The sequence below is a fragment of the uncultured Negativibacillus sp. genome, from assembly GCF_944388365.1.
Taxonomy (GTDB): Bacteria; Bacillota; Clostridia; order Oscillospirales; family Ruminococcaceae; genus Negativibacillus.
In genome coordinates this window covers 1-54,517 of the sequence record NZ_CALXIN010000007.1, presented here as the reverse complement: position 1 = coordinate 54,517, position 54,517 = coordinate 1, and the positions used below count along the sequence as shown (strand labels likewise).

The window sequence follows — 54,517 nt, the reverse complement described above, 5'->3', positions numbered from 1 at the left end:
GGCCGGTTTCTGTGATAAACAGTTGGTAGCTTCGCTCGTCTTTTGTTTGTTTTTGTTTGCGGATGCAATTTTTTTCATACAGCGATTTCAGGCAGCGGCTGACCGCTTCTTTTTTCATGCCGCTGTTTTTTCCCAGTAAAACAGGTGTATTTTCTTCGGGCTGAAAATAGAGATGAGCCAAAAGTTCACATTCGCTGACAGTCAATACCGACTTACCCGTCGGCAGCAGGGAACGCATTACCTTTTGAATCTGTTGTTGATAGTACATCATATCTGTCCACTCCATCAATATCCCTCCCATATAGTTAACATTGTTAATTATATGCAAACTCATTTTGTTTGTCAATCTCCTCCGCAAATTCTGTGTACACCTGCCCATACTCTGTCTGATATTTGCCTTTTCCTGCAAAAAAACACAACCAACTCCACAGACAGTAACTCCTTTGCCCTTGCATCCTGTGCCGCCCTTATATCTTTACAACAACATAAGAGCCGCTGCAAATTGCAGCGGCTCTTATGTTGTTGGTTATGTAATTTGGGGTCAGCAATATCGACCCGCATCTCCGCGATATTTTTGCTGCATCCGATAACTGTCTGCATTATAATAGCTGGAATGAATCAGCTTGTACTCGATCGAAGCAACCAGTGCATCCAAACTTGCTTCGATGATGTCCACCGATACACCGACGGTGGTCCAGAACTCCTTGCCGTCGGTCGATTCAATCAATACGCGGACCTTCGATGCTGTACGGTCCCTGCTGTCAAGCACACGCACCTTGTAGTCGGTCAGGTGTACCGTCTGCAAAATAGGATAAAACCGCTCCAGCGCCTTTCTGAGCGCGCTGTCCAGTGCGTTGACCGGACCGTTTCCCTCCGCTGCGGTCATCTCGGACTGACCATTGACCACCACCTTGACCATGGCGGAAGCGGATGGATTTTCCTCGCCGTTCTGCTGTTCGCCCATCGTTTTGAATTTCTCCACCTTGAAGAAGGGATGATAGTTGCCCAGCTGTTTGCGGATGAGCATTTCCAGCGTTGCATCCGCTCCTTCAAACTGGTAGCCCTGATGCTCCATCTCCTTGATCTGACCGATAATCTGTGCGGTAACCGGATCTTCGCGACAGATCTTTGCATCTACCCGCTGAATCTTTTCGATCAGGGTGCTGCGTCCGGCCACTTCGGACATCAGGAAGCGGCGGGTATTTCCCACACTCTCAGGGTTAATATGTTCAAAAGAGGATGGTGCCTTATTGACTCCGTCGATGTGCATTCCGCCCTTGTGGGCAAAGGCGCTTTTTCCCACATAGGGCATGTTTTTATTCATCTGCACGTTGGATACCTCGGAGATCATGTGACAGGACTGCATCAGCTTGTGCAGATTTTCCGGCGGAATACACTCATAGTTTCGCTTGAGCTGTAAGTTGCTCAGCACGGTGGAGAGATTTGCATTGCCGCAGCGCTCTCCAAAGCCAATGAGTGTTCCTTGTACAAAGACTGCTCCTGCTTCTACCGCCATGACGCTGCTGGCAACTGCCATTCCTCCATCGTCATGGGTGTGGATACCTATCGGCACCGAAACCTGTTTGACTACCTCACTGACGATGCGATACACCTCATCAGGAAAGGCGCCGCCGTTTGTTTCGCACAGGCAGATGCTGTCCGCACCGCCGCGCTCTGCCGCAAACAAGGTCTGCATCGCATACTCCGGATGATGTTTGTATCCGTCGAAGAAATGCTCTGCATCAAAAATTACTTCCCTGCCGTTGCGCTTTAAAAAGGCGACCGTTTCCTCGATCATCCGCAGGTTTTCCTCCAAGGTGGTGTGGATGATTTCGGTGACGTGGAAATCCCAGCTCTTGCCAAAGATGCTGACTGCCGGCGTCTGCGCCTCCAACAGCGAACGCAGGTTGCGGTCATCCTCCACCGCTTCATTTTTCCGGCGGGTGCTTCCAAAGGCAACCAGCTTTGCGTGATTCAGGTGCAGCGCCTGCACCCGTTCAAAAAATTCCAGATCCTTTGGGTTGGAACCAGGGTTTCCCGCCTCAATATAGTCAATTCCCAGCCGATCCAAAATTTGTACGATGTTCAGCTTGTCCTGAACCGAAAAGGAGATGTCCTCCCCTTGTGCTCCATCCCGCAAGGTGGAGTCCAGCAACCAGATTTTTTTCCGCTTCTCCATCTCTGTACCGCCTCCTGCATCAACCCGTCAATTTTCCACATTCTGCCCTTGAAAAGGTGGAAAGTTGATTGCTACAAAATATAATTTCTATTTTTGTTGGTTATGATAGCAAAGCTCCTCTGGATTGTCAACCCAGCTGTCCTCTATTGCAAAAAAAGCAGCCTGACGGCTGCTTTTTATACAATCTAAGGTCCCGTTTATGCACCAAGATATGCTTTGCGGACGTTGTCATCCTGCAGCATATCCTCCGCTTTGCCCTTCATGACAATCTCTCCGGTCTCCAGAACATAAGCTCGATGTGCAATGGACAGCGCCATCTTTGCATTCTGTTCTACCAGCAGGATGGTCATTCCGCTGCGGTTGAGTTCCTGAATGATATTGAAAATTTCCCGAACCAGCAGCGGCGAAAGACCCATCGAAGGCTCATCCATCAGCATAATCTTCGGTTTGGACATGATCGCTCTGCCGATCGCCAGCATCTGCTGCTCGCCGCCGGACAGTGTTCCTGCCGGCTGTCGATAGCGCTCCTTGAGTCGTGGAAAGCGCTCATATACCTTTTCAATCTCCTGCGAGACATTGGTCTTTCCCTTGAGCCAGAAGGCGCCCATCTCCAGATTTTCTTCGACGGTCATCTCTGCAAAGATATGCCGTCCTTCTGGAACATGTGCCATTCCCAGTGTAATAATTTTGTGCGGCTCGATTGCCGTCAAATCCTGGTCGTACAGCTTGATCGAACCGGAGGTTGCCTTTTTGATTCCGGTGATGGTGTGCAGCGTGGTGGTTTTACCTGCACCGTTGGCGCCGATGAGCGACACGATCTCCCCTTCATTTACCTCCAGGCTGATGTCCTTGATCGCATGAATCGAACCGTAATGCACGTTCAGATTCTGGACCTCCAGCATTTTTCCCATGGTTACCCGTCCTTTCCTGCGCCGTTACTATGCACCCAGATATGCGCCGATGACCTTTTCGTTCTTTGCAATCTGCTGCGGTGTTCCCTTTGCGATGATCTGTCCGTAGTCGATTACAATGATGCGCTCACAGATGCTCATGACCAGGCTCATATCGTGTTCGATCAGCAAAATGGAGATGTTGAAGTTTTTGCGGATGGTCGAGATTGTCTCCATCAGCTCCGCTGTTTCGGTCGGATTCATACCGGCTGCCGGCTCGTCCAGCAGCAGAATCTTCGGATTGGTTGCCAGTGCACGGGCAATCTCCAGCTTTCTCTGCTGACCATAGGGCAGGTTTTCCGCCAGACTGTCCGCCATGTCCTCCATCTTAAAGACAGCCAGCAGTTCGCGGGCTTTGCGGTCGATCTCCGCTTCCTCCTTCCAGTAGGAAGGTGTACGGAATACCGCCTTGAGCAGCGAGTATTTCATGCCCTGATTAAAGGCAACCTTGACGTTGTCCAGAACGGTCAGCTCTTTAAACAGACGGATATTCTGGAAGGTTCTTGCGATTCCTTCCTTGACCATCTGATGCGGCTTTTTGTGCGCCATCGACTTTCCGTTGAGGTAGATGACTCCTTCGGTCGGCTGGTAAACACCAGTCAGGAGGTTAAAAATGGTGGTTTTGCCCGCGCCGTTTGGACCGATCAGTCCAACCAGCTCGTTTTCACCGATGGAAATATCAAAATCAGAAACCGCCTTCAGACCGCCAAAGACGATGCCCAGGTGTTCCGCTCTCAATACCGGATTGTTTTCCATCATTTCACTCCTCCTTCCACTGCTTCTTTCTTGCTGCCAGTTTTCTTTCCAAAGATTTTTGCAATGATGTTTGCAAGCGAGAATTCATATCGTCCGAACAGACCCGATGGTTTAAAGATCATGACAATAATCAGCGCAACCGAGTAAGCCAGCATGCGGTAATCGGAGAAGCTGCGAAGTGCCTCCGGCAGAACGGTCAGCACGATCGCTGCCACAATCGAACCGGTGATCGAACCCATGCCGCCCAAAACAACGATGACGATGATCTCAATCGAACGGGTAAAGTTAAAGGTTTTTGCGCCCAGAATGCGCAGATAATGCGCATAGATGCCGCCGGCAACGCCTGCAAAAAATGCTGCGATGCTGAAGGCTGCTACCTTGTAATAGGTGTTTGGAATGCCCACTGCTTCCGAGGCGATGTCGTCCTCACGGATGGCCATAATCGCCCTGCCATGACGGGAACGAACCAGCATATACATAAACACCACCGACAGAATGGTGATCCAATAGCACATTCCAAAATATTTGGTGGAATATCCTGGGATGGAGCGCAGGCCCTGTGCGCCGCCGGTGATTTCCAGGTTTTCCATCACAACGCGGATAATCTCGCCAAAGCCAAGGGTAATGATGGCAAGATAGTCACCCTTCAAGCGAAGAGCAGGGATACCGACCAGCAAACCAAAGACGGCTGCCAGCAGACCGCCGAACAGCAATGCTACGCCAAAGATCAGCTGCGGAGGCAGCGACTGAAGAAAGGAGCCTTCCGGCAAATCCTTGATAAATTTGGTGAGGATAGCGCTGGAATATGCACCGATCGACATAAAGCCCGCATGTCCCAGGGCAATCTGTCCCAGAAATCCGGTTGTCAGATTGAGCGATACCGCCAGGATGATGTTGATAAACACCAGCATGATGATACCCTGAATATATTTATCAATTACCTCCGCCGAGATCATTCCCGACAGAGCCACAAAAATCAAAACCGCGCACACCGCGTTGAGGATGTAGGCCTTCCACGGTACTTTCACTGTCTGTTTCATCTCGATGACCATGCCTTTCTATGAAAAAATTCCTGCCTACACCTTTTCGCCGACATTCTTGCCGAAGATACCTGCCGGTTTGACCAACAGCACAACGATCAGAATACCAAAGACCATTGCATCCGCCAGCTGCGAAGAAATATAAGCTTTTGTCAGACTTTCAATCAGACCAATGACAAAACCGCCCAGCATTGCGCCCGGGATAATACCAATGCCGCCAAGTACCGCTGCAATAAAGGCCTTTAAGCCCAGCATCGAGCCCATGTAAGGCTCTACCATCGGATAGGCCGAGCAGTACATAACCGCGGCGATTGCCGACAATCCGGAGCCAATGGCAAAGGTCAGCGAAATGGTTTTGTTGACGCTGACACCCATCAGCGTTGCCGCCTGTGCATCCTCGGAAACTGCGCGCATTGCACGTCCCATTCTGGTCTTCTTTACAAACAACTGCAGCGCAATCATCGAAACTGCGGACAGCAGAATAGTCATCAGGGTGACGCCGCTGACCTGGATTGGACCTACGTCAATCGACGGGAAGTTGATTGCATTCGGATAGGGCTTTGGAGAAGAGGAAAACAGCAGCAAAAACAGGTTTTCCAAAAGCAGGCTGACCGCAATCGCGGTAATCAGCACCGAAAGCTTTGGCGAATTTCTCAACGGTTTGTATGCAATTTTCTCGGTCAAAACGCCCAGCAGTGCACATCCTGCCACTGCAATAATCGCTGCTAGCCATATCGGCATGCCAGCTCCTGTCATGGCAAACAGGGAGATGTATGCTCCCACCATGATAAAATCACCATGTGCAAAGTTCAGCAGCTTGACGATACCATATACCATGGTATATCCCAAAGCCACCAGTGCATAGATGCTTCCTACCTGGACACCATTGATGACCTGTTTAAGAAACATGATAACCTGATCCATTTTTCCTCCTGCCTTCCTGTTGTTGTGGCATCCACCCATAATGAACAAATAGGGCAGAACCTCGACGCTCTGCCCTGTTTGAACCGATGTAAAAATTTTCTGATCTGCCAGATTTTTTCACCGAAGGGCTGAAACCTTCAAAAAAGTTTATTCTGCAGCCAGTTTGGTTTCCAGCGATACCTCTCCGCCTTCCAGCTTGAGGATTGCAACGTCTTTGATTGGGTCGCCGTTTTCATCAAAGGTGATGTGACCGGTAACACCGTCATACTCGATTTCCTGCATTGCAGCTACAACAGCTTCTGCGTCGGTGGTTCCGGCAGCTTCGATTGCCTGATCCATAATCTGTACCGAGTCGTAACCCAGTGCGGAGAATGCAGTTGGATCTTCGCCGTAGGTTTCTCTGTACTCATTTACAAAGTTTGCAACCTTCTCATCGGTATCGTTGATAAAGAAGTGGTTGCAGAAGTAGCAGTTGTCCAAAACGCTCTTGTTTGCGTCGTCCAGTACGTTGAGCACGCCGTCCCAACCGTCAGCACCGAGCATTACGCCGTCATAGCCGATCTCTCTTGCCTGGGTAACGATCAGAGCTACTGTGCTGTAATAATCAGGAACCATGATTGCATCCGGTTCCAGTGCCTGAATCTTGGTCAGCTGGGTCTTGAAATCGTTGTCGTCTGCGCCATAGCCTTCATTTGCTACGATTTCAACGCCTTTTTCTTCAGCAGTCTCTACAAATGCATTTGCAATACCGGTGGAATAGTCATCCGAGGTGTTGTACATCACAGCAATCTTGGTTGCACCCAGATTTTCTGCTGCAAAGGTAGCCATTGCACGACCCTGGAATGGGTCGGTGTAGCAGGCACGGAAAATATTTTCGCCACATGGAGTGATGTCCAGCGAAGTGCCGGTAGGAGTGATGACCGGTACACCGTCGCCGTCGGCATATTCTTCTGCTGCGATCTCTGCAACTGCAAATGCCGGTTTGGAGGTAACGTCACCGATGACAGCTGCAACATCTTTGCTTCTCAGCGCATTGTAAGCGTTGGTTGCTTCTGCGATGTCGCCCTTTTCATCCATAACTTCCAGATTCAGGGTCTTTTCCATTGTGCCGCCGTTCTCGTTGACATCCTTGGCGCCCATCTCGATACCGTTAGCGGTGGAAATACCATAAACAGAAACATCGCCGGTCAAAGGAGCCAGTACGCCAAAGGTGACGCTGTCACCGCTGGAAGTTTCCTCGTCGGAAGCCTCTGCAGAAGTTTCTTCGGTTGTTTCATTAGAAGCGTTTGTGCTATCGCTTGTTTCATTTCCCGAACAGCCGCTGAACGAAGATACGATCATTGCAGCCATCAAGAAAACTGCTAACATCTTTTTCATAAGTTTGTCCTCCAATAAATTTATAACTTACCCAAAACGAATCTACATAATAATTTCACAATGCATTGCTTGATAACTGTAATGTGCTAAAGCGTTTGGTATGGGCTTTATTATAATTCTTCGACCATGAAAAAGCAATAGTATGTTTGCACTAAGATTTTAACTTGTGAAAGTGAAATTTTAAACAACATTCATAATTTGTTCTTTTTTTGCTATACATTTGCTTTTACTTTTCTTTATTTGCCAAGTGTCTCCTCGCCTTTTCTCACAAATCAGTTTGCAAAAGGCAACCAGAATCCTATTTTCAATTAGAATCCATTCGGAAAAGATTTTTTACTTCAACTCTTGAAAATCGCACAGAAATTTGTTATACTATAAAGGCTTCATTGAAAGCGGCGGCTGCATTGTCCGCTTCTGCCCCATATTTTCGGGCTACAATTTGATATGGAGATGTATCGAAGTGGTCGTAACGAGAACGACTCGAAATCGTTTTGTCTGGAGACAGGCACGTGGGTTCGAATCCCACCATCTCCGCCAGTCTGCGTCAGGGGCAAAATTTTGTCCCTGACCTTTTTCTTTTTTGCCCTGTTGTGCCCTCGGCTGCGCACAGGGCTTTTTCTCTATACTCCATTTGAGATAAGAAAGGAGGAACCCTCCATGAAATTTGTCCATCTTTCCGATCTGCATCTCGGCAAACGCCTCAACGGCTTTTCCATGCTGGAGGATCAGGAATACATCCTCGATCAGATTCTGCAGATTATCGACTCGGAACATCCCGACGCGGTGCTGATTGCCGGCGACATCTATGACAAGCCCATTCCCCCTGCGCCTGCCGTCCAGCTGTTTGACCGCTTTTTGTGCCAGCTTGCCGACCGTCAGCTTTTGGTATTTGCCATCAGCGGCAACCACGATTCCCCTGAGCGCATCGCCTTTGGTGCGCACCTGATGGACCGCAGCGGCATCCATCTTTCCCCTGTCTATGACGGCAGCATTTCTCCCATCACTCTGACCGACGAAAACGGTCCGGTCAATATCTACCTTCTTCCCTTTGTCAAACCGGCACACCTGCGCCGCTTCTTCCCTGAAAAGGAGATTGCTTCCTATACCGATGCACTGCGCGTCGCTGTGGAACAAATGTCCATCGACACCACCCAGCGCAATCTGTTGGTGACCCATCAGTTTGTCACCGGCGCTCTGCGCTGCGATTCGGAGGAGATTTCGGTCGGCGGAAGCGACAACGTCGATGCAACCGTCTTTGCCGACTTTGACTATGTCGCCCTCGGGCACATTCATAACCCGCAGAACATCGGCTCTCCTGCCATCCGCTACTGCGGAACACCTCTGAAATATTCCTTCTCCGAGGCTTCCCACACCAAATCGGTGAGTGTGGTTTCTCTGCCTTCCAAGGGAGAACTGGAGGTTCGGACCGTCCCGCTCATTCCGCTGCATGATCTGCGTGAATTGCGCGGGAGCTATCAGTATCTCACTGCCCGCGAAACCTATCTGGGTACAGCAACCGACGACTATCTGCATATCACCCTCACCGATGAGGAGGATATCCACGACGCCATTGCCAAGCTGCGGGTCATCTATCCCAATCTGATGAAGCTCGACTATGACAACCGCCGCACCCGCGCCGGTATCCCACTGGAAGCAGACCACCAGATTGAAACCAAAACGCCGCTCCAGCTCTTCTGTGAGTTTTACGAAAAGCAGAACAATCAGCCGCTCAGCGACGAGCAGCTTGCCTTCACACAGAAACTGATGGAAACGATATGGGAGGAGAAGCAATGAGACCCATCAAACTGATTATCTCCGCCTTCGGTCCGTATGCCCAGCGGGTCGAACTGGACCTGGAACGTCTGGGAAAAAGCGGGCTTTACCTGATTACCGGCGACACCGGCGCAGGCAAGACCACCATCTTTGACGCCATCACCTTTGCGCTGTACGGAGAAGCAAGTGGTCACAACCGTGAGCCTTCGATGCTGCGCTCGAAATATGCAGATCCGCAGACTCCCACCGAGGTGGAACTGACCTTTTGCTACGGGCAAAAGCGCTATACCGTCAAACGAAACCCCGAATACCTGAGGCCCTCTCTGCGCGACAGCAGCAAAACCACTCTGCAAAAAGCGGACGCGCTTTTGACGCTGCCCGATGGCACGCTCGTCACCAAGGTCAAGGAGGTCAATGCCGCCATCCAAAACATTCTGGGCATCGACCGCGAGCAGTTTTCCCAGATTGCCATGATCTCACAGGGCGACTTTTTAAAGCTGCTGCTCGCCGACACCAAGGACCGTCAGAACATCTTCCGCGAAATCTTTCAGACCGGATACTATCGCACTCTGCAGGACCGGTTAAAGAGCGAATCGGGCAAGCTCGAGCAGCAGTGTCAGGCACAGCAAAACAGCATCCGCCAATACCTCAGCGGGATTTTGTGCGCGCCGGAGTCCCCGCTGTATTGCTCGTTGGAAGCGGTACGGAACAATTCTCTCCCGCTTTCAGAAAGTCTTTCGTGGCTAAAACAGCTTTTGTCCGAGGATGAGCAGAAACAGCAAGTGCAGGAGCAGCAGCTGCAGACGTTGGAACAACAGCTGGCAGCGGTCAACGCCGACCTTGGCAGAGCACAGGAATTTGCAAAGGTTTCCCACGCTCTCCAGCTTGCCTTGCAGCAGCAACAGACACAGCAGGAACTATTGCAGCGGTATCAGCAGCAGCTTTCCCAGCAGCAGGAACAGCAGGCGCAGATCGACCAGCTGGACCGCCAGCTCACCCTGCTTGAACAGGAACTTCCCTCCTATGAACAGGCTGACCAGCTGCAAGCAAAGCTTTTGCAGCTGCAATCCGAGTTGAAGCTCCATACCGCACAGCTTACCCAAAACGACCAGCAGCTGCAAAAGCTGGAAAGCTCAATCTCTTCGATGCGCGCCGAGCAGCAGACACTGGGCGATGCCGGCGAAACCTATCAGCGCCTGACACGGGAAAAAGAACAGCTCGAAAACCAGCGCGCCTCCCTGCTTTCCCTTCAGGAAGCGATCAAACGGCGCGATGCACTGCACCAGCAGCTCTCGCAGGCACAGGCGCGCTATCTGCACGCTTCCAAACGCAGCGCTGACCTCAACCAACGCTATCAGGCGGGTTACCAGGCGTTTCTGGATGCACAGGCCGGCATCCTTGCCTCCTCTCTGTACGATGGTCAGCCTTGTCCGGTCTGTGGCTCGCTGCATCACCCGCATCCGGCACAGATGCCTCCCAAGGCTCCCACACAGGAGCAGCTCGAACAGGGCAAACAGGTCTGTGAACGGGCACAGCAAGAAGCAAATCAGGCAAGCCTCCGCGCCGGCGAACTAAACGGTGCTTTTTCATCCCAGCGGGAAACGGTCGCACAGCTGGCTGCACAGCTGTTTGAACACTCGCTGCCCGATCTGTCCGTACAAGCCTCCTCTGCTCTTGACAGCCTGCATCAGCAGATGACACAGCTCGACACACAGCTGCACAGACAGGCACAGCTGCGCCAGCGCAAAGCAGCACTGGAACAGCAGCTTCCAGCCGCTGAACAAGCGCTGGCAAAATCCCAGAGACTGTCTTCCTCCTTAAAGGAACAGATTGCGGCAGTGCAGGCAACCCTTTCCGAAACCGGAAAACAGCTGTCCCAACTGTCCGAGCAGCTGCATTATCCTAGCAAAGCCGCTGCAAAACAAAAACAGACCCAGTTTACCCTCCAGAAGCAGAAACTGCAAACCGCTTTGGAAACAGCTCAGCAGCAATACACACAGGCACAGCAGCAATACAATACCCTGCTTGGAAAGATCGACCAGCTCCAATCGCAGCTTGCCGACGCTCCCGACATCGACGCCGATAAACAGCAGGAGAAAAAACAACTTCTCACGGCACAGCTTGACCAGCTGCACCAGCAGCAGAAGGCAGTCCACAGCCGCCTTGTCACCAACCGTTCGGCATTGCAGCACCTGAATGACGGCAGTCAGAATCTGCAGGCACTGGAAAGCCGCTGGCAGTGGGTCAAGGCTTTGTCCAACACCGCCAACGGCAACATTGCAGGCAAGGAAAAAATCATGCTGGAAACCTATGTGCAGATGACCTTTTTTGACCGCATCATCGCCCGCGCCAATACCCGTTTTATGGTGATGTCCGATGGACAGTACGAGCTCAAGCGCCGCCGCGAAGCGGACAACAACCGCAGCCAGACCGGATTGGAGCTGGATGTCGTTGACCACTACAACGGCACCGAACGAAGCGTCAAAACGCTGTCCGGTGGCGAATCCTTCCTGGCATCGCTGTCGCTTGCGCTGGGACTGTCCGACGAGATTCAATCCTCCGCAGGAGGCATCCAGCTGGATACCATGTTTGTGGATGAAGGCTTTGGCTCGCTGGACGAAGAATCCCTGCGCCAGGCCATTCAGGCGCTGTCGAGTTTGACACAGGGCACCCGTCTGGTCGGCATCATCTCCCACGTTTCCGAGCTCAAGGAGCGCATCGGACGCCAGATTCAGGTCACTAAGCAGAAAAACGGTTCCAGCAGCGTCGAAATCGTTCTGGACTGTTAAGCCTTTGCAAAACGGAGTGTCCGGTTGCGCGGACACTCTGCTTTTGATAACGCCTTCATCAAAGTGTCGTCCCAAGCTATTTTCTGCCTGCTGTCCCCACCGATGATAATGGTAAAATCATGGTTATCAAATCATCCTTGACATTGACGCTGCGTCATGGTCTATTCTGTTCTCGGGAGGTGAAATCGTGCCGTATAAAATCCATGAACTTGCTGCACTTTCCGGCGTCACCGTCCGTACCCTGCGATATTACGATCAAATCGGACTGCTGTGTCCAGCGCGATCGGCTGACAATGGTTACCGTCTGTATGAAGCACCACAGGTGGACCGTCTGCAGCAGATATTATTCTATCGGGCACTCGGAGTTTCTCTGGAGCAGATTGCTGTTTTGCTCGACGCTCCCGACTACGATCGCACCCGCACACTCGAGCAGCATTTGACCGTTTTGCAGAAGCAGCGTGACCAGTTGAATCTACTGATTCAAAATGTAACACAAACCATTCGAGCGATTCAGGAGGAAATACCCATGAGCGACAATCAAAAATTTGAGGGCTTAAAGCAGCTCATCGAAGAAAACAACCAAACCTACGGACAGGAAGTCATCGAAAAATACGGAGCCAAAGCGCTGGAAGACACCAACCGTCGCCTTGCCTCAATGAGCAAATCCCAATGGGAAGAACAGCAGGCACTGGAACAAAAGATGTTTTCCCTGTTAAGACAGGCCATGCAGATCGGTGATCCCTGTTGCGAACAGGCGATTCAAGCCGCTGATCTGCACCGACAGTGGCTGCTGTATTTCTGGCCGGCTGAAAATTACTCTGCACAGGCACATCGGGCACTTGCCGAAGGATACATCGCAGACCCGCGCTTTACTGCCTACTATGATAAACGGCTCGGCGCAGGAGCTACCCTGTTTTTAAAGCAGGCCATCGACGCCTATACCCTCTAGGATAACAAGAAAAGGACTGCATAATGCAGTCCTTTTCTTGTTATCTTTTGCTATTCCAAAGGCAAAACCTTTTCAAACATTGCATAATAGCGCGGCGGAATCACCTTGTCGGTGTGATAGCAGCCAAAATACCAGCGTTTAAACTCCTCCTTTTCGCAGAGCTGATCGAAGAAATGGATCATCAGGTTGGTGTGGTCGGAATCCATGTCGATAAACCGACGCACTGTCGAGCTGCATTCATGGGTGATGATGACATCCACCTGATTGTCGTGGCGCGCAAGTTCTGCCCACGCTGCATCAATCTCGCTCATCTCTGGCAGCTCCTGCGGCCACCAGGTTCCATCGCTGACACGGATGTCCATATCGGTGCTCTCTCCGCCGCCAAAGGCAAACAGTTTTTTCCCTTCTATGGTAAACACACTGCCTCTTTCCAGCTTGAGCACATTCTCTGCGATGCGGCGCACCTTGCCGCCGTTCCATTCCTCCACCGGATATTGTCCGATCAGATCCAGGTTATCGTGCGTTCCCTCTACAAATAAAATCTGATATTTCAGCCTGCTCAGCTTTTTCAGAACGGAAGTTTCCTTTTTGGAACCATCCCATAAAAATCCAAAATCTCCGCATACGATCAGGGTGTCTCCCTTTTTGAGCTTCTTCATTTCTTTCGACTTGAAGCGCTCCAGGTCCCCGTGCAGATCGCCTGTCAGATAGATCATACTGTTCCCTCCTATTCATCCTGTCTTATCTTACCGCAGATTCCCCCTTCTTTTCAAGCATGAATATGAACTCACGGTAAAAGTTGCTTTGAAAAAATGCTTTTTCCTCCAAATGATTTTACAAATCTTTTTTGGTATATTATAATAATAAGGTATCGTAGATTTTAATATTACAGTTATAGAATCATTACTGAAAGGAAGGTCCTGCATGAAACGATTCCTCTCCCTATTGCTTTGCGGCCTGATGCTCGGCTCGTTTTTAGGGCAGAATGCCTACGCACTGACTCCCGACCTGCTCTCAGCCGAAACCACCGTCCAACAGACGACAGAGGAAGAAAGCTCCGAAGCTCAAACAATTCTACCGGAAAACACCGAACAGACCCAGGATTCAACCACACAGCACCTGGATATCTCTCAGGGCAGTGTTCCGTTTATCGACGAAAATGACCCGCTGATGGATAATCTGGCGGTTTACATGGTGGAACTGACTACCAATACACTGATTCATTCCTGCAATGCGGACGTTAAAAAATATCCTGCGTCGCTGACCAAGATCATGACCGCCATCCTGACACTGGAAAATATCCCTGATCTGGACCGAGAGATCACCTTTACCGCAGAACTGCAGGACTATGTCTACCAGATCAATGTTTCCTACGGCGGCGGCATTTCGACCGGCGGCATCACCCTCAACGAGACATTGACCGTCGAACAGCTGCTGTATGCCATCATGCTGCCATCGGCAAATGAAGCCGCCGTCATGCTGGCCTATGAGATCGGCGGCGGTTCCCTGGAAAAATTTGCCGACATGATGAACCAGAAGGCTGCTGAGATTGGCTGCACCAACACCCATTTTGTCAACTCCAATGGTTTGTTTGATGAGAACCATTACTCAACGGCATACGATATGTATTTAATTACAAAGTATGCGCTGCAATACGAAAAATTCCGCGAGATTGTTGCTACTCCCAGCTACGACACCGGCCCGACCAACAAACAGGACAATCTTCACTGGGACAGCACCAACAAGATGATCGTCGAAGGTTCCGGCTTCTACTACCCTGAAATTACCGGCGTCAAAACCGGTACACTGGAGGAGGCAGGACGCTGTCTGATTACCACCGCTGAAAAGGACGGCTATGAATATCTGCTGGTCATGATGGGTGCGCCGTATATCGACGAAAATGGAGATTATATTTCCCCAAACCAGGCGTTTACCCTGACTGCTCAGTTTTATGACTGGGTATTTGATACTTACAAAGCCAAAACCATCGTTGAAAAAGGGGACAAGGTCAGCAGCATCAACAATGTGCGGCTTGCCAAAGATGGAAAGGACCATCTGCAGCTGGTCAGCGGACAGACCTTTTCTGCACTGCTGCCCGATAACATTGACGTTTCCAACGTCCGCCGCATCGCCTACAATCTGGACGGCGAGCGCATCGGTGAGAACGATTATATCACCGCACCGGTGGAAAAGGGCACCAAGCTAGGAACCCTCAAGCTGATGCTATACGGCAGTGAGCTAGGAGAGGTGGACCTCATCGCCGGCGAGGATATCGAAGAAAGTCCGCTGCTGGTGATGATGGACAACATCTCCAACATGTTCCACAGCTTCTGGTTTAAATTCTTGTTTTTGTTTGTGTTGCTGTTCGTGCTGATGTATATTTTCCTGACCATCTCCCGTGCAAAACGGCGCAAAAAATACCGCAAAATCAATCGAAGACGCTATCTGTAAATTCATAACAGTATATCTCAACATCAAAGGAGTGCGAGGACCCATGGTAGAAATCACCTGTCCTGTCTGCAAAAACCACTGTCTGCTCACCGTCGAACAGGACGGAGAGCAAATCACCGTCTCGGGCAACAAATGTGCCCGCGGCGAACTGCACGCCAAAGAGGAGCTGCGCGGTGAACGCAAGGTTGTCACCTACCACGCTGCCACCACCTTTGCCTCGATGCCGTCGGTGCCGGTCAAAACCACCGGAACCGTCCCGAAGGAGCTGGTGTTCCGGCTGATCCGGCTGATTAAAAAACAGACCATCGACCATCCGATGCAGCGCGGAGAGGTGCTGCTGCACCATCCGCTCGACCTGCCGGTCGACGTCGTTCTGGATGCGGATGTTGTGCAGGAATAACCGTACACATACAAAAACCCCGACTTGAACAAGTCGGGGTTTTTCTTATGCCTTTATTCGTGGTGGCAGCCGCAGTTATGGTCATGGTGACAGCCGCAGTCCTCGTGGTCGTGGTGACAGCCGCAATCCTCATCCTCACAGTCACACTCGTCCTCTTCTTCTCCTGGACGGTAGAAGATGCGGTGCTCGCTGTCTGGAATGTTCATTTCCTCGCGCAGACGCTCGATCATCTCTTCGGTCATAAAGACGCCATCCTGCGCCATCATCTGCATCAGCTGTTCATCGCTGTATGGATCATCGGGATGCTCCTCTTTGATCAGCTGCTGAAGCTGTTCGCGGATCGCCTCCATGCCCGCCTGCTGTGGATTGTGTTCTCTTGCCAGGAAGAACTTCATCGGGTAGACGCCGAACGGAGACTGCAGGTATTTATTTTTCATCGTTGCCGAAACGATCTCCTGCTCCATTCCCAGCGCATCTGCCAGCTCCTGAATCGGCAGCAGCTTCATATAGCGAGGGCCATAGCGGAAGAATGGCTCCTGCATCTTAATCAGCGCCTTGGTAACCTCCACCAGTGTGTGTCCACGGAAATCTATTTCTTGCTGCAATGCTCTTGCATCGGCCATCTTTGCCTCCAGATACTCCCGTTCCTCACGGTGATCCGGTCCCTGGGCACGACGAAGCATGTTCTGGTATTCCTCGTTAATTTTAATCTCAGGGAAAGAAAAATCGTTGAGTGCAACGTAATATTCGTTGACAAATTTAATCATCACCACATCGGGCAGGATGTAAGGCGAACGGCTGTGGCTGCTGTACTGGGAACCTGGCTTTGGATTGAGCTGACGGATGCGCAGCATCGCCTGTTCAATCTCCTGCTGTGTTTTGCCCGATTTCTGCACCATCTGCAAAACGTCCACACTTCCGGTCAGGTCCATTTCCTCCAGCAGTGTCTTTGCCAGCTCGTCCTCTTCATCCAGCTGCATACACAGACATTCCTTCAGGCTGGATGCACCAACACCCAGCGGTTCCAGCGAATGGATGACTGCCAGCGCTTCTTCAAATTCGGATTCACCGTATCCCTGTTCGATCAGATCCTGTTCCTGTGCCAGCAGGTAGCCGTTTTCATCCAGACATCCGATCAGATACTCCGCCGCACTGCGAACCCGCGGGTCCATCTTCTGTTCTGCCAGCTGAGCGCGCAGATGATCCCCCAGTGTCTTGCTCTCTCCGGTGTTGAGCAGCGCATAGTCCGGCTCGTCCACCTCCGGCAGCTCGGTCTCCTTGTCAAAGTAGCCCAGACCTTCCTCAAAGTCGTTGGACTCCAGCCAGGCTGCCTTGCGGGCGCGCAGGTCCTCATCGGTATAGCCGGTCAGGTTTTCTTCGATTTCGATGACCGGATTTTCCAGCATCACCTCATTGAGGTACTCATTGAGCCGCTGTGTATCCATCTTCAATATTTTCAGCTGTCTTGCACTGACAGTTTCTTTGTGAGCATCCATCTTTTGTTCACCTCTGATTGTTGTTTGACAACGCCCCATCTCATTATAAAAGGCGCAAATTCTTCGATTTATTTACATTTATTATAACATACCTTTTTCTTAAGGTGAATGAGCTTGTCTTTCTTTCATGATTATTCACAAAAATAAAAGCTGATTCTTGTTTGTTTACGTGTGGAAACTTTGCTTTCTTTTTACAAAACATTTTAGTTATTCTGAAAGAAAATTCATAGATCGTGTCTAGCCTTTTCCACAAATATCCGCTATAATAGCTTGGTATGCAGATTTCCTGCAAAAAGGATTATAAAGAAAGGTGTGTCCTGTACCAATGAAATGTAGCTTATGCGGCAAAGAGATTTCCGCCGCTGAATTAGAAGAAAGCAAAGGCGTCTGCCCTTCCTGCGGACAGCCGGTGCAGCCGTCGGAGGCTGATGCACAAACATCGGTGGAGCCATCCTCCGAAGCATCCGAGCCGACCGATAAAACCGTTTCCTCTCCTGAAAAGCCAAAAGCTCCAAAGAGCAGCGCTGCAGCTGATAAGTCTAAAAAGTCCCGCAAGTGGCTGCCATGGACCATCGCAGCGGTTGTCGTTGTCATTGCTGCTGCAGCCTATGCAATGACCCAGTTTGGTCAAACTCAAACAGTCAGCGCCGAGGATCACTTCAATCCAACCTCCATCTCCTATGCCAGCGACGACAGCGTCGGCATCGTCCGCAACGGAGAAGCGCTCGATCTGTACATCAATGCTGCACAGGGTGAAGAAAATCGCGCCACTGTTTCCCAGATGATTTCCGCCTCCGCTTCCTACTTCGGCTACCAGAACTACTGTGAGCTGGAAAACGGAGATCTCGTCTATGTTCCGCTGGACGTCACCTCCGTTCAGGATACCGAAGGCAAGCTCTGCTTAAAGACTGCTTCCGGCGAAGAAAAGGTACTGGACGAAAACGCCAGCCTGATCTACTGCCATGGTGATAACTCGGTCTACTACAACAAAATGGTGGACGACAAACTGGTACAGACCCGCTACAAAGACGGCGAACTGACACCGGTATCCGAGATTGTAGGTGAAGAAAACATCGTCGTAGTCAAAGCTTCTTCGGATGACAGCCTGCTTCAGGTGCTTCAGCTTGACGATGATATGAATACTGTCGCAGGTGGCTACTTCTATAATGGAACCCTCCATCTGTTGGACAGCAGCTACAGCATCTTTAACATCTCCGATCAGGATGTTTTTGTCATGGATGCAGATGCTGACACTCACCTTGTCAACTTCTACCGTGTTTCCGACCTGGATACCGCAGAGCTGACACCTCTGGCGTCGAAGATCACCGAAGCTGTTCTGTATGACGACGGCACAATGGCAATCCTCGCCGACTGTGACCTGGAAGCAAACGCAACCAATCCAATCGGCAGCGCTTACCTGTATGGTCCTCAGACTAATCCTGTCGAAAAGGTAGCAGATAATGTCGTTTCGCTCATCGACTCCTCGCTGCGTTCCTCCGGCTGGATGAACGAAAATGGCCGTGACATGACTTCCAGCGAGATGTCCTCCAATTTTGAACACGATCAGCCGCTGTATGCCGGACAGGTTCACTACATCGACGGTCAGGGCAATCTCTGTGTTTCCTCTGCCGAGGCTGCTACCATCGGTGACAGCGGCATGCAGGGCGCTGTTATCTGCGAGAACTTCTATGATGTCAGCAACTACTCCTTCAACAGCGACATCACCTTTGCCACCGCTACCAACAATTATCTGTACTGGAGCCGTGGAACCGAGCTGTACCGCTACACCCTGGGCAGCATGGAAGAGCCAGAAACCATCTCTCTGAATGAATCGGTAGAGGATAAGGCTTCTGATGAAAGCTCTCAGGTCGGATATATCACTGCCGGCAGCGGAGACATCGTCGAGGAAACCCAGCAGACACTGGTCCTCAAACAGTTCGAAAATGAAGACAACATCACTGTACTGGAAAATGTCGGCGACCTGACTCTGGCCGGCATCAACAACGACGGTAATCTGATCTACTTCATTTCGGAGGATGGAAGCCTCTACTCCAAATCGCTGGAAAACAGAAGCAATCCAAAACGCATTTCCTCCGATGTTGTGGATGCACAGGCAACCAGCGATGGCCTGTACTATCTGGTCAAGGTGGAGGTAACTCCAGAGCCAACCATCGGCGAATCCGGTGAGGAGCAGAGCAGCGAGCCACAGACCCAGTACAACCTGATGCTGCTGGAATACGGAAAGAACGACAGCACCCTCATCAAAGAGGATGTCAACAGCATTTCCACCGTCCACATCAACGACTAATCATCCAAATCACCTCCCTGGATAGGGAGGTGATTTTTTCACACAGCACTGCAAGGAGGAGCTTTTTCACATGTATCCGCTCGGCATCTATCTTCACATTCCCTTCTGCCTTTCCAAATGTCCCTACTGTGATTTTTATTCCCTTCCCTACGATGAGGAGCTTGTCAATCAATATGTTTCCCAGCTGATCCGTGCGATCGCTGATGCTCCCGCCGGCGGACAACCGGTGGACAGCATCTACTTTGGCGGCGGCACTCCTGTGCTGCTGGGAGAACGCCTGCTTTCTGTTTTGCAGGCAGTCTACCAGCATTTCGATGTCTCCTCCGACTGTGAAATCACGCTGGAAGCAAATCCCGCTGCCATGACCTTTGAAACGCTGCGAAAACTCCATCAAGGCGGATTTAACCGCATTTCGATGGGCGTACAGTCTGCCTCGGACAGCGAACTGCAGCGTCTTGGGCGCCGCCACAACTTCGCACAGGCAGTCGAGAGCGTCCAGCTTGCACAGAGCGCCGGCTTTGAGAATATTTCGGTCGATCTGATGCTCGGTACTCCACAGCAAACAAGCGCATCGGTTGACCATTTTATCCAAACCTTTGCCTCCTTGGGAGTACAGCATATCTCCGGCTATCTGCTCAAAATCGAACCTGGCACTCCCTTTGCCCGCCAGCAGATTCAAAACATCTGTCCGGATGAGGACCAGAGTGCCGACCTCTACCTCCATACCGTCGATCAGATGCTCCAGCATGGATACGCACAGTATGAAATCTCCAACTTTGCAAAGCCAGGCTTTGAAAGCCGCCACAATCTGAAATACTGGCGCTGCCAGCAATACCTCGGCATCGGTCCGGCGGCACATTCTTTCCTGGACGGAAAGCGCTTTTTCTTTCCGCGGGACCTGTCCGGCTTTCTTTCGGCGCCAAACGTCTGGTCGCTGTGTGTTCCAGACGGCAGCGGCGGCGATCTGGAGGAAGTCTTGATGCTGCGCTTGCGTCTGTGCGAGGGTGTCCGACTTTCCATGCTCCGCCAGCAGTTTGAGCTCGATACCTCCGCTCTGGAAAAGCGCGCCGCCTTCCTGCAAAAGCAAGGCTTGGTATACTTTGACGGGGATTTGCTCTGCCTGACAGCACAGGGCTTTTTAATCTCCAACAGCCTGATCGTCGATCTGCTGGAATGTTGTTGATTGAAGCCAAAATTTCGCTCTCCTGCACTTGTCTGTCTTATTGAATTGTGTTACAATACATCTGTGAAGCTTTGTAATATTTGTAAATAATGTTGATATTTCCGCCCACCCTTCAACCATCTGCGGCAATCGAATCCGCATTGTCTGTTTCATACGGCAGCATCAGTTGTGCCTGATCTTCCCTCCATGAAAGACAATGCCGCAAAAAGCGGAAATACAATCTCAGGAGGAGGAGAAACTATGAAGATTCTGGTTTTGGACGGATTTGCCCTCAACCCAGGCGACCTGAGTTGGAAAGGAATCAAAGAGCTTGGAACACTGGTTGTTTATGACCGCACCGAACAGGCGCGGATTGTCAACCGTATCGGTGATGCAGAGATCGTTCTGGTCAACAAATGCCCGATTTCCCGTGAAACGATGGACGCCTGTCCTAATTTGAAACTGATCTGCGTCACCGCTACCGGCTATAATACGATTGATATTGAGGCTGCCCGCGAAAAAGGCATCACTGTCTGCAATGTACCATCCTATGCGACCGAATCGGTCACACAGCATGTATTTGCAATGCTGCTCGCCATCGCCAACCACATTTCGGAGCATGCGCAGTCGGTCAAAGCCGGAGAATGGCAGCGGACCGCAGACTTTACCTACCGCAAATATCCTATCTTTGAGCTGTCCGGCCTGACCATGGGCATCATCGGCATGGGACGCATCGGTCAGAGCGTAGCACGTGTTGCCAATGCCTTTGGCATGAATGTGCTGTACTGGAGCAAACATCCGCATCCGGAACTGGAAAGCGAACACCTCCACGGGGTTTCCCTCGAACAGCTGCTGGCTGAGTCGGATGTCATCAGTCTGCATTGTCCGCTCAACGAGGAAACCGAAAATCTGATCTGCAAAAAGACGATTGCGAAGATGAAGCAAAATGTCATCATCATCAATACCTCCCGCGGCAAGATCATCAACGATATGGATCTCGCCAATGCGCTTGCAAGCGGCAAGGTTGCTTACGCTGCCATCGATGTCCTCTCGGAGGAACCACCGGTACATGGTTCTCCGTTGATCGAGCAATCACATTGTCTGGTTACTCCGCATATTGCCTGGGCTCCTCTGCAGGCCAGAAGACGCTGCATGGAGATCGTTGAACAAAACATCCGTGCTTTCCAGGAAGGTCATCCGCAAAATGTTGTCTGCTGATTATTTACAGCATAAAAAAATCCCATCCGCAAAGCGGATGGGATTTTTTTATAATCAGTGTTATAAAGCTTAGTGAGTTGTGCCTGCGCCAGCGCCTGCAACGTCCTCTTTGTTGTTGACAACTGCTTCGATCGCATACTCCAGGCTCTTTGCGATGTTTTCCAGAGACATGGATGGTGTGCCGTTTGGTTTACCAACAACCTGCTCGCAAGCATATGGTACATGGATAAAACCAGCGCGGATGTTTGGATATCTCTTTGCTGCCATGTACAGAACATTGTACATAACGCAGTTGCATACATAGGTGCCTGCGGTGTAGGACATAAAGCATGGCAGACCATGGCTGCGTACATTTTCTACGATGGCATTGACCGGAATGGTAGCAAAGTATGCCGGCTCACCGTCAGCCTGCAGAGGCTGGTTCATTGGAGACTCGCCGTCGTTATCAGGAATTCTTGCTTCTGCCAGATTGATAGCAACGCGCTCGATGGTAACGCAGGAGCGACCGCCAGCCTGTCCAACGTTGATAACAACGTCAGGATTGTGCTCTTTGATTGCTGCTTCTACAGTTGGGCCACTTCTTGCAAAAACGGTTGGAATTTCAATTTTGATAATCTGCGCACCAGCAATGGTATCCGGCAGCAGTTTGACTGCCTCATAAGCAGGATTTACTTTTTCTCCGCCAAATGGGTCAAAACCTGTAACCAAGATTTTCATAAGAAAAACCCCCCTTGAAAATTTATACTACCCTGGTTTTATCACATCAGTTATATATATCATTTTTGAGGTAAAAAATCCCTCAGCTTTATCTTAACAAAACATTTGGTAGCCGTCAATGTTTTTTATGTCAATTTTCCGATTGTTGAGTTTTATTAATTCAATATTCATTATTATGCATCGATTTTTTTAGACAATCTGCTGCCATCTACTTTAGTATGCCTGTTTTTCAGAATATTGAAACAGCCCCTTAACAATAAACACCCAGTAATTTTGCAATTTTGGTTGTATTATTTCTCCACTTATGCTGTGCATGCGGAGGAATATGCACACAGTCTCCTGGGTTGAGAAAATATTCCTGTCCCGATACCCAGATGATGCAGCTTCCTTCCACCATATACAGCACCTCTTCCTCCTCGTGGCAGAAAATCTGTTCTTCCTGATGCTCCTGCTCAGGATACAGCTCATACATCATCGGTCTCATCGAAAGAGAACCTATCTGGTTGCTCATCGAATAATGTACCGTCTGGTGAGAAATTTGCATCTTTTCTCTCTGATATCCATAGACAACATAGCCGCTGTTCTCTTTGCTGGCATCCTCAAAAAAGTCGGTCATCTCTACTTCCAGCACTTTGGACAGTTTTTCCAGCGCATTCAGACTCAGTGTGCCGTAGCCGCGCTCCACCTGTGACAGGTAGCCAATCGATAATCCTACTTCTTCGCTGAGCTGTTTCAGGGTCATTTTTCTTCTCAGTCGTTCTTCTTTGATCTTGGTCCCAATGGCCTTGGCCTGATTCATCCAGCGTCCTCCTCATTGTTTTGAAAGTTTTTTCAATTTGATTGTAACATCAAAATCCTGTCTTGTAAATATTTCATCTTGCTAAAATATAATCTCATTTTTAATCGAACTAAAATTGTTCCTTCCATCCTTTTTATCAGAAATAAATTTTTGACATTCTTATCCTGATGTGCTATACTTCCCTCAATTTATCCGGAAAGGAAGTATAACAGATGCCACAATATACCCTTCAAACGCCACGGCTGCTTTTGCGGCCATTTTCATCAGCGGACAGTACCGATTTGTTTGAATTTCTTTCTGACCGAGACACCTGCTATGATGATGGCGGCTATGAACCATTCGCAGCTATGGACGAAAAATATCAAAAGCTGATGGATAAATTTGCAGAGGATGAGGGTCGCTGGATGATTGTCTTGCGCGACAGAGGTAAGGTCATCGGCACTATTCACCTGATGGAAGCTGAACGCGCCGTTCCTGCCGTAGAATTGGGATACGTCATCAATCCGCATTTTCGTTGTCAGGGCTACGCCACCGAAGCTCTGCATTGTGTGATAGAGGACTGCTTTGCAAATGGCACACAGATGCTTGTTGCCAGCGCTTATCCTTATAATCAGCCATCGATTCACCTTCTTGAAAAATTAGGATTTGTACAGGAAGGTATCACACATAAAGCGATGAAACACCCGATCTATGGGGTGATCGACAGCTTCAATTTTTATCTGGAATCAAAATAAAGCCCTATCAAAACAGCCTGCAATATGCAGGCTGTTTTGATAGAGCTTTTTGCTGTCTGTTTATCCTTCGCGGGTCGCCGAATGGCGAATATACCACAGACTCTCGCACACCTCTTTACCATGGTTGCGCATGGTATGGAAGTTATGCGGCTTGATACGGATGGAGTCACCTTCGTGCAGAACATATTCTGTACCATCAATGATAACTGTCAGTTCACCTTTCAAAACCATTCCCATCTCTGGATAGGGATGCACTCCCTCGGATACCTTCTGTGTTTTTCCAGGCTGCATCAGTACCAGCTGAAACTCTCCATTGGCATTTCCAAAATCTATAAAGTTGATCGTCTGCTGATACTCCGGATACTCTCGAACTACCCAGTCCTCTTTTCTCACAACGATCCGCTCATCCGCACTTTCGGTGATAATATCGGACATCGAAATATCCAGCGCATTACAGATGGTCGCAAGGTTGCGCAGCGTCGGACTTGTCTGATTCCTTTCAATATTGCTCAGATAGCCGACAGATAAACCTGTATATTTGGAAAGTTCGGTAATCGTCAGCGATTTTTTCTTTCGAATATCCTTGATGCGATTTCCTACTCGATCAATATCATCAATCTTCATACCCAAAACATCCTTCCTCATCTTTGCTCACATACTTTATTGCTTTATTATAGAAGAAAAACTTGTCTTTGACAAGTATGGAAAATGGAAGTCTTTTGCTTTTCCATCCAAAAAAGAAATTGGACATTCTGTCTGGAAAGTATTAAAATAAGGTCGGAAAGATTTTTTTCTTATCAGAAAGGAGTTTTCGATTATGTCTGACTTTTTTGATCTTGTAAAACAGCGTGAAAGCTGCCGCAACTATAATCCTGACAAGCGTCCTACCAAAGAACAGCTGGTCAACTGCATTGAGGCTGCCGGACTAGCTCCGTCTGCCTGCAATTCCCAGCCATGGAGCTTTATTGTCGTCAACGACCCACAGAAATCTCCTGAGGTTGCCCACAGCATTCAGGCTTCCGGTATCAACCAGTTTACCGAAAAATGCCCTGCCTTTATCGTAATCTGCGAGGAACCCGCTTATCTGATCGGCCGTCCAGAGCCAAATCAGAAATATGCACAGATGGATATCGGCATTGCTACCGCTCACCTGTGCTTTGCCGCTACCCAGCAGGGACTGTCCACCTGCATCATGGGCGCCTTCGACTCGGAAAAGCTGCATGAAACCCTCGGCCTGCCGGCAGACAAAAACATCCGTCTGGTGCTGGCAGTGGGCTATGCTGCCAACGACCAGCTCCGTCCGAAACGCCGCAAAGCTGTTGACGAAATCATGACCTACATCGGCTAATTTTTCTTCACAGGAGGTGTTCTGTGATGACTGCTCAGGTCGTCGCTGCCCTGATCTGGCAGGGCGAACGCTTTTTAATCTGTCAGCGTCCGGCACATAAGGCGCGCGGACTTCTGTGGGAGTTTGTCGGCGGCAAGGTGGAAGCAGGAGAAACACCCCAGCAGGCACTCGTCCGCGAATGTCAGGAGGAACTTGGCATCACCATCGAGGTCGGTGAACTGTTCACCGAATTGACCCACGTCTACCCTGACCTGACGGTCCATCTGATGCTGTTTCATGCCCGCATCATCGAAGGAACGGTGCAGAAACTGGAACACAACAACCTGCGGTGGATCACCACCGAGGAAATTGACCAGTACCCATTCTGCCCTGCCGATGTGGAAATTTTGCAGAAGCTAAAACAATTTGCTCATTAAATAATACGGTCACAGAGAAAGATTTCTCTGTGACCGTATTATTTTTTGTTTCTTTTTAAAACATTTGCCTTTCTTCATGGTATCCCCTTCCCAGATATGTTAAAATGTTTACAGAAACTTGTTTGTATATCGCAGGAGGTATGTTATGGCTGAGAAAAAAAACAAAATCTTGGTGGTAGACGATGAAAAGGAAATTCGTGATATTCTGACATTGCTGCTCGGCGGCGAAGGATACCAGGTCGTTACCGCTTCGGACGGACATCAGGCACTGGAATGTGCAGACAACAGCTTTGATCTGTTCATCCTCGATGTCAATATGCCTGGAATGTCCGGTTTTTCGCTGGGCGCAAAGCTGCGGGAATTTTCTTTTGCTCCAATGATCTTTCTGACCGCCTATGCCGGCGAGTCGGACAAGGCGATGGGCTTTGCTGCCGGCGCTGACGACTATATCACCAAACCGTTCTCCAATGCAGAGCTGTTGATGCGGGTCAAAGCATTGCTTCGACGCAGCCAGCAGTACCATCCGCAGACGGTAGAGCCTTCCTCCTCGGTGATGACGCTGGGCGATCTGACCCTCGATCCAGACAGTCAGACCGTCTCCCGCAACGGAGAGGTCATTGTCTTGACGCACACCGAGTATTGTATTCTGGAGCTGTTCTTGTCCCACCGCAAGAAAATTTTCTCGATTGAAAACATCTATCACAGCATCTGGAACGACAATGTCGTCGGCGATTCCACCGTGATGGTTCATATCAAAAACCTGCGCAAAAAGCTGGGGGACTCCACCAAAAACCCTAAATATATCAAAACCGCATGGGGAAAGGGGTATTATGTTGACTAATTCCTCCCATCGAAAGCTCTCGCTGGAAATCCTGGGACTGTTTTTTCTCTCCTTTCTCATCGCTGTATTCAGCTATGGATTCCTCTATTATACCTCCTGCGCGATCTTAAATTCCCGTCTGATTGCCCGTGGTGTTTCGCTGAATGATCTGCACATCACCATTTTCTACACCTGGCTGCGCAATCTGTGTCTGATTGCTTCAATGGTCATTTTTTCGGCGCTGTTCTTTTTCTTTGTGGGACAAAAGCTGATTTATATTATCACCATCATCCGCGGTGTTCAGCAGCTTCGCGAGGATGGATTGGAAGTACAGATTCCTGTCGAGGGAAATGATGAGCTGACCGAGCTTGCCGAAAGTATCAACAAGCTTTCCGCCTCCATCCTCTACCTCCGGCAGGTGGAAGAGCAGATGCAGCAGGAAAAGGATGAGCTGATCCGCGGACTGTCCCATGACATCAAAAATCCGCTGACTTCGGTCATCTCCTATACCCAGTTTTTGCTGGAACACCCTGCGCTGGATCGGACACAGACCGACGATTATCTGCACATCATCCGCGACAAATCAGAACAGATTCGTGTGCTGATCGGTCTGTTGCTCTCTCCTGCACAGCAGGACACCCAGTTTTTACCCGATGGCCGCCTGTTTCTGCAGCAGCTGCTGGAGGAGATGGAAGCCGATTTGGAGGACCATTTTCAGTTGCAGATCGACACCCAGCAGCTCCCTGAATTTTCCGCTCAGATGAACGTACAGGATGTACAGCGCATCTTTGAAAATCTCTCCTCCAACATTCTCAAATATGCAGACCCTGCCTTTCCTGTGCAAATCCAGGCTCAGTTTGATGACCAGGTATTGATGATCCGTCAGCAAAATCATATCCTGCCTCCCGATCCTTCCCGTCAGGTCGACAGCACTCGGATTGGACTGCGCAGCATCGCTTTGCTGGCACACCGCTATCATGGAGGTATTCACACCGAAGAAGCAGACGGAATCTTCTGCATCACCGTCCGTCTGACGCCAAATCCTCCTGTTGCTTTGGAATCTTCCACCGATCTTCAGAATTCTTCAGAATCTTCTGCAGAAAATATTTAGATTCCTGCGATAAGATAAAGACAACAAAGCAAACACCCCATCAAAAAAGTGTGAATTGAAAGTATATCGAAAGAGAGGAATTTTTTATGGCATTAGGCATTTTAATGATCACCTTTATCACCATCACTGTTATCAGCGGTCTCTCGATCGCCTTCCTGTTCCTGGCAAAAGGTCCCAAGGTCAAGGAAGTTCTGTTCTATGTTGTTTCCCTGTTGGGCATGCTGATTGCCTTTCTGAATGCATCCAGCCTCCCAATGAATCAGGTTGCCGGTCAGATCATCTCCTGGGGCATCGGATTCTTGAGCATCATCGCTATCTGTGTCCACGTTGTTGGAAAATCGGTCAACGCAAAGTTTAACTCCCAGGTTCTGGCCTCGGTCGGTGTTGCTTTGGGCATCGTAAAACTGTTCTTGTTTTAATGTATTCTCCTTCATTTTGAAACCAAACATATTCACCCAAGACTTCCAAAAGCAAAGAGGCGGCAAGTGCCGCCTCTTTGCTTTTGGTGTATGTCATTTTTATGTACAGCTTAAATCCTGTGCGGTACAAAAGGAGAGGATGCGCGGCACTGGCGCGCAATCGTTCCACATAATTCGCTGTAATAAGCAAGATACGCTTTTTTCTCCCGTCGCTCAATGCTGCTCTTTTCCAAAAATGCTTTCCATCTCGGACAGGTTTTGTGGCAGCCTTCGCAATAATCGGCACAGGTTTTTCTGCATGGGATCATGATCAAAACGCTCCTTTCGATATTACAGAGCGCCCTTCTCCGTTTGCTTCCAAAAACGGGACGAACGCTTTTATGTCACTGGATTGTACCTACGGTATCGGCTGAGAAATACATCACAGACATCGCGCACAGCAAACCGAAAAAGCTGCACCTGAGCAAGGCAATGTCGATGCTCTCTGTTTTCTCTGCTTCCACCTTTATTTTATCACACACGCTGTCATCTGTCTGCTCTTTTTAAGTAAAATCTGTGCAAAAAATTACCCCTGGTTATGACAATTTCTTCGTATCCTTTGCAAAGTTCCTTGTCACTCAGTGGGTAATTTTGTCTATTTGTAATTTATATTGTAAAAATTACTTTTCGTATGTTCCTTTCTTTAAAATCTGATGGTTTTCCATCATCAGATTTCCGTTGGCGATGACGCTGTGCAGCGACAGGTCGTTCTCCATCAAAAGCAGGTCTGCGTCGGAACCTACACGGACGCAGCCTTTTTTCGGATACAGTTCCAGCGAATGAGCTGTGTTGATGGTTGCAAAGCGCAGCGCTTCTTCCATCGGCATCTGATAGGTTTTTACCAGCACCTTAAATTCGCGGTAGACGGTATCAACGGAGGAATAGCCTATCTCCACCAAATTGCCCTCCTGGTCATAATTGGACCAGCTGCCCATTCCATCCGAGCTGAAGGTGATGCGATCCATCGCCACACCGCGCTGTTTTGCCTCCATGACACAGATTGCCGGAGAACCAGCTCCTCTGGTGCCGCAGGTCATGTCGATATAACCACCCTGATTTGCAAAGGCAAACGCTTCCTCCAACAGCTTGTGGCAGCGTGTCACATGTGTTGGGTGGAATGTTTTAATCGGAATAGCCGTGCGATCCAGTGCCTCACGAACCAGACGCAGCGCCTGTGGTGCGCCTCCCATGTGCAGCACCACCATGCCGCACTTGCCGGAAATCATACCTGCAACACGCGCATCACTTCCCAGTCGAATCAGCTCATCGACGGTGACATTTGGTGCGCGATGGTCAGACATCGCCAGCTTGACGCCGATAATCTCGTCAACAAAGATGATATCTTTTTTGACATCGCCTGTCAGTGTCACACTTGGATAACCATAAGAACCTGTACAGGCGTATACACTGATTCCTTCCTCCTTCAGTGCCTTGGTCCTTGCAATCAGATTCTCGACACTGCGGGTAATTCCATCGGTTCCCAGCAGACCAACAACGGTGGTGACACCGCCGCCGATCAGCTCGGACAGCGCTACCGGAGGCACCTGGGTGTGGAAGCTGCCTTCGCCGCCGCCTCCCGTGATGTGTACATGAGGATCAATAATTCCTGGTGTCAGTTTTTTACCATTGGCATCAATCACCTTACAGGATGGCAGATTCAGGTCAATATGATCTTCAATCGCCTCAATTTTACTGCCGCACACCAATACGTCCTTCACGCCCAGATATTCCGGTGCATATACCTCCGTCTGCTTGATTAAAAGCACAAGACAACACTCCTTCACTCTTATGATACTGTTTTTGCTCGACCGCCGGAAAATAGAAACAGAATCCTTTACGCAGTCATTCTTTGTTAAGTATTTTTATTCTATCACAAAAATCAAAGTATCCGCTATATTTTTTTATATCTTTTCCGTTTTTACACTGTTTTTTGTAATATATTTTAAATATCTGTATATTTTTTCGTGCAAAACCTATATAAATTTCCTTAAAGTATATCTTTTTTACTGTAAAACCGCTCCGTTTATCTGCTGTACTCATCGTTTTTGACCTTTTCACCACCGGATTACTTTCAAAAATCGGTCTTTTATTTGAAATATAAAAGTGTATACTTTATATTTGGGGTCGTGATTGCTCTTGCAAAATACTAAAAGCTGTGGTATGATAGCATCCGTGAAGGTGGTTTTTCCACTTTCAAACCGCCAAATGTTGAAACATTATCGACAGGCTGATGACTTCTGTGATGACACATCGCAGAAGGGTCAGCCTTTTTTATTTGCCCTCCTCTGCGAAAATCAAAAACAAAGGAGATATGTTTATGTTGTTCAGTCTTGCCCTTATCTTTCTGTGTGCCATGCTGCTGGGATCTATCTTCCAGCGGCTGCATCTGCCGCCGCTATTGGGAATGCTCATTACCGGTATTCTGCTGGGTCCTTCGGTGCTCAATCTGCTGGACCCTTCCATCCTGTCCATCTCTGCGGATCTGCGCAAAATCGCACTCATCATTATCTTGACCCGCGCCGGCCTCAACCTCAATCTGGAGGACCTGAAAAAGGTAGGACGTCCTGCCTTTTTGATGTGCTTTCTTCCTGCGTCAATGGAAATTATCGGAATGTTGCTGCTGGCGCCTCCGCTGTTAGGACTGAGTTTACTGGAAGCCGGCATCCTTGGAACCGTAGTTGCTGCGGTATCGCCGGCGGTCGTTGTTCCTAAAATGCTGCAAATGATGGAAAACGGCCGCGGTACTGCACAGGGCATCCCACAACTCATCATGGCAGGAGCATCGGCGGATGATGTCTATGTCATCATCCTGTTTACCTCACTGCTGGGACTGGTTCAGAGCGGCAGCTTTGCCGCCGTCGACCTGCTGCGCATTCCTACCTCTATGGTGCTGGGACTGGCAGGCGGTATTCTGTGCGGCGTTGCATTGGCAAACTTCTTCAAGCGCTTCCATATCCGCGACAGCGCCAAGGTGGTCATCATCCTGAGCATCTCCTTCCTGCTGGTCACTTTGGAGGATCAAATGACCGGCATCATCGGTTTTTCCGGCCTGCTGGCAGTAATGAGTATGGGAATCAGCCTGCAGCGCTGCCGCAGAGAAGTCGCTGTGCGACTGTCCTCCAAGTATTCAAAGCTGTGGGTCGCTGCAGAGCTGCTCCTCTTTGTTTTGGTGGGTGCAGCGGTAGACATTCAGTATGCTGCACAGGTGGGTGTCAAAGCTATTGTCCTGCTGTTGGGCGTGCTGGTATTCCGCATGTTCGGCGTCTTTCTGTCCCTGCTGGGCACCCATTTTACCGGACGGGAACGTTTGTTCTGTATGCTTGCCTATACTCCCAAAGCCACCGTACAGGCCGCGATCGGCTCTCTGCCGTTGAGTGCAGGTCTTGCCTGCGGCAACATCGTTCTCAGCGTGGCGGTCGTAGCAATCCTGCTGACAGCACCGTTGGGCGCATTGATGATCGACCTTGCACAACCGTTGGTAATGAGCAAAAAATAACCGAAGGAAGGCGTCCGGTAAATACCGGACGCCTTCCTTTTTGATTGCTGCAAAAAGTCAACCTTTCCTTGTGGAGAATGTCACTTTACAACGCTGATATAAAACAGCTATACTGAAAGTATTCCATTACGAAAGTGAGGCTTTTGCCATGACCAATCCTACTTTGGAACTGATGAACAACCGCGTATCGCTGCGCGTTTATGATGATCGGCCTATCCCGCAGGAGGTGCTGGACACCATCCTCCATGCGATGATGCGCGCTCCTACCGCCGGCAACCAGATGCTTTATTCGGTTATTGTTGTACGCGATGAGAACACCAAGAAGATTCTCTCCCAGACCTGTGATCATCAGGCTTTTATCGCCACTGCTCCTGTCATCCTTGTTTTTCTTGCAGACCACCAGCGTTGGTTTGACTATTATCGTCTGGAGGGCGTCGGAGAATACTGCGACCGCAAAGGACTTTCGTTTGAAGCTCCACAGGAGTCCGATCTGCTGCTGGCCATTGAGGACACAATGATTGCTGCGCAAAATGCTGTCATCGCTGCCGAGTCGCTGGGCATAGGCTCCTGTTATATTGGGGATATCATCGAAAATTACGAGGTTCACCGCGAACTGTTCGACCTGCCGGATTGGGCTTTCCCAATCGGCATGCTCTGTCTGGGATACTACCGTGAAAACCACCTGCGCAAGCCCAGAAAACGTTTTGACCGGCAGTACATCGTCTTCGACGAGAAATACAAACACCTCACCGACGAGGAATACCGCGCCATGTACGCCGAACAAGCAGCCACCTTCCAGCCGGACAATCCCTACGGTGCCGACAATTTTGCTCAGGCATTTTATGCGCGCAAAACCGGCGCTGTGTTCAGCAAGGAGATGGCCCGCTCCACCCGTGTCGCTATGAAGCAGTGGGATGGACGTCTGCTCAATCCAAAGATACCTCAAAAATAAAACATCCTAAACTAAGTAAAAAATCCCAGCACAGTTTTGTGCTGGGATTTTTGTGATACAAAAAGAAAAGACCTTCGGCGTCCCGAAGGTCTTTTCCCCACCACCCTTTACCAGGTGAGTGCGTCCACTCGCGAATCGGTCTGATCACAACTGATTCTTCCCGAAAAGAGCGGTGTATTGTTACCTGTACATGATAGCACAGATGAATGACTGTTGTCAAGGGGTTCAATTCAGGCGTCCAATGCAGACAGCCGTCAGGCAAGACCCCTTTATCCAGGAAAGAATTGCCCTTCTTTCCTGGACCGGTTATATCGATATATCCGGTGATAACCTTTTTAATAAGGTTAAAAGGAACTTAGATCAGTTCGATGATTGCCATCTCAGCTGCGTCACCGCGGCGAGGACCGATCTTGATGATACGGCAGTAACCGCCGTTTCTCTCTGCATATTTTGGAGCAATATCATCAAAGACTTTCTTTGCGACGGTTTCCTTTGTAACGTAAGAATAAACCTGACGCTTGGAATGCAGATCGTTCTGTTTTGCCTTAGTGATGATCTTTTCAGTCATTGCCTTGACTTCTTTTGCTCTTGTAACTGTGGTCTCAATCTTGCCGTTTTCCAGCAGGAAAGTTACCATCGCTCTGAGCATAGCCGTTCTGCTAGCAGTGGCTCTGCCGAGTTTTCTGGTGCCTGGCATCCAAATTCACTCCTTTTTAATGGATTATGGAATGTATCTCAACTATTCGTCGTTTTTGGTAAGGCTGAATCCAAGGGAATCGAGTTTCGCAAGAACTTCTTCCAGAGACTTTTTACCCAGGTTTCTGACCTTCATCATTTCATCCTGTGATTTGTTGATCAAATCGCTTACAGTGTTTACGCCTGCACGTTTGAGGCAGTTAAACGCACGCACGGAGAGGTCGAGTTCCTCGATGGTCATTTCCAGGACTTTTTCCTTGCCGGTATCTTCCTGGGTGTCCATGATTTCCGTGTTGCTCACTTCTTCGGAAAGATCGACGAAGTGATTGAGTTGTCTATTGAGGATCTTAGCCGAAAGGCTGACAGCTTCTTTTGCAGAGATAGTGCCGTCTGTCCAAACTTCCAGCGTCAGTTTATCATAGTCGGTAATCTGCTCAACACGTGTGTTCTCGACAGTGTAGTTTACCTTCAAAACTGGAGTGTAAATGCTGTCGATGTAGATCTTGTTCAGGGACATTTTGTCGAGCTGGGTTTTGTCCTGCATCGACTTGTCACTGTTCTTGTCCTTTGCAATCTGTTTGTTCTTTTCGGCAGAGACATAACCCTGACCCTTGTCCAGAACAATTTCCATGCGAAGAACTGCGTTTGGTCCCAGTGTTGCAATGTGCATGCTTGGGTCCAGGATCTCGACATCAGAGTCGCACTGAATCGATCCTGCAGTGACTTCTCCTTCGCCCTCTGCATTGATGTAGACGAGCTTCGGTCCCTCACAGTAAAGTTTTGCAGTTAAACCTTTGATGTTGAGGACAATCTCGGTGACGTCCTCTTTTACGCCCTCAATAGTTGAGAATTCGTGTTGCACACCATCAATTTTAATTGATGTTACTGCAACACCAGGAAGCGAGGAGAGCAACACACGTCTCAGGCTGTTGCCTAAAGTTGTACCAAAACCTCTGTCAAGCGGTTCTACCACAAATCTGCCGTATGTTCCATCAGATTTAAGTTCTGCGGTCTCAATCTTTGGTTCAATTATCTTTACCATTATAACCCTCCTTCAATGGCAAGCATTAAGCTGCCGTTCTTTTCGCGTTCCCATGCTGATATAAAATCGTTCTCCCTGTCTGCCGGCAGTTTGTAAACACACCGCCAGAATAGGACACACTGTTTGAAAAACAGAGGATGCACCTATTATTTGGAGTACAACTCAACGATGAGATGTTCTTCAACATCGAGATCGATATCTTCGCGATTTGGAAGGTTAACAATTTTAACCACGCTGTTGTCTTTATCCATATCCAGCCACTGTGGAACCGGACGGGAACCATTGACTTCCATGATGGCTTTGAATTTGTCAGAAGCTTTGCTGCCTTCGGTCAGAGCAACAACGTCGCCAGCTTTCAGCAGGATGGAAGGAATGTTTGCTTTGTGGCCGTTAACGGTGAAGTGACCGTGACGAACCAGCTGTCTTGCTTCAGCTCTGGAAGATGCAAGGCCTGCTCTGTATACAACGTTGTCCAGACGGCTTTCCAGGATTCTGAGCAGGTTTTCACCAGCTACGCCCTGCTGTTTTTCAGCCATCTCGAAGTATTTAGCAAACTGACCTTCAAGAACACCGTAGAAACGTCTTGTTTTCTGTTTTGCGCGGAGCTGAACTCCGTACTCGGAAACTTTCTTGCGGTTCTGACCGTGCTGGCCCGGAGCATAGCTTCTGCGGGACAGAGCGCATTTGTCAGAATAGCATCTCTCACCTTTCAGGAACAGTTTCTGTCCTTCACGACGGCAGAGTTTGCAGACCGCACCTGTATATCTTGCCATATTCTTGTACCTCCCTAATCAGATTACACGCGTCTTCTCTTAGGTGGACGGCAACCGTTGTGCGGAATTGGAGTAACATCTTTGATCATGTTAACTTCAAGACCTGCTGCCTGCAGTGCACGGATCGCAGCCTCACGTCCGGAACCTGGTCCTTTAACGAATACTTCAACAGATTTGAGTCCGTGAATCATAGCAGCTTTTGCAGCTGTTTCAGCGGCTGTCTGTGCAGCAAACGGGGTGGATTTTCTGGAACCTCTGAAGCCCAGACCGCCTGCGCTTGCCCAGGAGATTGCGTTGCCCTGTGTGTCTGTGATAGTAACAATGGTATTGTTAAAAGTAGACTGGATATGAGCAGCACCGCGTTCAATATTCTTACGCTCACGACGTCTTGGTGTGGCAGCTTTTTTTGCATTGTTAGCTTTAGCCATTTCTCAATATCCCTCCCCTTATTTCTTCTTGTTAGCGATTGTCTTCTTTGGACCTTTTCTTGTACGAGCGTTGGTCTTGGTTCTCTGTCCTCTTACAGGCAGACCTTTTCTATGACGAACGCCTCTGTAGCATCCAATTTCGATCAATCTCTTGATGTCGAGTGCAACGTCACGACGAAGGTCACCCTCAACAACAAAATGTTTATCAATGTAATCTCTCAGCTTTGTAACGTCATCCTCGTCCATGTCCTTAACTCTGATATCAGGGTTAACGCCTGTTGCTGCCAGGATGTCGTTTGCGGACTTTCTGCCGATACCATAGATATAGGTAAGTCCAATTTCGATCCGCTTCTCGCGAGGCAGGTCTACACCAGCTATACGAGCCATACTTTTGTTGCACCTCCATTATATAGGTCTTGCATATCCCAAAGAGCTAAAATTCTTTTTGATTAGCCCTGACGCTGTTTATGCTTCGGGTTGCTGCAAATTACCATAATGCGTCCTTTGCGTTTGATGATTTTGCATTTTTCGCACATGGGTTTAACGGAAGGTCTTACTTTCATTTGAAACTACCTCCTTGTCATGAAGCTCTTTTGTTCTTCAAAAGTGCTTCTACCCTTACTTTTACTTGGATTTATTTGGAACGCCAGGTGATACGGCCTTTCTGCAGGTCGTATGGAGACATCTCCACGGTAACCTTGTCTCCTGGCAGAATTCTGATGAAGTTCATTCTCAGTTTGCCGGAAATGTGTGCCAGAATCACGTGGCCATTTGGCAACTCAACTTTAAATTGAGCGTTTGGCAAAGCTTCCAATACTTTGCCTTCAATTTCGATTACGTCTTCCTTGGACAAGTAAAAAACCTCCTTCTGAATATTTTACCGGACGATCCGGCAAAATCCTAAACTGGTCAAAGCTTTTCTGAGTTGTTTGTTTGTAGTGACCGCAGACAGATCCAATTCCTGGCCGGTCACCTCCAGGTGCCGGTGCTTTTTCTTCTTCAGGTGGGAAAGCGTTCGCTTTCTGCCGTCGGAAAGATAAGCCCATTCCCCTTCGGTTTGGATGACCACAAAAAATCGGTCCTGGTCTTTTCCGGCAATCGGCCGGACAATGGAACCCTTTTGTATCATCGTTCCTCCTATTCGGTCATGATGACCGGTCCGGAAGCGGTGATTGCAATGGTGTGTTCAAAGTGCGCCGAAAGGCTGCCGCTTCGTGTCAACACTGTTCCATCTTTTTTAACCACAACCGCGCTGCCCTTTGCATTGATCATCGGCTCAATAGCCAACGTCATGCCTGGCAGAAGTTTCAGTCCACGTCCTGGTGTGCCATAGTTTGGTATCGACGGCGATTCATGCAGCTTTCTGCCGACGCCGTGTCCCACATAATCCCGAACCACTGCAAAGCCGAAGCTCTTGGCATAGGATTCTACCGCGAATCCAATGTCGCCCAGCCGGTTTCCTGGTTGTGCGGCTTCGATGGCGCGGTACAGGCACTCCTTTGTCACATCCATAATTTTCTGTGCTTCTTCGGAAACTGTACCTGCGGCAAAGGTTGCCGCATTGTCTCCGGTATAGCCATTGATTGCAGCACCGACATCGACGCTGACAATATCGCCTTCCTGGATGATCCTGCCCGAAGGAATCCCGTGGATTACCTCGTCGTTTATCGAGATGCAGGATGACGCCGGAAAACCGCCGTATCCCAGAAAGGTTGGCTTCGCTCCCTGAGAAACAATAAACTCATGAAGCATCTGATCCACATAAGCTGTGGACACTCCCGGTTTAATCAACTCGCCCGCAAGCCTCAGAGCCTGAGCACTGATCTTGCAGGAAAGTTTCATATCGGATAATTCTTTGCTTGTTTTGAGTACAACCATTGGGTTTAACCCTCCAAAGCAGACTTGACTCCTAATGCATTGAGGGTATCTTTGGTTACCTGCTCAACTGGCTTGGTGCCCTCGATCATATACAAAAGACCAAGTTTTTCATAGAAGCCTTTGAGTGGTTCGGTCTGTTCGTGGTAAACCTGCAGTCTGTCTTTGACGGTGTCCGGATGGTCATCCTTGCGGATGATCAGCTCGTGGCCGCATTTATCACAGACACCTTCCACCTTTGGTGGATTGTAAACCATGTGATAGGTTGCGCCGCACTCGCTGCACACACGTCTGCCGGTCAGTCTCTGCATGATCGTCTCATCAGGAACTTCGATGTCAATTACATGATCAATCTCGACTCCCATTTCCTTGAGCGCCTGTGCCTGCGGCACGGTTCTTGGAAAACCGTCGAGAATAAAACCGTTTTTGCAATCATCCTGTTTCAGACGTTCGTTCACCATTTCGATCACTACTGCGTCTGGCACCAGCTGTCCTGCGTGAACAAACTCCTGTGCCTTTTTGCCGGCCTCTGTTCCGTTTTTCATCGCTGCACGGATGATGTTACCGGTGCTGATCTGAGGAATATGACAATACTCACAGATTTTTTCTGCCTGTGTGCCTTTACCGGCACCTGGCGCTCCGAGAAGTATAATGTTCATAAAAACAGATCTCCTTTCTGGAAACAATTATTCCAGGAAACCTTTATAGTGACGCATCATCATTTCGGATTCCAGCTGTTTTACTGTATCCAGTGCAACACCAACGATAATGATGATGGTGGTACCTCCGAGCGATACGCCCTGAATGTTGGTCAGAGCTGCAAGACCGATCGGAAGGATTGCAACTACCGCACAGAACAGAGCACCCATCAGGGTAACTTTGGAAATGATTCGTGCGATAAAGTCTGAAGTCGATTTACCAGGACGAATACCTGGGATTGCGCCGTTGTTCTTTCTGAGGTTGTTCGCCATTTCAACTGGGTTGTACTGGATCGCAACATAGAAATATGCAAAAGCAATGATCAGGATGAAATACAAAAATGCGTAAAAACCACTGTTGTAGTTAAAGATCTTCAAGAAGCTCTCCCAGAAAGAACCTTCCTCTGGCTGAATGAACGCTGCAATCGTACCAGGGATTGCCATCAGGGAGCTTGCAAAGATGATTGGCATAACGCCGGACATGTTTACGTTTACCGGAATGTAGCTGGACTGGCCACCGTACATTTTACGGCCAACAACACGTTTTGCATACTGAATCGGAATTCTGCGCTCTGCTTTGGTCATCAGAACGATGAATGCAACCAGAACTACAAAAATGACAACCAGAAGTGGAATACCAATCAAGTAACGCAGACCGTCAAAGGTGCTTCCAGCTTTGATGGATTCATAGCCGAGAAGCAGATACTGCCACATTACTGCGACGACCGAACCGCCGCGGGAAACGATACCTGCAAACAGGATCATCGAAATACCGTTGCCGATTCCTTTATCATCAATCTGCTCACCCAGCCATACGCAGATCATCGAACCTGCTGTAAACATGGAGATGATGGTCAAAAAGATGATGGCATTGCCAAAGGCGTTGCCGCCGTCCATGATCGCACCGTTGCTGCCCAGGATGTTGTAGTATCCAAAGGACTGGAGCAAAGCCAGCGCAATCGTTACATATCTTGTGATCTTATTCAGTCTCTTTCGGCCCTCTGCGCCCTCTTTGGAGAGCTGCTCAAGTGCCGGAATCGCAACAGCCAGCAGCTGAATTACGATGCTGGAGGTGATGTATGGGGAGATGGACAGTGCAAACAGAGTTGCGTTCTGGAACGCACCACCGGTCAGCAGGTTGACAAATCCCAACAGGTTTCCATCACCAAAGCCCTGCATAACAGATGCATCCAGGAATGGTACCGGCAGAGCCGCACCAAACCGGAAGATCAGAAGAATCAACAGTGTAAAGGAGATTCTTTTTCTTAAGTCAGGCAGTTTCCAGGCATTTTTGAGGGTTTCAAGCATCCTAGATCACCTCGGCCTTTCCGCCTGCCTTTTCAATCTTTTCTTTGGCAGAAGCGGAGAATGCTGTTACATTCACTGTGAGCTTCTTGCTCAGCTCGCCGTTGCCCAATACCTTGACACCGTCAAGTGCTTTTTTAACCAGGCCGGTCTCAACGAGGAGTTCTTCGGTAACGACAGTATCGTTTTCGAAGTTTTCCAGATCGCCTACGTTTACGATAGCAAACTGTTTTGCGAAGATGTTGTTGAAGCCTCTCTTAGGAATACGTCTCTGGAGTGGCATCTGACCGCCTTCAAAGCCTGGTCTTACGCCGCCGCCGGAACGAGCCTTCTGGCCCTTGTGTCCTTTACCTGCTGTTTTACCATTACCGGAACCCGCACCTCTGCCTACACGGTAAGCTTTTTTGGTAGAGCCGGGAGCCGGAGAAAGTTCGTGCAATTTCATTGTTCGCTGCACCTCCTCTTTGTTAAGCTTCGGTTACCTCTACCAGGTGGGAAATCTTGTTGATTTTGCCTTTGGTAGCTGCATTATCTGGCTGGATAACCTCGTTACCGATCTTTCTCAGTCCAAGGGAACGAGCGGTAGCAATCTGGTCATCCTTGCGGCCCTGGAAGCCACGAACCAGTTTGATTTTCAGGTTTGCCATGGTTGCTTCCTCCCCTATCCAAGAATTTCTTTTACTGTTTTACCGCGGATAGCAGCAACCTCTTCTGCGTTTCTCAGAGAAGCAAGTCCCTGAACGGTTGCGTTTACTACGTTGGTTGGGTTGTTGGAACGCAGACATTTTGTACGGATGTCTTTGATACCAACAGTCTCAAGTACAGCACGAACAGGACCGCCAGCGATAACGCCGGTACCTTCTGGTGCTGGTTTCATCAGAACGCGGCCTGCGCCGAACTCTCCGATAACCTCATGCGGAATGGTTGTGCCTTTGAGCGCAACCTTGATCAGGTTTTTCTTTGCGTCTTCGATACCTTTTCTGATAGCGTCCGGTACCTCTGCAGACTTGCCTGTGCCAAAGCCAACGATGCCGTTGCCGTCGCCGACAACTACCAGCGCTGCGAACTTCATGACACGGCCGCCTTTAACCGTCTTAGCAACACGGTTGATAGCTACTACTCTTTCACTCAGTTCGAGTGTAGAAGCGTCAATGCGAGTCAAAAGTATCCCTCCTCGTTAGAATTTGAGGCCGCCCTCACGGGCTGCTTCAGCCAGCTCTTTTACACGGCCATGATAGATGTAACCGCTGCGGTCAAAAACAACCTCGGAAATACCCTTCTCGAGAGCTTTGCTTGCAATGTTTTTGCCAACTTTGCTAGCTGCTTCCTTGTTACCGCCAAAACCTTCAAAACCTTTATCCATCGAAGATGCGCTTACCAGAGTGGTACCACTAACATCGTCAATAATCTGGGCATAGATATGTTTTGCGGAGCGGAATACGTTGAGGCGTGGACGCTCAGGTGTGCCACTGATTTTTGCTCTGACTCTTTTGTGTCTCTTGAGTCGAGCAGCATTGCTATCAAGCTTTTTCACCATTTCGATTCACTCCCTTTAATTATTTACCTTTACCAGCTTTACCTTCCTTGCGGATGATAACTTCGTCAACATATTTGATACCTTTGCCCTTGTATGGCTCTGGTTTACGTTTTTCACGAACTTTAGCTGCAAACTGACCTACGACCTGTTTGTCCGGACCGCTAACGATGATCTTGTTAGGACCTGGAACCTCAATGCTGATACCTTCGATCTCCGGCATAATTACTTTATGGGAGTAACCAAGAATCATAACGAGGTTTTTGCCTTCTTTGGAAGCTCTGTAACCAACACCGTTGATTTCCAGCTCTTTCTTGAAGCCGTTTGTAACACCTTCTACCATGTTGTGGATCAGTGTTCTTGTAAGGCCGTGGATGCTCTTGTCTTCTTTATCGTCGCTTGGTCTTGTAACAACGATTTCGTTGTTCTCAACTGCGATGCTCATTCTGTTGTGGAATGTTCTTGTCAGGGTGCCCTTTGGACCTTTTACAGTCAGGGTGTGTCCGTCGAGGGTTACCTCAACACCTGCAGGAATTACCACTGGTTTTCTACCAATTCGAGACATTCTTGTGCACCTCCTTACCAAACAAATGCAAGGACTTCGCCGCCGACATTCTCAACGCGAGCCTGTCTGTCGGTCATGATGCCCTTTGGTGTGGACATGATTGCGATACCCATGCCATTCATAACTTTAGGCATTTCCTTGCAGCTGGTGTAAATGCGCAGTCCCGGTTTGGATACTCTACGCAGGCCTGTGATGACAGGCTCTTTGCCCAGACCGTATTTAAGAGTAATTCTAATGATACCCTGTTTACCATCATCTACAATCTGGAAGCTTTTGATGTATCCTTCATCCAGGAGAATCTGTGCAATTGCTTTTTTCATGTTGGAAGATGGTACATCAACCGTGTCATGTTTCGCTGCGTTTGCGTTTCTGATACGAGTCAGCATATCAGCGATTTTATCTGTAATTTGCATGACGTCAACCTCCTTTGCTCGTGCTTACCAGCTCGCCTTTTTCACGCCAGGGATCTGGCCTTTGTATGCCAGCTCTCTGAAGCAAATTCTGCAAATGCCGAATTTGCGAAGATATGCGTGTGGTCTGCCGCAGATTTTACATCTATTATACGCGCGAGTAGAGAATTTAGGTGTTCTTGCCTGACTTACTTTTTTCGATGTTTTAGCCACTGAACCTTTTCCTCCTTACTTCGCGAACGGAGCGCCCATCATCTTGAGCAGCTCACGGGATTCCTCGTCGGTTTTCGCAGTTGTTACGAACGCAATGTCCATACCGCGAACCTTATCGATTTTGTCGTACTCGATCTCAGGGAAGATCAACTGTTCTTTCAGACCCAGGCTGTAGTTGCCGCGGCCGTCAAAACCGTTTGGATTGATTCCTCTGAAGTCTCTTACACGAGGGAGAGCAACGTTGAAGAGTCTGTCAACAAACTCGTACATAATGTCGCCTCTGAGTGTTACTTTTGCGCCGATGACCATGCCTTCACGAAGTTTGAAGTTCGCAACGGATTTCTTTGCTGCGCAAGGAACAGCTTTCTGGCCAGTGATGGTAGCCAGGTCTGTCATGATTGCATCGATAATCTTATGGTTGTCTCTAGCCTCGCCACAGCCAACGTTTACGACTACCTTATCCAGCTTAGGAATCTGCATGACGCTTTTATAGCCAAACTTTTTGAACAAAGCTGGGGCTATATCTTTAACATAGGTATCTTTAAGCTCTGCCATGTTTTCTCCTCCTAATTAGAATGTTTCGCCACAATGTTTGCAAAGGCGAGCCTTTGCACCGTCAGCCTGGATCTTGTGAGCAACTCTGGTTGGTTTGCCGCATTTCGGGCAAACGAGCATTACTTTGGAGGAATACATTGCGCCTTCAGCGTCAACGATACCGCCCTGCTCGCCCATACGACGAGGTTTTACATGCTTTTTGATCATGTTGCAGCCTTCGACGATGACTTTACCTTCTTTTGGGCTTACCGCCAAAACTTTACCTTTTTTATCCTTGTCTTTACCGGACAGGATAACAACGGTATCACCTGTTTTAACGTGTACGTTCATCTCTCTGAGCACCTCCTACAGAACCTCTGGGGCGAGGCTGAGAATCTTGAGGTAATCTTTATCTCTCAGTTCTCTCGCCACTGGGCCAAAAATACGTGTGCCCCTTGGATTTTTATCTTCTTTAACAATAACAGCTGCGTTCTCGTCAAAGCGGATGTAAGTGCCGTCTTCACGTCTTACACCTTTCACGGAACGAACGATAACTGCTTTAACAACGTCGCCTTTTTTAACCATACCGCCTGGAGCAGCTTTTTTAACGGAAGCAACAACGACATCGCCGATGTTTGCATATCTACGTCTGGAACCACCCAGAACGCGGATGCACATGAGTTCTTTAGCTCCGGTATTGTCGGCAACTTTCAGATAGGTCTGCATCTGTATCACAGTGCGTCCCCTCCTTTCGGTTGTACTGAATCAAATATTCTATCAGATAACACTTGCAAGACAGTCTCTAGACTATTTTGCTTTCTCGATTATTTCGACAACTCTCCAATGTTTGTCTTTGGACAGAGGGCGTGTCTCCATAACCTGTACCTTGTCGCCAATGCCGCATGCGTTTTCTTCGTCATGTGCTTTGAATGTAATGGTACGTTTCATGATCTTGTTGTAAAGAGGGTGTTTAACGTTATCTTTGATTGCAACAACGACTGTTTTGTCCATCTTGTTGCTGACAACGGTGCCGACCCTTGTTTTTCTAAGGTTTCTTTCGTCCACCTTGCGTCCTCCTTCCAAGAATTACTGCACGTTCTTCATTGCATTTTCCTTGATAATCGTGGAAATTCTGGCAATGTCTTTTTTGACTGCCTTAATTCTCTTCGGATTCTCAAGCTGGTTAATTGCGTGCTGGAAGCGAAGGTGGAAAAGCTCAGCTTTCAGATCTACGAGCTTTGCAGAAAGAGCTTCTTCAGACATTTTTCTGATCTCAACAGCTTTCATTACTTTTCACACTCCTTTGCTTCTTCTCTCTTGATGAATTTGCACTTAACTGGCAGTTTGTACATTGCCAAACGCATAGCTTCACGAGCGAGCTCTTCGGATACGCCTCCGATCTCAAACATTACTGTGCCTGGCTTAACAACTGCAACCCAGTATTCTGGGCTACCTTTACCGGAACCCATTCGAGTTTCAGCAGGTTTTTCTGTGATTGGTTTATGTGGGAAGATCTTGATCCAAACCTGACCGCCACGTTTGATGTAACGGGTCATTGCGATACGAGCTGCCTCGATCTGGTTGGAAGTGATCCAGGATGGCTCCAGAGCCTGCAGGCCGAAATCACCGTAGGAAACATAGTTACCCTTGTGAGCAGCACCTTTCATGCGGCCTCTGTGCTGTCTGCGGTATTTAACTCTTTTCGGGAGAAGCATTAGTTTTTGCCTCCTTCCTTACGAGGCTGTCTTTTTACTGCCTGGAGAACTTCTCCAGCGTAAATCCAGACTTTAACGCCGATTTTGCCGTAAGTGGTGTTTGCTTCTGCGAAACCATAGTCGATGTCAGCACGCAGTGTCTGCAGCGGAATGGTTCCTTCATGGTAATGCTCGCTTCTAGCGATTTCAGCTCCGCCCAGACGGCCGGAAACCTGAACTTTGATACCCTGTGCACCCAGCTTCATGGTACGGCCGATGCACTGTTTCATTGCACGACGGAAAGAGATACGTCTCTCCAACTGAGAAGCGATGTTCTCAGCAACCAGCTGTGCGTCTTTATCTGGCTGTTTAACTTCAACAATGTTAACAAATACCTTAACAGGTACCTCTTTATCTTTGTTGATGATCTTTTCGCACTGTGCGCGCAGCTTTTCGATCTCAGCTCCGCCTTTACCGATAACCATACCTGGTTTTGCACAGTGGATGTGGATTCTTACTTTGGTTGCGTCACGCTCGATCTCGATGCGTGGTACGCCTGCCAGCTGCAGGCTGTTTTTCAGGAACTTACGCAGTTTGTAGTCCTCAACCAGGATATCGCCAAAAGCGTCGTCCTTAGCAAACCAGCGGGAATCCCAATCTTTGATGACACCGACACGAAGGCCGTGTGGATTAACCTTTTGTCCCATAGTTTACCTCCTCCTTTGGCTATTCCTTCTCTTTGAGAACGATCGTGATGTTCGAAGTTCTCTTGAATACTCTAAATGCTCTGCCCTGTGCTCTTGGTCTAACTCTCTTCAGGATCGGGCCTTCGCCAACGTAGCACTCTGCAACATAGAGGTTGTTGACATCCATGTCATGGTTGTGCTCAGCGTTTGCGATTGCAGATTTCAGAAGCTTCTCAACTGGCTCGCATGCGGCCTTTGGAGTGTGCTTCAGAATAGCCAAAGCCAATTTTGTCGGCTTGTTTCTGATCAGATCAAGCACGATCTGCACTTTACGTGGTGCAATACGGGCATATTTCAGGTAAGCCCTTGCTTCCATTTGTTTTCCTCCTCTCGGCCTTTGCTTACTTAGTCTTTTTAGCGCCAGCGTGGCCTCTATAGGTTCTTGTAGGAGCGAATTCTCCCAGCTTGTGTCCAACCATATCCTCGGTTACATAAACCGGAACATGTTTGCGACCGTCATGAACTGCAAATGTGTGTCCAACGAAATCAGGGAAAATAGTGGACGAACGGCTCCAGGTTTTGAGCACTCTCTTTTCACCAGCAGCGTTCATTTCCTTTACCCTTTTGAGCAGTACAGGCTGTACAAAAGGTCCCTTTTTAATACTTCTACCCATTAGTGCGTCTCCTTTCAGCCTGCATTACTTGTCGTTGCGGCGTTTGACAATGTACTTGTCGGAGCGGTTGCTCTTCTTTCTGGTCTTATAGCCAAGAGCAGGTTTGCCCCAAGGAGTAACAGGGCCTGGACGGCCAACTGGGGATTTACCTTCACCACCACCGTGTGGATGGTCGCATGGGTTCATAACGGAACCGCGAACGGTAGGTCTCCAACCCATGTGGCGTTTACGGCCAGCTTTACCGATAGATACGTTTTCGTGATCGATGTTACCTACCTGACCAACAGTTGCCATGCAGTTTACTGGAACGTTTCTCAGCTCACCGGATGGAAGTCTGATCAGAGCGAGGTTGCCTTCTTTAGCCATCAGCTGAGCCATGATACCAGCTGCACGAGCAAGCTGTGCGCCTTTGCCTGGGTAGAGCTCAACGTTGTGGATGAAGGTACCAACCGGAATGTTTGCCAGAGGCAGTGCGTTGCCGGTCTTGATGTCTGCATGTGCACCGGACTCGATTACGTCGCCAACTTTCAGGCCGTTAGGAGCGAGGATGTATCTCTTCTCGCCGTCCTCGTACTGAACCAGAGCGATGTGAGCGGAACGGTTTGGATCGTACTCCAGGGTGAGTACGGTTGCAGGCATATCTACTTTATTACGTTTGAAGTCGATGATACGGTATTTTCTTCTGTTACCGCCACCACGATGGCGAACAGTGATTCTACCGTAGCTGTTACGTCCTGAATTTTTTTTCAGTGGAGCCAGAAGGCTTCTTTCAGGAGCAACCTTGGACAGTTCAGAATAGTCAGTTGTAGTCATCTGACGTCTTGCAGCTGTCGTTGGCTTATATTTTTTAATAGCCATGGTTTCACTCTCCTCATGAATTTTTGCGGGACTGAGTCAGATCCCATACTTGGAAGGAACTTGTTCCTTCGGGCGATTACATCATAGAATCGAAGAACTCGATGGTCTTGGAGTCTTCGGTCAGGGTTACGATTGCTTTCTTCCAGTCAGCGGTGTAACCTGCGCTTGCGCCCTGGCGTCTGTATCTGCCGTTAACGTTCATGGTGTTAACCTTGGCAACTTTTACGCCAAACAGTTCTGCAACTGCTTTTGCGATTTCGATCTTGTTTGCATCTTTTGCAACCTTGAAGGTGTACTTTTTCTCTGCGATGCCCTGCATGCTAGCCTCGGTGATAACCGGCTTCAGGATAATATCGTGTGCAGTTTTCATTATGCGTACACCTCCTCAATCTTTTCGAGTGCGCTCTTAGCAACGATGAATTTGTCGCAGTTAAGAATGTCATATACATTGATGGTGTTTACCAGAGCAGTTTTTACACCTGGGATGTTTGCAGCGCTCTTGATGAGTTTTGCATCAACTTCTGGCATAACGATCAGTGCTTTTTTATCTGCGCCCAGATTGGAAAGCATCTGTGCAACAGTCTTGGTTTTGTAATCCTCTACTGCAATGTTATCAACAACGATCAGGCTGTTGTCAGCAACTTTTGCGGAGAATGCGGATTTCAGAGCAAGTCTCTTAACTTTCTTTGGCAGCACGTAGCTGTAATCTCTTGGCTTCGGACCGAGAGCGATACCGCCGTGTGTCCACTGTGGAGCTCTTGTGGAACCCTGTCTTGCACGGCCAGTGCCCTTCTGTTTCCATGGTTTGCGGCCGCCGCCGGAAACCTCAGAACGGGTCAGAGTGGACTGGGTGCCCTGACGCTGATTTGCAAGGTAGTTAACTACTGCAGCGTGCATAACAGATGTGTTTGGTTCGATTCCGAAGATGGCATCGGAGAGGGTCATTTCGCCAACGCTCTTGCCGGTCATATCAAATACAGTAACCTGTGGCATCGTGTTTCCTCCTTTCCTTAAGCCATCTTAACGCTGTCAGTGATGTATACAACGCCGTTTTTAGCGCCTGGAATAGCACCCTTGATTGCGATAAGATTGTTCTCAACGTCAACTTTAACGATTTCGAGGTTCTGAACTGTAACCTTTTCAGCACCCATGTGACCTGGCAGGCGTTTGCCCTTGAATACGCGGGATGGATCGGAACAAGCACCATTGGAACCTGCATGTCTTGCAACAGGACCGCTACCGTGGGTCTCTTTGAGTCTGTGGTTGCCGTAACGTTTAATTGTGCCGGCGTAACCTTTACCTTTAGAAATGCCGCAAACGTCTACTTTGTCGCCGTTTGCAAAGACGTCAGCTTTGATGAGGTCGCCGACATTCAGTGCAGCGCAGTCATCGAGTCTGAACTCTTTGAGCACTTTCTTCATAGCAACGTCGCTCTTAGCGAAGTGGCCCTGAAGAGGTTTGTTTACGTGTTTGCTTGTGACCTCGCCAAAACCGATCTGCACGGCTTCGTAACCGTCGTTTTCGATTGTCTTTTTCTGAACGACGACACAAGGACCAGCTTCAATTACTGTTACGGGAATGAATTTTCCATTCTCGTCAAAAAGCTGTGTCATACCCAGCTTTTTGCCTACGATGCATTTTTGCATTGTATATACCTCCTATTGGTTATTGGTTGGCGGCTTTGCCGTCAACATTACCTTTGCAGACAAGCGTTCTTTGCTTTCACAAAGTCGCCGGAAAACCTGGATTTTCGGTTTTCCTAAATTTCAGTGGAAAACTTTTGATTAAAGTTTTACTTCGATTTCTACGCCTGCAGGGAGCTCAAGACCCTTGAGAGCCTCTACTGTTTTCTGTGTAGGTCTCAGTACGTCAATGAGTCTTTTGTGGGTTCTCATCTCAAACTGCTCACGGGAATCTTTGTCCTTATGAACAGCACGCAGAATTGTGACGATTTCTTTCTCGGTTGGGAGCGGAATAGGACCGGAAACTCTGGCACCTGTTCTTGTTACTACCTCAACGATTTTTGCTGCGGAAGAGTCTACCAACTGATAATCGAAACCCTTCAGTCTGATTCTGATTTTTTCTTTGACTGCCACATCATCGCCTCCTTAAAGCTTTTTCTTGAGTGGGACGACGTCTTTCGGCAGTTTCGTTTCTCACTGACCTTCCACAAGGTTCGGTGAAAAACCCCCTTGCCAACACCTGTTGTTCTCTCAATCGTGTTGAACACGCTCCCGCGTGTTTCCTGACTTTCCAAATAAAAAATCGGGCAAACTGCATTACGCAGCTTTACCCGGGACTTTAGACAGTCATGGTTTTGACACCATCGTCACGATCGGAATCACTTCCGTGTTATAAAGCCGCCCGGTTTAAAATCGGACATACTCGGCGGAAATTCCCTATCTCTATGGATAGCAACCTCCCGCTTCAACGCATATCTTGTGCAGTCACGCTTAATTATAATACAACACAAGTACCCAAATTTCAAGAGGTTTTTTCAATCTTTTTACAGAATTCTTCGATTCTAACATTTCGTTCATTTTAAAGAATGAAGCGGCGCATTTCTGTGCACTTTTTACAAAGACCTCCTGAGCAAGAAAAAACAAGCGCCAGATACACCTTTCTGCCAGCAACAGTATGGCTTTTTCTGAGCGGATTTATTCAAATATCTTCCTATATAATTATAGCAGCAAAAAGCTGCAAAAACCACTCTTTTCTTTCTATCTTCGGCAAAAAGAGCAGATAAAATCATGACACATGCCGAATATTTACAGCTTTCGCCTTGTACGAATCTGCGAATAATGATAAGATAAAGGATAACAGAACCCCCTATTTTTTTACATCGGGTCTCCATTGATAAAAGAGGAGTTTGGAAAATGAAAAAACTACGCTTTGCTGCTGCGCTCATTGCTTTGTCGATGATGATGAGCGGATGCAGCCAACTGACCATCGGCTCTTCCGATGAATCATCCTCTGCTGAAACACCATCTGTCACCATCGGTTCTTCCACCAAAAATGACCAAGAGAATACTGTCGATACCTCGCTGATCCCTACCGAGCTGGAAAGCGAGGGTGTGTTTGTCTCCCACTGGCAGGACTGGGATTTGGAATCCCTCCCTTCCCAATATCTGATGGAGATGGATGATACCGCCTATATGCTCATCGAACAGGTCCAAAATGTAACGGCTGATCTCACAGTGCCCACAACCTTCGATGGCATCGAACATGCTCCCACCAATGCTTTGCTGCGCATCGCGCTGGAGCATACGCCGGCCATTGAATTATCGGTCGAATTTGAGCTTGACGAGGACGGCAACCTCACCGCCATCAGTTCACAGTATCCCAACCATGCGCTAGTCCATCTGCTGCAAAACGAACTGGAGGAAGGACGTGACCTCCGCGAGTTTTACTACCAGGAGGATGTCACCGCGGTCTATGCCCGCTTGTTTGGCGACGGCCGTCTGCTTTCCTTCCAGGATCTCTGTCCCAACTATTACTACTATGCACGCGAAGGCGTGTTCGCCCATAAAGGAGAAAAGACCGACTCCAATATCTGGCCAATGTTGGTCGACCATACCGATGGCGAGGATACCGTCACCGTCGATCTTCTGCTCACCGAGGGAAGCGATCCGGAAAAGCCGCTGACCTATCTGCGCGCCGACGGCAGCAGTGTCGAACTGACCGCTGAAAACTATCAGGATGAGCTGGCTGGCGAACCGGTCTACCGCTACACCTTCCAGAAGGTCAGCGATACCCAGCTGACCTTGGATGGTATCCGACAGATCGGTGTCCTAAACGACAGCTGTGACCAGGTCGTATCGGTCGATCTTCCGGTCGAGGATACATCTCCGCAGCTGGAAGCGCCGGAACGCCTCCTCTTCTCCTCCGATGGAGCACAGCGACAGATTGATCTGCAAAAGGAATATGAAGGCACCACCGCGCTGGAATATCTGCTGGATCTGCTGGGAGAGGCCCAGGAGGTGCAGGGATCTGCCTCCACTCAGGTGTTGGCAGCCAGTGGCTCCCGCACGTTGACCCTCACTTTCGGCTATACCGAGGGCGAGGAGGTTGTCCTCAATGTGATGAGCAGCGGCTATCTGCCAGGCATTCCAGAAAGCTATATGACCTTCAGTATTGGTTCCACACAGTACGTTCTCCCGCAGGAGGACTATTCTCTGCTCAGTGGCTGTCTGAACAGCTGTATCCAGGCTGCATAAAGTGCTGCACATCAAACGAAAGGGTGATTTGTTTTGGAACTTGCTTTGATTTCTCCAAAGGATTTTTCTGTTTCACGCTGGTCCGGCGGTAAAACCACACAGCTGTATATCTACCCAACCACTGCCGACTATGGAAAGCGGGACTTTCTGTTCCGCGTCAGCAGTGCCACCGTCGAGTGTGAGCACTCGGATTTTACCTTGCTGCCAAATATCAAGCGGATCATCATGGTGCTGAAAGGCCAGCTCCAGCTGCACTATGGAGAACATGGAGAATGTCATCTTCTCCCCTATCAGCAGGACACCTTCGACGGCGGCTGGAACACTTCCAGCGATGGACAGGCCACCGACTTTAACCTCATGCTCCAGCATGGTACCGACGGCAGTCTGTCTGTGGTCGACCTCTCGCCTTCCCGCAGCCATACCTTCTGCAACACTGCCAGCCTGCTGCTGCTTTATGCTGCCGAGGGAAGCTGCCAATGCTTTGGCGAAGGACAGTCCCTGTCGGTGACCACCGGTTCGCTGGCAGTCATCTCCGGCGAGGGAATCCTGACACTGGAAAACTTCGATACCTCTCTCTGCCGTTTGATCTGCGTGCGGATCACACTTCCGCCACAATAACCCGATACATCAAAACGAGGATGCTTTCCTAAAAAGCATCCTCGTTTTTTTACTGTTCAAATGTGATTTCTACGTCGCCCACGCTGCTGTCTATCTGAATCTTGCGATTCTGGCCATTTTCCAGCTGGAAATCGGCGCCCATCATCTCTCCGTCCATTTTGTCGCCGTCAATCACCAAATTTCCCATGTCGCTGCTGGCTTCCAGTTCGTAGTCGTTCCGTGAAGCTCCGCGCACGATCAGTCGGGCATTTCCCAAATCCACCGACACCTCCACATTTCCATGGAAGGTTCCGTCTGCATCAATATTTCCGGTCGATGCGCTGAACTTTGCTTCCTTCTCCACTGTCAGGTTTTGGGTGGTAATGTTTCCCAGACTGTTGCTCAGTTCTATTTCTTCTGCCTGGAGATTGTTGACGGTGTTGTTTCCCAAAGAACACTCTGCCTCCACCTTTTGACAGATAAGATCATCCATCTCTATATTTCCCACGGACAAAGCAACGTCGATTTCCTTGAGCTGAGCATCCTTTGGAACTGTGATGGTAATCACCTGTTCCTCCGCTCCATCCAGCGACGAATTGGACGGCTGCTGATAGTCAATCTTTAGTTCCTTTCCCTTTAGCTGATAGGAAAACTGCTCAGGATAATCCAGATCATAAGAGATTTCCCACGCATTGCCCTGTCGGATCACCAGATTTGCTGTAACATCATCCTCTGTTTTAATGGACTCAATCGTCTCCCCTTCCAACGAAAATTCCTTTTCCGTCTTGGATCGAGGAGCCTGTTCGTCATTCCATTCCAAGAACAAAGAGGCGTTCTTGTTGTCGTTCAGATGCCACTCTCCGTTGTGGTATTCCAGACTTTTGGCGCCCATCAGCTGACCGGTCACAGTCAAAGCAACGCCCATCATCAGCAAAGCTCCTGAAGCAGCCAGCATTCCTTTCATCCAGCTTTTCATGATGCTTCCTCCTTTCTATACACTGCGGCGACGGCGCAGGATGTTCCACAGTGTCCGAGCACCGCTTCCCATCGCTGCAAACAGCGATACCATCAACATCATCAGTGCCAGCAGAATCAATCCTCCGCCGATCATATTCAGTCCTGTGGCTGCATGCAGAAAGATCGCCCAAATACCAAGTCCCACCAGAAAGATACCGACAACTCCGAATACGATCAATAAGACCAGAACGGTCAGCAACAGAGCAAAAACAACCGCTCCCGCTGCAATCAACAGCGGAAACCACAACGGACTGGACAGCACCGCCACCAAGCCCACCAGACATCCTTTGGATACCTGTCCTTCTCCGCTGCCATGGCTGCTCTGCACATAGTCAGCGATAATTCGCTCCGCTACCTGCTGTGGAGTTCCCAGCTCTGCGATGATTTCCTCCATGCTCTTGTCGCCCGCATCCTCCAGATATTCCACATAATAGCTCATTGCCGCTTCTCTCTCTTCGCGCGGCAGATGGGCAATTCGTGCCCGCAGTTCGCTGATATATTCCTCTTTGCTCATCCGTTGATCCCTCCATCCATGATATCATCAATCTTCTCTCGGAAATGCTTCCATTGCTCATAGAACTGCAAAAACTGTTCTCTTCCCTGGGGAGTCACCGAATAGTATCTTCGATTGCGTCCCTGAAAGGGCTGGTCATAGGTGGTCAAAAACCCATCCTTCTGCAGCCTGCGCAGCACCGGATACAAGGTGGATTCAGATACATCCATAATCTGCTTAACCTCCTGTGTCAGCTTGTAACCATAGGTATCTTCCTTCATGACAACCGCCAGCACGCAGGCGTCCAGCAACACAGAGCCTAACTGAAATCCCATTTCCTCCCCTCCTTTATATTATTGATTTGTCTATATTATATTTTATATAATATAGATTGTCAATATAGTATAATTCAAAAAAGAAGAAAGCGTCAGAAAAATCACGACGCTTTCTTCTTTTTCATCTTTCCTACTTTATTTATCTAATACGGTCACCTTTCCGCTCACATCGGAAACTCCATTGTTATAAATAGAAATCTTGATTTTACCATCTTTAAACTGATCGAGATCAAAATATCTGGTTTGACTGCTGCTGTCCAGATAAACCTCCTGTTCTATGGTCTGTCCATCTTCTCGCTGCTGGCTGATTTTCATCAGCATTTCCTGACCTTCACCAAAGCTGAGATCAACTGCCAGCTGTTGCGTCTGCGGGTTTTCCACCTTCAGTCGGGAGTCGACGTGGTAACCTTCACTTGCCTTGTTATAGCGAAAGGTCCACACATTGTCCCAGGTACTCTCTGTTTTCATCATAACCCATCCTGTGTTCCAATCAATTCCGATGTCTGCATCTCCGCTATTGACCGCTACGACAATTAACCCAACCAAACTTGCCGCCATCATAACCGCACTGAGGATCATCGCCATTAAAAAACGACGATTTCTGTTCCTTCGTTTGCTGTCGTTCTTTCTTTCGTTGAGCGGAAGGTCCTCCAAATAACCGCTGCCTGGCTCACAGACGGGAAATTGTTTCCCACAGTGTTCACAGTAGTTGGCTGTTTTGTTGATCATCCACCCACAAAAACGACAGGGATAACGCTCCTCTCTGCGTGCAATCAGATATAACAATCCGCCCAGAATAGGAGAGGACAGAAGGATGATGGATACCCACATCCATCCCCGATCTCCCCGTTCTTTAGCATCACGATAAACCCAAAGCGCAATGATTCCCGTAAAAACAAAGGCTGTTATTACCAACAAAACCAATAAGATCACAAATGCTGCCATCAAAATCCTTCCTTTCTGTTCATCGAAGCGTTGGAATCTGAACTGTCATTCTCTTTTTCAGATCGAAATAACGGATTCCTACGCGGGTAAGCACTCCACCCGCAGCACTTCCGATGATTGCAAACAAAATTGCCGCTCCTTGTACCAGTGGCATCTTCACCAGCAGACAAATTGCTGCCGCCAGCAAAAACAGCACCACTGCATGAAAGATGCCTGGCAGGTAACATAAACTCACGTATAATAAAACCATCTCGAAAGGGGTGGTTTTATTCATTCTCCTTTCCTCGAAAATTGGTTATACGGCA

At 48.9% G+C, this 54,517-nt stretch carries 69 protein-coding genes and 1 tRNA gene (1 of these 70 cut by a window edge); 19 read left to right on the top strand and 51 right to left on the bottom strand.

Features of this window, described 5'->3' with window-relative positions; genetic code table 11:
* The 7 genes from Q0L39_RS02320 to Q0L39_RS02290 form a co-directional block, all read right to left on the bottom strand.
* Window positions 1-346 carry the 5' portion of a helix-turn-helix domain-containing protein gene (locus tag Q0L39_RS02320; protein WP_296626719.1) on the bottom strand. 158 nt of this gene lie to the left of the window's left edge, so the window shows 346 of its 504 coding nt (coding positions 1-346); the start codon lies at window positions 344-346; its stop codon lies off the left edge, out of view.
* Window positions 347-541: 195 nt separating this feature from the next.
* On the bottom strand, window positions 542-2,179 hold the full coding sequence (gene cimA, locus Q0L39_RS02315) for a citramalate synthase (protein WP_296626718.1): 1,638 nt from the start codon (window positions 2,177-2,179) through the stop codon (window positions 542-544).
* A 197-nt stretch (window positions 2,180-2,376) separates the two neighbouring features.
* Window positions 2,377-3,081: an ABC transporter ATP-binding protein gene (locus tag Q0L39_RS02310; RefSeq protein WP_296626723.1), complete on the bottom strand. Its 705-nt coding sequence runs from the start codon at window positions 3,079-3,081 to the stop codon at window positions 2,377-2,379.
* Window positions 3,082-3,117: 36 nt separating this feature from the next.
* On the bottom strand, window positions 3,118-3,885 hold the full coding sequence (locus Q0L39_RS02305; RefSeq protein WP_296626722.1) for an ABC transporter ATP-binding protein: 768 nt from the start codon (window positions 3,883-3,885) through the stop codon (window positions 3,118-3,120).
* Window positions 3,885-4,925 carry a branched-chain amino acid ABC transporter permease gene (locus tag Q0L39_RS02300; RefSeq protein WP_296626717.1) on the bottom strand — a complete coding sequence of 347 codons (1,041 nt, stop codon included), beginning with the start codon at window positions 4,923-4,925 and terminating at the stop codon, window positions 3,885-3,887. Before Q0L39_RS02300 ends, Q0L39_RS02305 begins: the two co-directional genes overlap by 1 nt.
* Window positions 4,926-4,961: 36 nt before the next feature.
* Window positions 4,962-5,849, bottom strand: coding sequence for a branched-chain amino acid ABC transporter permease (locus tag Q0L39_RS02295; protein ID WP_296626716.1), 888 nt, complete (start codon window positions 5,847-5,849; stop codon window positions 4,962-4,964).
* A gap of 147 nt (window positions 5,850-5,996) precedes the next feature.
* Entirely contained in the window at window positions 5,997-7,226 is a 1,230-nt protein-coding gene (locus Q0L39_RS02290; protein ID WP_296626715.1) for an ABC transporter substrate-binding protein, read from the bottom strand.
* Between the two features lie 446 nt (window positions 7,227-7,672).
* Here Q0L39_RS02290 and Q0L39_RS02285 point away from each other — a divergent pair.
* The 4 genes from Q0L39_RS02285 (at window position 7,673) to Q0L39_RS02270 (ending at window position 12,737) form a co-directional block, all read left to right on the top strand.
* A tRNA-Ser gene (locus tag Q0L39_RS02285) sits at window positions 7,673-7,763 on the top strand.
* A gap of 120 nt (window positions 7,764-7,883) precedes the next feature.
* Window positions 7,884-9,020: an exonuclease SbcCD subunit D gene (locus Q0L39_RS02280; protein ID WP_296626714.1), complete on the top strand. Its 1,137-nt coding sequence runs from the start codon at window positions 7,884-7,886 to the stop codon at window positions 9,018-9,020.
* On the top strand, window positions 9,017-11,788 hold the full coding sequence (locus Q0L39_RS02275; RefSeq protein ID WP_296626713.1) for an SMC family ATPase: 2,772 nt from the start codon (window positions 9,017-9,019) through the stop codon (window positions 11,786-11,788). Before Q0L39_RS02280 ends, Q0L39_RS02275 begins: the two co-directional genes overlap by 4 nt.
* 187 nt (window positions 11,789-11,975) lie before the next feature.
* The gene (locus tag Q0L39_RS02270) at window positions 11,976-12,737 is read left to right on the top strand and encodes a MerR family transcriptional regulator (RefSeq protein ID WP_296626712.1); all 762 of its coding nucleotides are present in this window, start codon (window positions 11,976-11,978) and stop codon (window positions 12,735-12,737) included.
* A gap of 50 nt (window positions 12,738-12,787) precedes the next feature.
* Here the strand turns inward: Q0L39_RS02270 and Q0L39_RS02265 are convergent, their stop codons facing one another.
* Complete coding sequence (locus tag Q0L39_RS02265) at window positions 12,788-13,453, bottom strand: metallophosphoesterase (RefSeq protein WP_296626711.1); 666 nt, start codon at window positions 13,451-13,453, stop codon at window positions 12,788-12,790.
* A gap of 208 nt (window positions 13,454-13,661) precedes the next feature.
* On the opposite strand from Q0L39_RS02265, the gene Q0L39_RS02260 reads away from it, so the two are divergent.
* Complete coding sequence (locus Q0L39_RS02260) at window positions 13,662-15,188, top strand: D-alanyl-D-alanine carboxypeptidase family protein (protein WP_296626710.1); 1,527 nt, start codon at window positions 13,662-13,664, stop codon at window positions 15,186-15,188.
* Between the two features lie 43 nt (window positions 15,189-15,231).
* Window positions 15,232-15,588 (top strand): DUF1667 domain-containing protein, encoded by a 357-nt coding sequence (locus Q0L39_RS02255; RefSeq protein WP_296626709.1) that lies wholly within the window; start codon window positions 15,232-15,234, stop codon window positions 15,586-15,588.
* Window positions 15,589-15,641: 53 nt separating this feature from the next.
* Here Q0L39_RS02255 and rpoN read toward each other — a convergent pair whose 3' ends face one another.
* Window positions 15,642-17,084, bottom strand: coding sequence for an RNA polymerase factor sigma-54 (rpoN, locus tag Q0L39_RS02250; RefSeq protein WP_296626708.1), 1,443 nt, complete (start codon window positions 17,082-17,084; stop codon window positions 15,642-15,644).
* Between the two features lie 325 nt (window positions 17,085-17,409).
* Between rpoN and Q0L39_RS02245 the strand changes: the two genes are divergently transcribed.
* From Q0L39_RS02245 to Q0L39_RS02235, 3 genes are all read left to right on the top strand, one after another.
* A complete protein-coding gene (locus tag Q0L39_RS02245) occupies window positions 17,410-19,392 on the top strand; it encodes a hypothetical protein (RefSeq protein WP_296626707.1) in 1,983 nt (660 codons plus the stop codon).
* A 70-nt stretch (window positions 19,393-19,462) separates the two neighbouring features.
* Complete coding sequence (hemW, locus tag Q0L39_RS02240) at window positions 19,463-20,575, top strand: radical SAM family heme chaperone HemW (RefSeq protein ID WP_296626706.1); 1,113 nt, start codon at window positions 19,463-19,465, stop codon at window positions 20,573-20,575.
* A gap of 240 nt (window positions 20,576-20,815) precedes the next feature.
* Window positions 20,816-21,772 carry a D-2-hydroxyacid dehydrogenase gene (locus tag Q0L39_RS02235; protein ID WP_296626705.1) on the top strand — a complete coding sequence of 319 codons (957 nt, stop codon included), beginning with the start codon at window positions 20,816-20,818 and terminating at the stop codon, window positions 21,770-21,772.
* A gap of 69 nt (window positions 21,773-21,841) precedes the next feature.
* Here Q0L39_RS02235 and pcp read toward each other — a convergent pair whose 3' ends face one another.
* Window positions 21,842-22,489 (bottom strand): pyroglutamyl-peptidase I, encoded by a 648-nt coding sequence (gene pcp / locus Q0L39_RS02230; RefSeq protein WP_296626704.1) that lies wholly within the window; start codon window positions 22,487-22,489, stop codon window positions 21,842-21,844.
* Between the two features lie 250 nt (window positions 22,490-22,739).
* Window positions 22,740-23,288: an XRE family transcriptional regulator gene (locus Q0L39_RS02225; protein WP_296626703.1), complete on the bottom strand. Its 549-nt coding sequence runs from the start codon at window positions 23,286-23,288 to the stop codon at window positions 22,740-22,742.
* A 212-nt stretch (window positions 23,289-23,500) separates the two neighbouring features.
* On the opposite strand from Q0L39_RS02225, the gene Q0L39_RS02220 reads away from it, so the two are divergent.
* Window positions 23,501-24,022 (top strand): GNAT family N-acetyltransferase, encoded by a 522-nt coding sequence (locus Q0L39_RS02220; RefSeq protein WP_296626702.1) that lies wholly within the window; start codon window positions 23,501-23,503, stop codon window positions 24,020-24,022.
* Between the two features lie 60 nt (window positions 24,023-24,082).
* On the opposite strand, the gene Q0L39_RS02215 is transcribed toward Q0L39_RS02220, so the two are convergent.
* Complete coding sequence (locus Q0L39_RS02215; RefSeq protein ID WP_296626701.1) at window positions 24,083-24,646, bottom strand: cupin domain-containing protein; 564 nt, start codon at window positions 24,644-24,646, stop codon at window positions 24,083-24,085.
* Between the two features lie 193 nt (window positions 24,647-24,839).
* On the opposite strand from Q0L39_RS02215, the gene Q0L39_RS02210 reads away from it, so the two are divergent.
* The 5 genes from Q0L39_RS02210 (at window position 24,840) to Q0L39_RS02190 (ending at window position 28,136) form a co-directional block, all read left to right on the top strand.
* Complete coding sequence (locus Q0L39_RS02210) at window positions 24,840-25,370, top strand: nitroreductase family protein (RefSeq protein ID WP_296626700.1); 531 nt, start codon at window positions 24,840-24,842, stop codon at window positions 25,368-25,370.
* A gap of 26 nt (window positions 25,371-25,396) precedes the next feature.
* Window positions 25,397-25,786, top strand: a complete 390-nt coding sequence (locus Q0L39_RS02205) for a (deoxy)nucleoside triphosphate pyrophosphohydrolase (protein ID WP_296626721.1) — start codon at window positions 25,397-25,399, stop codon at window positions 25,784-25,786.
* 145 nt (window positions 25,787-25,931) lie between these two features.
* Window positions 25,932-26,627: a response regulator transcription factor gene (locus Q0L39_RS02200; protein WP_296626699.1), complete on the top strand. Its 696-nt coding sequence runs from the start codon at window positions 25,932-25,934 to the stop codon at window positions 26,625-26,627.
* Window positions 26,617-27,717: a HAMP domain-containing sensor histidine kinase gene (locus tag Q0L39_RS02195; protein WP_296626698.1), complete on the top strand. Its 1,101-nt coding sequence runs from the start codon at window positions 26,617-26,619 to the stop codon at window positions 27,715-27,717. Before Q0L39_RS02200 ends, Q0L39_RS02195 begins: the two co-directional genes overlap by 11 nt.
* An 86-nt stretch (window positions 27,718-27,803) precedes the next feature.
* Window positions 27,804-28,136 carry a hypothetical protein gene (locus tag Q0L39_RS02190; protein ID WP_296626697.1) on the top strand — a complete coding sequence of 111 codons (333 nt, stop codon included), beginning with the start codon at window positions 27,804-27,806 and terminating at the stop codon, window positions 28,134-28,136.
* A 110-nt stretch (window positions 28,137-28,246) separates the two neighbouring features.
* Here the strand turns inward: Q0L39_RS02190 and Q0L39_RS02185 are convergent, their stop codons facing one another.
* Both Q0L39_RS02185 and iadA read right to left on the bottom strand, forming a co-directional pair.
* Window positions 28,247-28,444, bottom strand: a complete 198-nt coding sequence (locus Q0L39_RS02185; protein WP_296626696.1) for a hypothetical protein — start codon at window positions 28,442-28,444, stop codon at window positions 28,247-28,249.
* A 351-nt stretch (window positions 28,445-28,795) separates the two neighbouring features.
* Window positions 28,796-29,941 (bottom strand): beta-aspartyl-peptidase, encoded by a 1,146-nt coding sequence (iadA, locus tag Q0L39_RS02180; protein WP_296626695.1) that lies wholly within the window; start codon window positions 29,939-29,941, stop codon window positions 28,796-28,798.
* 551 nt (window positions 29,942-30,492) lie between these two features.
* Between iadA and Q0L39_RS02175 the strand changes: the two genes are divergently transcribed.
* Window positions 30,493-31,671 (top strand): cation:proton antiporter, encoded by a 1,179-nt coding sequence (locus Q0L39_RS02175; RefSeq protein WP_296626694.1) that lies wholly within the window; start codon window positions 30,493-30,495, stop codon window positions 31,669-31,671.
* Window positions 31,672-31,819: 148 nt separating this feature from the next.
* Window positions 31,820-32,623 (top strand): nitroreductase family protein, encoded by an 804-nt coding sequence (locus Q0L39_RS02170; RefSeq protein ID WP_296626693.1) that lies wholly within the window; start codon window positions 31,820-31,822, stop codon window positions 32,621-32,623.
* A gap of 355 nt (window positions 32,624-32,978) precedes the next feature.
* Here the strand turns inward: Q0L39_RS02170 and rplQ are convergent, their stop codons facing one another.
* The 32 genes from rplQ to rpsJ all read right to left on the bottom strand — a co-directional run bounded on the left by rplQ (window position 32,979) and on the right by rpsJ (window position 48,704).
* Window positions 32,979-33,320, bottom strand: coding sequence for a 50S ribosomal protein L17 (gene rplQ, locus Q0L39_RS02165; protein WP_022132093.1), 342 nt, complete (start codon window positions 33,318-33,320; stop codon window positions 32,979-32,981).
* Between the two features lie 42 nt (window positions 33,321-33,362).
* On the bottom strand, window positions 33,363-34,361 hold the full coding sequence (locus tag Q0L39_RS02160; RefSeq protein ID WP_296626692.1) for a DNA-directed RNA polymerase subunit alpha: 999 nt from the start codon (window positions 34,359-34,361) through the stop codon (window positions 33,363-33,365).
* A 146-nt stretch (window positions 34,362-34,507) separates the two neighbouring features.
* Window positions 34,508-35,134 (bottom strand): 30S ribosomal protein S4, encoded by a 627-nt coding sequence (gene rpsD, locus Q0L39_RS02155; protein ID WP_296626691.1) that lies wholly within the window; start codon window positions 35,132-35,134, stop codon window positions 34,508-34,510.
* 23 nt (window positions 35,135-35,157) lie between these two features.
* Window positions 35,158-35,562 carry a 30S ribosomal protein S11 gene (gene rpsK, locus Q0L39_RS02150; RefSeq protein WP_296626690.1) on the bottom strand — a complete coding sequence of 135 codons (405 nt, stop codon included), beginning with the start codon at window positions 35,560-35,562 and terminating at the stop codon, window positions 35,158-35,160.
* A gap of 18 nt (window positions 35,563-35,580) precedes the next feature.
* Window positions 35,581-35,949: a 30S ribosomal protein S13 gene (rpsM, locus tag Q0L39_RS02145; RefSeq protein WP_022132089.1), complete on the bottom strand. Its 369-nt coding sequence runs from the start codon at window positions 35,947-35,949 to the stop codon at window positions 35,581-35,583.
* Between the two features lie 62 nt (window positions 35,950-36,011).
* Complete coding sequence (rpmJ, locus tag Q0L39_RS02140) at window positions 36,012-36,125, bottom strand: 50S ribosomal protein L36 (protein WP_022116030.1); 114 nt, start codon at window positions 36,123-36,125, stop codon at window positions 36,012-36,014.
* A gap of 71 nt (window positions 36,126-36,196) precedes the next feature.
* Entirely contained in the window at window positions 36,197-36,415 is a 219-nt protein-coding gene (infA, locus tag Q0L39_RS02135; protein WP_022116029.1) for a translation initiation factor IF-1, read from the bottom strand.
* A gap of 24 nt (window positions 36,416-36,439) precedes the next feature.
* Entirely contained in the window at window positions 36,440-36,691 is a 252-nt protein-coding gene (locus tag Q0L39_RS02130) for a KOW domain-containing RNA-binding protein (protein ID WP_296626689.1), read from the bottom strand.
* 8 nt (window positions 36,692-36,699) lie between these two features.
* Window positions 36,700-37,440, bottom strand: a complete 741-nt coding sequence (map, locus tag Q0L39_RS02125; RefSeq protein ID WP_296626688.1) for a type I methionyl aminopeptidase — start codon at window positions 37,438-37,440, stop codon at window positions 36,700-36,702.
* A gap of 5 nt (window positions 37,441-37,445) precedes the next feature.
* The gene (locus Q0L39_RS02120; RefSeq protein WP_296626687.1) at window positions 37,446-38,096 is read right to left on the bottom strand and encodes an adenylate kinase; all 651 of its coding nucleotides are present in this window, start codon (window positions 38,094-38,096) and stop codon (window positions 37,446-37,448) included.
* Between the two features lie 27 nt (window positions 38,097-38,123).
* Window positions 38,124-39,443: a preprotein translocase subunit SecY gene (secY, locus tag Q0L39_RS02115; protein WP_296626686.1), complete on the bottom strand. Its 1,320-nt coding sequence runs from the start codon at window positions 39,441-39,443 to the stop codon at window positions 38,124-38,126.
* Window position 39,444: 1 nt separating this feature from the next.
* Window positions 39,445-39,885 (bottom strand): 50S ribosomal protein L15, encoded by a 441-nt coding sequence (rplO, locus tag Q0L39_RS02110; protein WP_296626685.1) that lies wholly within the window; start codon window positions 39,883-39,885, stop codon window positions 39,445-39,447.
* A 22-nt stretch (window positions 39,886-39,907) separates the two neighbouring features.
* A complete protein-coding gene (gene rpmD / locus Q0L39_RS02105) occupies window positions 39,908-40,087 on the bottom strand; it encodes a 50S ribosomal protein L30 (protein ID WP_296626684.1) in 180 nt (59 codons plus the stop codon).
* 14 nt (window positions 40,088-40,101) lie between these two features.
* Window positions 40,102-40,602 (bottom strand): 30S ribosomal protein S5, encoded by a 501-nt coding sequence (gene rpsE / locus Q0L39_RS02100; RefSeq protein WP_296626683.1) that lies wholly within the window; start codon window positions 40,600-40,602, stop codon window positions 40,102-40,104.
* A 15-nt stretch (window positions 40,603-40,617) separates the two neighbouring features.
* Complete coding sequence (rplR, locus tag Q0L39_RS02095; RefSeq protein ID WP_296626682.1) at window positions 40,618-40,977, bottom strand: 50S ribosomal protein L18; 360 nt, start codon at window positions 40,975-40,977, stop codon at window positions 40,618-40,620.
* A gap of 19 nt (window positions 40,978-40,996) precedes the next feature.
* Window positions 40,997-41,539 (bottom strand): 50S ribosomal protein L6, encoded by a 543-nt coding sequence (gene rplF, locus Q0L39_RS02090; RefSeq protein WP_296626681.1) that lies wholly within the window; start codon window positions 41,537-41,539, stop codon window positions 40,997-40,999.
* Between the two features lie 14 nt (window positions 41,540-41,553).
* Window positions 41,554-41,952, bottom strand: a complete 399-nt coding sequence (gene rpsH / locus Q0L39_RS02085; protein ID WP_022132080.1) for a 30S ribosomal protein S8 — start codon at window positions 41,950-41,952, stop codon at window positions 41,554-41,556.
* Window positions 41,953-41,976: 24 nt separating this feature from the next.
* Complete coding sequence (locus Q0L39_RS02080) at window positions 41,977-42,162, bottom strand: type Z 30S ribosomal protein S14 (protein ID WP_076917539.1); 186 nt, start codon at window positions 42,160-42,162, stop codon at window positions 41,977-41,979.
* A gap of 15 nt (window positions 42,163-42,177) precedes the next feature.
* Entirely contained in the window at window positions 42,178-42,717 is a 540-nt protein-coding gene (gene rplE / locus Q0L39_RS02075; RefSeq protein WP_296626680.1) for a 50S ribosomal protein L5, read from the bottom strand.
* Window positions 42,718-42,732: 15 nt separating this feature from the next.
* Complete coding sequence (rplX, locus tag Q0L39_RS02070) at window positions 42,733-43,047, bottom strand: 50S ribosomal protein L24 (protein ID WP_296626679.1); 315 nt, start codon at window positions 43,045-43,047, stop codon at window positions 42,733-42,735.
* A gap of 15 nt (window positions 43,048-43,062) precedes the next feature.
* Complete coding sequence (gene rplN / locus Q0L39_RS02065) at window positions 43,063-43,431, bottom strand: 50S ribosomal protein L14 (protein WP_022116016.1); 369 nt, start codon at window positions 43,429-43,431, stop codon at window positions 43,063-43,065.
* Window positions 43,432-43,503: 72 nt separating this feature from the next.
* Window positions 43,504-43,761, bottom strand: coding sequence for a 30S ribosomal protein S17 (rpsQ, locus tag Q0L39_RS02060; RefSeq protein ID WP_296626678.1), 258 nt, complete (start codon window positions 43,759-43,761; stop codon window positions 43,504-43,506).
* Window positions 43,762-43,782: 21 nt separating this feature from the next.
* Window positions 43,783-43,983 (bottom strand): 50S ribosomal protein L29, encoded by a 201-nt coding sequence (gene rpmC / locus Q0L39_RS02055; RefSeq protein ID WP_296626677.1) that lies wholly within the window; start codon window positions 43,981-43,983, stop codon window positions 43,783-43,785.
* Window positions 43,983-44,411: a 50S ribosomal protein L16 gene (gene rplP, locus Q0L39_RS02050; RefSeq protein ID WP_296626676.1), complete on the bottom strand. Its 429-nt coding sequence runs from the start codon at window positions 44,409-44,411 to the stop codon at window positions 43,983-43,985. The genes rpmC and rplP overlap by 1 nt, the downstream gene beginning before the upstream one ends.
* Window positions 44,411-45,097: a 30S ribosomal protein S3 gene (gene rpsC / locus Q0L39_RS02045; RefSeq protein ID WP_296626675.1), complete on the bottom strand. Its 687-nt coding sequence runs from the start codon at window positions 45,095-45,097 to the stop codon at window positions 44,411-44,413. The genes rplP and rpsC overlap by 1 nt, the downstream gene beginning before the upstream one ends.
* Before the next feature lie 19 nt (window positions 45,098-45,116).
* Window positions 45,117-45,452, bottom strand: coding sequence for a 50S ribosomal protein L22 (gene rplV / locus Q0L39_RS02040; protein ID WP_296626674.1), 336 nt, complete (start codon window positions 45,450-45,452; stop codon window positions 45,117-45,119).
* 25 nt (window positions 45,453-45,477) lie between these two features.
* On the bottom strand, window positions 45,478-45,750 hold the full coding sequence (rpsS, locus tag Q0L39_RS02035) for a 30S ribosomal protein S19 (RefSeq protein WP_022132072.1): 273 nt from the start codon (window positions 45,748-45,750) through the stop codon (window positions 45,478-45,480).
* A gap of 24 nt (window positions 45,751-45,774) precedes the next feature.
* Window positions 45,775-46,608 (bottom strand): 50S ribosomal protein L2, encoded by an 834-nt coding sequence (gene rplB / locus Q0L39_RS02030; RefSeq protein ID WP_296626673.1) that lies wholly within the window; start codon window positions 46,606-46,608, stop codon window positions 45,775-45,777.
* A gap of 76 nt (window positions 46,609-46,684) precedes the next feature.
* The gene (gene rplW, locus Q0L39_RS02025) at window positions 46,685-46,978 is read right to left on the bottom strand and encodes a 50S ribosomal protein L23 (protein WP_296626672.1); all 294 of its coding nucleotides are present in this window, start codon (window positions 46,976-46,978) and stop codon (window positions 46,685-46,687) included.
* On the bottom strand, window positions 46,978-47,601 hold the full coding sequence (rplD, locus tag Q0L39_RS02020; protein WP_296626671.1) for a 50S ribosomal protein L4: 624 nt from the start codon (window positions 47,599-47,601) through the stop codon (window positions 46,978-46,980). Before rplD ends, rplW begins: the two co-directional genes overlap by 1 nt.
* A 17-nt stretch (window positions 47,602-47,618) precedes the next feature.
* Window positions 47,619-48,254: a 50S ribosomal protein L3 gene (rplC, locus tag Q0L39_RS02015; RefSeq protein WP_296626670.1), complete on the bottom strand. Its 636-nt coding sequence runs from the start codon at window positions 48,252-48,254 to the stop codon at window positions 47,619-47,621.
* A 138-nt stretch (window positions 48,255-48,392) separates the two neighbouring features.
* Window positions 48,393-48,704 (bottom strand): 30S ribosomal protein S10, encoded by a 312-nt coding sequence (rpsJ, locus tag Q0L39_RS02010; protein ID WP_296626669.1) that lies wholly within the window; start codon window positions 48,702-48,704, stop codon window positions 48,393-48,395.
* 780 nt (window positions 48,705-49,484) lie between these two features.
* Here rpsJ and Q0L39_RS02005 point away from each other — a divergent pair.
* A complete protein-coding gene (locus Q0L39_RS02005; RefSeq protein ID WP_296626668.1) occupies window positions 49,485-50,825 on the top strand; it encodes a hypothetical protein in 1,341 nt (446 codons plus the stop codon).
* A 33-nt stretch (window positions 50,826-50,858) separates the two neighbouring features.
* Window positions 50,859-51,443, top strand: coding sequence for a HutD family protein (locus Q0L39_RS02000; RefSeq protein WP_296626667.1), 585 nt, complete (start codon window positions 50,859-50,861; stop codon window positions 51,441-51,443).
* A 49-nt stretch (window positions 51,444-51,492) separates the two neighbouring features.
* On the opposite strand, the gene Q0L39_RS01995 is transcribed toward Q0L39_RS02000, so the two are convergent.
* From Q0L39_RS01995 to Q0L39_RS01975, 5 genes are all read right to left on the bottom strand, one after another.
* Window positions 51,493-52,398 carry a DUF4097 family beta strand repeat-containing protein gene (locus tag Q0L39_RS01995; RefSeq protein WP_296626666.1) on the bottom strand — a complete coding sequence of 302 codons (906 nt, stop codon included), beginning with the start codon at window positions 52,396-52,398 and terminating at the stop codon, window positions 51,493-51,495.
* A gap of 15 nt (window positions 52,399-52,413) precedes the next feature.
* Window positions 52,414-52,953 carry a DUF1700 domain-containing protein gene (locus tag Q0L39_RS01990; RefSeq protein ID WP_296626665.1) on the bottom strand — a complete coding sequence of 180 codons (540 nt, stop codon included), beginning with the start codon at window positions 52,951-52,953 and terminating at the stop codon, window positions 52,414-52,416.
* Window positions 52,950-53,267 carry a PadR family transcriptional regulator gene (locus Q0L39_RS01985; RefSeq protein WP_296626664.1) on the bottom strand — a complete coding sequence of 106 codons (318 nt, stop codon included), beginning with the start codon at window positions 53,265-53,267 and terminating at the stop codon, window positions 52,950-52,952. The genes Q0L39_RS01990 and Q0L39_RS01985 overlap by 4 nt, the downstream gene beginning before the upstream one ends.
* 135 nt (window positions 53,268-53,402) lie before the next feature.
* Window positions 53,403-54,212, bottom strand: coding sequence for a hypothetical protein (locus tag Q0L39_RS01980; protein ID WP_296626663.1), 810 nt, complete (start codon window positions 54,210-54,212; stop codon window positions 53,403-53,405).
* Between the two features lie 19 nt (window positions 54,213-54,231).
* On the bottom strand, window positions 54,232-54,447 hold the full coding sequence (locus Q0L39_RS01975) for a hypothetical protein (RefSeq protein ID WP_296626662.1): 216 nt from the start codon (window positions 54,445-54,447) through the stop codon (window positions 54,232-54,234).
* Window positions 54,448-54,517 lie beyond the last annotated feature (70 nt).

Bases quoted from the DNA above. Each gene is read 5' to 3' on its own strand.
- Q0L39_RS02130 (WP_296626689.1), bottom strand. From the start codon at position 36,691: ATGATACAAAAGGGTTCCATTGTCCGGCCGATTGCCGGAAAAGACCAG.
- rplO (WP_296626685.1), bottom strand. From the start codon at position 39,885: ATGAAATTGCACGAACTTTCTCCGGCTCCCGGCTCTACCAAAAAAGCT.
- rpsM (WP_022132089.1), bottom strand. From the start codon at position 35,949: ATGGCTCGTATAGCTGGTGTAGACCTGCCTCGCGAGAAGCGGATCGAA.
- rplV (WP_296626674.1), bottom strand. From the start codon at position 45,452: ATGGAAGCAAGGGCTTACCTGAAATATGCCCGTATTGCACCACGTAAA.
- Q0L39_RS02205 (WP_296626721.1), top strand. From the start codon at position 25,397: ATGACTGCTCAGGTCGTCGCTGCCCTGATCTGGCAGGGCGAACGCTTT.
- rplX (WP_296626679.1), bottom strand. From the start codon at position 43,047: ATGAACGTACACGTTAAAACAGGTGATACCGTTGTTATCCTGTCCGGT.
- rplR (WP_296626682.1), bottom strand. From the start codon at position 40,977: ATGGTGAAAAAGCTTGATAGCAATGCTGCTCGACTCAAGAGACACAAA.
- rpmC (WP_296626677.1), bottom strand. From the start codon at position 43,983: ATGAAAGCTGTTGAGATCAGAAAAATGTCTGAAGAAGCTCTTTCTGCA.
- Q0L39_RS02245 (WP_296626707.1), top strand. From the start codon at position 17,410: ATGAAATGTAGCTTATGCGGCAAAGAGATTTCCGCCGCTGAATTAGAA.
- rplP (WP_296626676.1), bottom strand. From the start codon at position 44,411: ATGCTTCTCCCGAAAAGAGTTAAATACCGCAGACAGCACAGAGGCCGC.
- Q0L39_RS02200 (WP_296626699.1), top strand. From the start codon at position 25,932: ATGGCTGAGAAAAAAAACAAAATCTTGGTGGTAGACGATGAAAAGGAA.
- rplB (WP_296626673.1), bottom strand. From the start codon at position 46,608: ATGGCTATTAAAAAATATAAGCCAACGACAGCTGCAAGACGTCAGATG.
- Q0L39_RS02175 (WP_296626694.1), top strand. From the start codon at position 30,493: ATGTTGTTCAGTCTTGCCCTTATCTTTCTGTGTGCCATGCTGCTGGGA.
- rplW (WP_296626672.1), bottom strand. From the start codon at position 46,978: ATGAAAACTGCACACGATATTATCCTGAAGCCGGTTATCACCGAGGCT.
- Q0L39_RS01990 (WP_296626665.1), bottom strand. From the start codon at position 52,953: ATGAGCAAAGAGGAATATATCAGCGAACTGCGGGCACGAATTGCCCAT.
- Q0L39_RS02190 (WP_296626697.1), top strand. From the start codon at position 27,804: ATGGCATTAGGCATTTTAATGATCACCTTTATCACCATCACTGTTATC.
- Q0L39_RS02210 (WP_296626700.1), top strand. From the start codon at position 24,840: ATGTCTGACTTTTTTGATCTTGTAAAACAGCGTGAAAGCTGCCGCAAC.
- Q0L39_RS02255 (WP_296626709.1), top strand. From the start codon at position 15,232: ATGGTAGAAATCACCTGTCCTGTCTGCAAAAACCACTGTCTGCTCACC.
- Q0L39_RS02305 (WP_296626722.1), bottom strand. From the start codon at position 3,885: ATGGAAAACAATCCGGTATTGAGAGCGGAACACCTGGGCATCGTCTTT.
- rplC (WP_296626670.1), bottom strand. From the start codon at position 48,254: ATGCAAAAATGCATCGTAGGCAAAAAGCTGGGTATGACACAGCTTTTT.
- rplE (WP_296626680.1), bottom strand. From the start codon at position 42,717: ATGGCAGAGCTTAAAGATACCTATGTTAAAGATATAGCCCCAGCTTTG.
- pcp (WP_296626704.1), bottom strand. From the start codon at position 22,489: ATGAAAATCTTGGTTACAGGTTTTGACCCATTTGGCGGAGAAAAAGTA.
- rplD (WP_296626671.1), bottom strand. From the start codon at position 47,601: ATGCCACAGGTTACTGTATTTGATATGACCGGCAAGAGCGTTGGCGAA.
- Q0L39_RS02280 (WP_296626714.1), top strand. From the start codon at position 7,884: ATGAAATTTGTCCATCTTTCCGATCTGCATCTCGGCAAACGCCTCAAC.
- Q0L39_RS02005 (WP_296626668.1), top strand. From the start codon at position 49,485: ATGAAAAAACTACGCTTTGCTGCTGCGCTCATTGCTTTGTCGATGATG.
- Q0L39_RS02310 (WP_296626723.1), bottom strand. From the start codon at position 3,081: ATGCTGGAGGTCCAGAATCTGAACGTGCATTACGGTTCGATTCATGCG.
- rpoN (WP_296626708.1), bottom strand. From the start codon at position 17,084: ATGGATGCTCACAAAGAAACTGTCAGTGCAAGACAGCTGAAAATATTG.
- Q0L39_RS02300 (WP_296626717.1), bottom strand. From the start codon at position 4,925: ATGAAACAGACAGTGAAAGTACCGTGGAAGGCCTACATCCTCAACGCG.
- Q0L39_RS02235 (WP_296626705.1), top strand. From the start codon at position 20,816: ATGAAGATTCTGGTTTTGGACGGATTTGCCCTCAACCCAGGCGACCTG.
- Q0L39_RS02160 (WP_296626692.1), bottom strand. From the start codon at position 34,361: ATGGTAAAGATAATTGAACCAAAGATTGAGACCGCAGAACTTAAATCT.
- secY (WP_296626686.1), bottom strand. From the start codon at position 39,443: ATGCTTGAAACCCTCAAAAATGCCTGGAAACTGCCTGACTTAAGAAAA.
- rpsS (WP_022132072.1), bottom strand. From the start codon at position 45,750: ATGGGTAGAAGTATTAAAAAGGGACCTTTTGTACAGCCTGTACTGCTC.
- cimA (WP_296626718.1), bottom strand. From the start codon at position 2,179: ATGGAGAAGCGGAAAAAAATCTGGTTGCTGGACTCCACCTTGCGGGAT.
- Q0L39_RS02220 (WP_296626702.1), top strand. From the start codon at position 23,501: ATGCCACAATATACCCTTCAAACGCCACGGCTGCTTTTGCGGCCATTT.
- Q0L39_RS02195 (WP_296626698.1), top strand. From the start codon at position 26,617: ATGTTGACTAATTCCTCCCATCGAAAGCTCTCGCTGGAAATCCTGGGA.
- Q0L39_RS02185 (WP_296626696.1), bottom strand. From the start codon at position 28,444: ATGATCCCATGCAGAAAAACCTGTGCCGATTATTGCGAAGGCTGCCAC.
- Q0L39_RS02225 (WP_296626703.1), bottom strand. From the start codon at position 23,288: ATGAATCAGGCCAAGGCCATTGGGACCAAGATCAAAGAAGAACGACTG.
- rpsC (WP_296626675.1), bottom strand. From the start codon at position 45,097: ATGGGACAAAAGGTTAATCCACACGGCCTTCGTGTCGGTGTCATCAAA.
- Q0L39_RS02120 (WP_296626687.1), bottom strand. From the start codon at position 38,096: ATGAACATTATACTTCTCGGAGCGCCAGGTGCCGGTAAAGGCACACAG.
- Q0L39_RS02290 (WP_296626715.1), bottom strand. From the start codon at position 7,226: ATGAAAAAGATGTTAGCAGTTTTCTTGATGGCTGCAATGATCGTATCT.
- rpsH (WP_022132080.1), bottom strand. From the start codon at position 41,952: ATGCAAATTACAGATAAAATCGCTGATATGCTGACTCGTATCAGAAAC.
- rpsK (WP_296626690.1), bottom strand. From the start codon at position 35,562: ATGGCTAAAGCTAACAATGCAAAAAAAGCTGCCACACCAAGACGTCGT.
- Q0L39_RS02265 (WP_296626711.1), bottom strand. From the start codon at position 13,453: ATGATCTATCTGACAGGCGATCTGCACGGGGACCTGGAGCGCTTCAAG.
- Q0L39_RS01980 (WP_296626663.1), bottom strand. From the start codon at position 54,212: ATGGCAGCATTTGTGATCTTATTGGTTTTGTTGGTAATAACAGCCTTT.
- map (WP_296626688.1), bottom strand. From the start codon at position 37,440: ATGGTTGTACTCAAAACAAGCAAAGAATTATCCGATATGAAACTTTCC.
- rplQ (WP_022132093.1), bottom strand. From the start codon at position 33,320: ATGCCAGGCACCAGAAAACTCGGCAGAGCCACTGCTAGCAGAACGGCT.
- Q0L39_RS02170 (WP_296626693.1), top strand. From the start codon at position 31,820: ATGACCAATCCTACTTTGGAACTGATGAACAACCGCGTATCGCTGCGC.
- Q0L39_RS02215 (WP_296626701.1), bottom strand. From the start codon at position 24,646: ATGAAGATTGATGATATTGATCGAGTAGGAAATCGCATCAAGGATATT.
- hemW (WP_296626706.1), top strand. From the start codon at position 19,463: ATGTATCCGCTCGGCATCTATCTTCACATTCCCTTCTGCCTTTCCAAA.
- Q0L39_RS02295 (WP_296626716.1), bottom strand. From the start codon at position 5,849: ATGGATCAGGTTATCATGTTTCTTAAACAGGTCATCAATGGTGTCCAG.
- rpmD (WP_296626684.1), bottom strand. From the start codon at position 40,087: ATGGCAAACCTGAAAATCAAACTGGTTCGTGGCTTCCAGGGCCGCAAG.
- rpsD (WP_296626691.1), bottom strand. From the start codon at position 35,134: ATGGCAAGATATACAGGTGCGGTCTGCAAACTCTGCCGTCGTGAAGGA.
- Q0L39_RS02275 (WP_296626713.1), top strand. From the start codon at position 9,017: ATGAGACCCATCAAACTGATTATCTCCGCCTTCGGTCCGTATGCCCAG.
- Q0L39_RS02260 (WP_296626710.1), top strand. From the start codon at position 13,662: ATGAAACGATTCCTCTCCCTATTGCTTTGCGGCCTGATGCTCGGCTCG.
- Q0L39_RS01995 (WP_296626666.1), bottom strand. From the start codon at position 52,398: ATGAAAAGCTGGATGAAAGGAATGCTGGCTGCTTCAGGAGCTTTGCTG.
- rpmJ (WP_022116030.1), bottom strand. From the start codon at position 36,125: ATGAAAGTAAGACCTTCCGTTAAACCCATGTGCGAAAAATGCAAAATC.
- rplF (WP_296626681.1), bottom strand. From the start codon at position 41,539: ATGTCTCGAATTGGTAGAAAACCAGTGGTAATTCCTGCAGGTGTTGAG.
- Q0L39_RS01985 (WP_296626664.1), bottom strand. From the start codon at position 53,267: ATGGGATTTCAGTTAGGCTCTGTGTTGCTGGACGCCTGCGTGCTGGCG.